Below are 57107 nucleotides of genomic sequence, written 5' to 3'. Positions count from 1 at the left end.
ACCGGCGGCAGCACCTGCGCGGCGGGGACATCGTCCACGGTGGGCGCCAGCGAGATCGAGTTGATGCCGTCGCGCACCGTGCCGATGTTCTCGAACAGTGCCGAGAGCTCCCACATGATCCATTGCGACATGCCCAGCATGCGCAGCGCCAGCGCGATCGCCACCGCGATCGCGCCGGTGCTGATCGCCCCGCCATGCCACAGCCACAGGCCGAGCCCGCCGACCGAGGCGACCAGCAACATGTTGAGCACGTAGTTGCAGACGTTGATGATCGTCACCAGGCGCATCTGCCGATGCACGGTGTCGAGGAAGCCGTCCATCGCCTCATAGGCATAGGACTGCTCGCGCGAGGAATGCGAGAACAGCTTGACTGTGGCGATGTTGGTGTAGCTGTCGACGATGCGGCCGGTCATCACCGCGCGGGCGTCGGCCTGCTTCTCGGAGATCTTGCTCAGCCGCGGCACGAAGACGCGCATCAGTGCCGCGTAGCAGAGCACCCAACCCAGGAACGGCAGCATCATCCGCCAGTCGGCCGAGGCCGCGACCACCAGCGCGCCGGTCAGGTAGACCAGCACGTAGTTGCCGACGTCCAGCAGCTTGATGACCGTCTCGCGCACCGCCAGCGAGGTCTGCATCAGCTTGGTCGCGATGCGGCCGGCGAACTCTTCCTGGAAGTAAGTCATCGACTGCCGCAGCAGGTAGCGATGCACGTTCCAGCGGATCCGCATCGGGAAGTTGCCCAGCAGCGTCTGGTGGATGATCAACGAGCTGAACAAGGTCATCACCGGCAGACCGATGAGCACCAGCACGGCCATCGCCGCAAGGCGACCGCCCTCGGCGTCGAGGAACGAGGCGGGCGTGTGCGCCGCCAGGCGATCGACCAGCGAGCCGACGTAGGCGTAGAGCACGACCTCGGCGATGGCGATGGCCGCGGTGAACAGCGCCATCAGCAGCAGCCAGCGGCCGCTGCCGCGCACGTAGTGCATGCAGAACGCGAACAGCGTCCGCGGCGGCTGTTCGGGCGGGGCGGACGGGAATGGGGCGATGCGGTTTTCGAACCAGCGGAGCATGGGCGATCCAGTGCGGCACGCGAGCGCGCGCGGGGCGTCGTCGGGGGAGAGGGGCATTGTCGGCGATGCGCCTGCGGCTGTCGCGGCGTGGGAGCCCGCTTGCGTTCAGCCGACGTGCGTGGCGGCCCGGGCGCGCCGCTACGGAATGTCGAGCACGACACGGCCCAGGTGATGGGCGGTGAGCGCGCGCTCGGCATCGGCGATCCGCGATAGCGGCAGGCGGGTCCCGACATGCAGGTGGAAAGGCCCGCGCTCGATCGCGCGGCAGGCGGCCTGCACCGAGGTCGCGCCGGCATGCGCGCCGAAGCCGGTCGCGGCGATGTCCGCGCGCACCGGCGGCGGCGTCACACCATGCGGCCATGCGATCCGGCCCCCGGGTTGCAGGGCATCGACCACGCGTTGGGCGAGCACGGCGTCGCTCGCGGTCAGCAGGGCTGCGGTCGGGCGTTCGGGGGCGAAGATGCGCAGCGCGGCGGTGAGGTCGTGGCGCCGGCCATCGATCGCCATGTCCGCGCCGAGCCGCTCGGCCAGCGCGATGCCATCGGCACCCGAGACGACCGCCAGCACACGCGCGCCACGCTGACGGGCGAACTGCAGCGCCATGTGCCCGATGCCGCCGCTGGCGCCGAGCAGCACCAAGGTATCGCCGGCGCCCAGCCCCAGTACCTGGGCGACGGCGTGCATCGCCAGGCCGCCATCGACCGGTAGGGCGGCGGCATGCGGCAGCGGCAGGCGCGCGGGAATGCGCCAGACACGATCGGCATCGACGAGTGCGAATTGCGCGTGGAACCCGTGGCGTGGGGCGCCCGGCAGCGCCAGGCCGCAGACCCGATCGCCCTCGCGCAGCCGTTGCACGCCCGCGCCGACCTCGACCACCGTCCCGGCGCCTTCCGCGCCGCCGATCCAAGGGCCGGGGGTTCGCGACGCGGTGCCGGGCAGGCGGCCGTCGCGCTCGAGAATGTCCCAGTGACCGAAGCCGGCCGACAGCACGCGGATCAGCACCTGGTCGGGGCCGGGCAGCGGAATCGGCGTTTCCACGTCGATCCACGCGCCCGGTGCGACCGGTGCGCAGGCGACCGCCTGCATCGTCTCCGGCTCGGCGTCGGCATGCGACCAGGCGCAGGACGCCTGGATCGAGGGCGAGGCGAGAGTTTCGAGTGTCATACGGGCTCCTGTCGGATTGCGGGGGCAATGCCGGGCAGGGTAAAACCTCAACAAATGTTGAGGTCAAGAGGATGCGAGATGGGCCAGGTTGGGGCTGGGAACCACGACACGTTGTCGGTCGGCGAACTGGCCGAACGCAGCGGTGTGGCGATCTCTGCGCTGCATTTCTACGAACGCCAAGGACTGCTGCACAGCACACGCAATGCCGGCAATCAGCGTCGGTATCGGCGCGATGCGTTGCGGCGGGTCGCGGTGATCCGGGTCGCGCAGCGGGCGGGCATCCCGCTGGCCGCCATCGGCCGGGCGCTGGCGACCCTGCCCGACGGGCGGACGCCGACCCAGGCTGACTGGACGCGCCTGTCGCGCCACTGGCGGTCCGACCTCGATGCCCGCATCGCCCAGCTCACGCGATTGCGCGATCAACTCGATGGCTGCATCGGCTGCGGATGTCTGTCGCTGCGGGTGTGTCCCTTGCGCAATCCGGGCGATGTGGCCGGCACGCAGGGTCCGGGCGCACCGTATCTGGAGCCGTGATCCGCGAGACGGGGCCTGGTGCCCTGCGTCGGCCTCGGAGGGTGAAGTACGGCCGCTGCGATCACGGCGGCGCGCCGTCCTCGGCGCCACGACGATGCCTGTGGGCCCGTGTGCGTGCCGCCGCGATGCACCGGGCCAGGCTTTGGCCGACCGAGCGGCAGAAGCGATCCAGATCGGTGACCGTCACGCCCTGGTACCAAGATAGACCAGCGACCGATGCGCTCGCGACCGCAGGCCCGGCCGCCATGGCGAACCTACGGGTCCAGGCCGCCTCCACATCGAGCGCGACCGCATAGGGCAACAGGTGTTCGTAGTGGTGGACATCTTGCAGCGGCGCGACCTCGGGAACGGCCCCCTTGGAGGCGTCGTCGCCGGCCAGATAGCGACGCAGGCCCTGGACGTGCGCCAGCAGGCGGCGCCCCTCGGCCGTGGGTGCCCGCGCGCGCACCGCGAAGGCGATCAGCACCAGGCCCATCGCCGCGACGATGGCGAGCGTCGTCGCCCAAAGGTCGGCATCGAGGGACAGCCACAGCGCGCCCGCTGCTGAGATCAGCGCGATCGCAAGCGCCGTGAGCATGCCGCCGCCGCGGGCGCTGAACAACGCCGGCTGGAAGCGGCGACGCAGCGCGCGCTCGTGCGCCCGCCAGGTTGCGCCGACGGCATCGGCCTGCTCCGGCGCGAGCACGATCGCGTCCTGCGGGCCTGGCAGCAGTGCGGTCAGCAGCGCGCGCTGTTCCAGGGTGGGCAGGCGGTGTGCGCCGCTGCGGGTGCGCAGCACGCGCCAGTGCATGCCCCCGCGCGCGCGTTCGCGCACCAGGTGCACATGGTCGTCGACTGCGGCCGCCAGCAGATCGGACGACAGACAGCGCGCGTCGTAACGCATGCGCAGCAGGTAGCGCAGCCCGCCCGGCGAGAAGCCCGGCGGCGGGGCATCGTGGCGTATCGTGTCGTCGTTGGCCTGATCGCAGCTGTGTCGGCGTCTTTGCAGGGCGTACAGGACGAGCAGGGCCGCCAGTCCGACGAGCGCGATCAGCGGGCCGCGGTGATCGTGCAGCCACCAGGCCAGGCGCTGCTGTCGGCTGGGCGGCGCGATCAGGCCCTTGGGGAAGGCCAGCGAGACTGTCCAGCCCGCTTCCGGCGGCAGCGGCCGTGCCAGCGTCCAGCGGGCGCTCCCGGCGGCCGACAGTGCCACGTGAAAGTCCCGGCCCGGCGCGTTCGCAGTGCCGGTGGCGCCATCGGCGCGCAGCGTCTCGACCGGCACCGCATCCGGCAGCGCGATCGAGATGCTGCCGCGTTCGATCTCCACGCCCCGTGCGGGGGCGAGCGCCGGCAGATACACCGTGTCGTGATCGTCGAAGAAGCCGAGCTGGCGCGCGGTCCGATAGCGCAAGGTATAGACCGGCGTGAACGGAGTCGGAAGGTGGCTGGCATCGCCGACGTGCACGCGCATGCGGTTGCCAGTGCGCTCGGCCGTCCAGGGCGTCGGTCGGCCGTCGCGCAGCACCTCGTACACGTCCAGCTCGACAACGACGCGGGTGCCCGTCGGGTCGCGGTAGCGGACCGGAATGTCGCGCACGATGCCATGGCGGAAGATCCGGCCTTCGGCGCGGATCGCGATGCGTTCGGTGACGTCGAGGCGGCCGTCGGCGAGAACCCGGACCTCGATGTCGTCGGCCAGGATGCGCTCCTGCGCCCAGGCCGTCGGCACCGCGAGCAGCCACGCCAGTAGCTGGCATCGCAGCGCCCAGCCCCGCCAGCGCCCGGGTGACCGGCTCGCGGGCATGGCCCGCCGTGGCGCAGGTCTTGCCGTCGGGGCGCCGGAGCAGACCGCGTCCCGATGCACAGGGGCGGGCGGCATCGTGTCGTCGGCGGCGCTCGGTCGGCGGGGGCTGCGGGGCATGGTGGGCAGGGCGGTCAAACCCCGAGCATACCCGCGCCAAGCGTCGCTCCGCCCGCTTGCCGGCCCCGGCCCGAGGCGTACACTCGAGCCCTTCGACCCGTCTGCCGCCTGGAGCGTCACGCCCATGAACAAGCTGCGCCTGTCCCTGTCGATCGCCATGCTCGCCGCGGCCGTGTCCGCCGCCCATGCCCAGCAGCCCGCCCCGGCGGCGCAGCCGGCAGCGGCGCAACAGCCCGCGCAGCAGCCGGCGCTCACCGCCGAGCAACAGGCGCAGATCGCGCGACAGGATGCCGAGATCAGCGCCGCCGCACTGCAGATCATGCAGATGATCGATGCCAACCGCGCCGGCGAGGTCTGGGACGGTGCCTCGGCGACGATGAAGGGTCTGGTGTCGCGCGAGGACTTCGTGCGCCAGGTCGCCGCCGACCGCAGTCGGTTGGGTGCACCGGCCTCGCGCGACCGTCCGGTGGTGAGCCGGTCGCGGTTCGGGGCCGGCGAGGCCGTGCCCGAAGGGATCTATCTCAACGTCGCCTCGCCGACCAAGTTCGCCAACCACGCCCAGCCGATCCGCGAACTGGTGTCGTTCCGCTTCGACGACGACCGCACCTGGCGCGTGTCGGGCTACAGCGTGCGCTAAGCGGCCCCGCAAGGGGGCGGCCGGGCGGTGGAGAAACGGCCACCGCCCACAATCCGGTCAAGGCCGTCTGCCCAGGTCGCGTGCTCTCGTCGGGCGCATCGATCTGCAGCGCAGCCTTGCGTGTGATCCGATATGTTCGGCATCGTTCGCCGCTCTGCCCCGAGATTTTTTGCCCGACCCGTGTCAAGGCCACTCGCTATGGAACGTGCGTTCTGGAATACCCCTTACCTCGCCAACCTGGATGCGGATGTACTCGCCATCGACGGGCGCGAGGTCGTGATCAATCCGACCATCTTCTTCGCCGAATCCGGCGGCCAGGAGTCGGACCACGGCACCATTGGTGGCATCGAGGTCGAACAGGCGCGCATTGTCGACGATCGGATCGTCTATCGCCTCGCCGCTGATCCGGATTTCACGGTCGGCGACCGAGTTGCCGTGGCGATCGATTGGCCACGCCGCTACGCACTGATGCGGCTGCACTTCGCCGCCGAGATCGTGCTCGAACTGTTCTACAAGATGTTCCCGGCCATGGAAAAGGTCGGCGCCCACATCGGCCAGAGCAAGGCACGGATCGACTTCGCCTTCGAGGGCAACATCAGCCAGCACTTTCCCGAAATCGAGCGGGACGTGGCGCAATTGGTCGCCGCCGACCTGCCGATCGAAAGCCGGTTCACCGATGTCGCGCGCCTGCGTCGTTGCTGGTCCATCGCGGGCTTCGCCGAAGTCCCGTGCGGCGGCACGCATCTGCGCAGCACGGCCGAAGTCGGGCGCATCCGCCTCAAGCGCAACAACATCGGCGCCCACAAGGAGCGCGTGGAGATCTACTTGGCGGATTGACGCATCCCGGCCAACCGGTCCAGGCGGCCGCACGTGGGCGCTTGTTCGCATCGCGTCGCTGCCGATACTGCGGCACTGTCCAAGAAATGCCGCGGCGCGTCAGGCGGCCCTTCTACTTCGGACTTGCCTGCGTGCCGAGGGCTTTGGGTACCGCGCGTTCAGGCTGAGACCACGCGAATCGCGTGATTGCCGACTTGTACCGTCTGGCCCGCGCGGATCTTGCAGGTCTTGCGCAGTTCGACCGCGCCGTCCACGCGGACCGCGCCGCTGGCGACCAGCGCCTTGCCCGCGCCGCCGCTCTCGCACAGCCCTTCGAGCTTGAGCAACTGGTTGAGTTCGACATGCTCGCCTTCGAGCTGGAATTCGACGGGTGCGGGCATCGGGATCCTCCGGAAGGGGCGGTCATTATCGTCATGCGCGGGTGGCCATGCGAGCAGCGATTGCTGTGCGCGAGCGCCCATCGTCCGCGGTCGTCGACATCGGCTTGCGCGGGCTGCGCTAGGGTGCCAGCAACGGAATGCTCGGGAGTCCTCGATGTTCGATTCTCTCGCCACTGTGGTCAGGATCGTCGCGGCATGATCCGCCCCGACCGGCCGGCCAACGAAGCCGAGCGCCAGGCCGCGCTCGATGCCTATCGCATCCTCGACACGCCGCGCGAGGCGGCCTACGACGATCTGGTGCGGATCGCCGCCGCGATCTGCAATGCCCCGATCGCCGCGATCACCTTGATCGACCGCGAGCGGCAGTGGATCAAGGCGGTAACCGGCATCGAGGCGGTCGAGACGCCGCGCGATGAGTCCTTCTGCGCACAGACGATCCTGACGCCCGACGAGACCCTAGTGGTCGAGGACGCGACGCGCGATCCGCGGTTCCGCCACCTGCCCATGGTCACCAGGGCGCCTGGAGTGCGTTTCTACGCCGGCGCGCCGTTGCGTTCGGCAGACGGACATGCGCTGGGGGCGCTGTGCATCGTCGACGCCCATCCGCGGGCGCTCGATGTGCCCCAGCGCGAGGCGCTCGAGGCGCTATCGCGGCAGGCCTCGCGTTTGATGGAGTTGCACCGGGTCAGCGGTGCGCTGCACCTGCAACTCGAGGAGCGGGCCTGGTACGAGCAGCAGTTGCTGCAGTACCAGCAGGCGCTGGAAATGCAGAATGCGGATCTTGCCGAGCAATCGACCACCGACCCGCTCACCGGGCTGGCCAATCGGCGCGGCTTTTCCTGCAAGCTCGAGCAAACCATCGTGCATGCGCATGTCCAGGGCGCGCCCTTGTCGATCGCGGTCGTGGACATCGACCATTTCAAGGCGATCAACGATACCTACGGGCATGCCGAGGGGGATCGGGTGCTGCAACTGCTGGGCGCGTTGTTGCGCGAAACCGAGGTTGCGCGCGGCCGCATCGCTCGGCTCGGCGGCGAGGAGTTCGTCCGTCTGTTGCCCGGGTGCACCCTGGTGCAGGCGGTCGAGGTCTGTGACGCGATGCGCGCCTCGGTCGCGGCGATGCAGTCGCCCTTCGCCCTGACGGTCAGCATCGGTGTCGCCGATCTGGCCGACGACGACGATGCGGCTGCGCTGCTGTCGCGCGCCGATGCGGCGCTGTATCAGGCCAAGCGCAGCGGCCGTAACCGGGTGTGTGCGCTGTCGGCGGACGGGGATGCACTCAGCGGGTGATCGACTTCGCCTCGCCGGTGCCGATGTTCTCGGCGTGCACGATGCGGCGCGGGCGCGCCAGCACTGGATACACCAGCACCGCCGCCAGGATGATCGCGACCCCGACATAGAAGCCCGGCGCAAGCTCGCGCTGCTCGCCCAGCAGCACGATGGCGAGCGCGATCGCGTAGACCGGCTCGAGATTGACCGCCAGTTGCGCGGCGAACGCACTCATGTGGCGCAGCGCGACCAGCGACAGCGCGAACGGCAACAGGGTGCAGGCGAAGGCGAGCAGCAGCAGCCAGGCGCCGTCGCGGGCACCGGGCAGGGTCAGCAGGCTGCCGGCGAACGCCGGGAACAGCAGCGGCATCAGCGGCGCGAGCACAGTCAGCGTCAACGTGCCGGCGCCCAGTTCGAGCGCGGTGACTGTAAGCGGGTCGGCGCGTTCGACCAGGCGCTTGTTCATCGCGCCAAAGCACGCCACGAACAGCGCCGACAGGGCGCCGACCGCGATGCCCACCCGCATGCCGTCCGGCACGCCACCGACGACGAGCGCCACGCCGGGCAACACCGCCAGACCCAGGGCGAGTTCGCGCCAGGAGAAGCGGCTGCGCGCGACCAGCGGTTCGATCAGCGCCACGAATACTGTCGCCAGCGCCATGCAGGTCGCCGCGACCGAGGCATTGGCCAGCTTGACCGCACCGTAGAAGGTCAGCCAATGCAGCGCGACCAGGGCGCCGACGCCCGAGTAGGCCAGCAGCAGGCGGCCAGGCAATGCGCGAAGCCCGCGCCAGACGCGGGGCAGCAACAGCAAGGTGCCCGCGACCAGCAGCATTCGCCACCACACCAGCGGCAGTGCGGGCAGGCTGATCAGCTTGCCAAGGATCGCGGTGAAGCCCCACAGCAACACACACAGGTGGATCTGCCACTGGGCTTTGGCGGCGGGCGTCATCGGGCGTCTCGGTAGGGGAGGCGCACAATCCGCGAGCGGATGGCGCCGCAGGCATGGTGGTGAGACTAGCTGCGCAGCCGTGCCGCGACACTGTCCCAGCTCACGAGTTGCCAGAACGCATCGAGATAGCGCTGGCGGTTATCGCGGTAATCCAGATACCAGGCATGCTCCCACAGCGAGGCGGCCAGCAGCGGCGTGTCGTCGCCGGTCAGCGGTGTCGCCGCATTGGCGGTGACCGCCAGGCCCAGCCGGCCATCGCGACGCTGCAGCAACCACGCCCAGCCGGCGCCGAAGTGACGCTGGGCCAGTGTGTCGAAGCGGCTGCGCAGCGTGGCGACATCGCCGAAGTCGCGCGCGATCGCCTCCGCCAGCTTGCCCTTGGGCGCGCCGCCGCCGGCCGCCGCGGGCTTGAGCGAATGCCAGTAGAATGCGTTGTTCCACGCCTGCGCGGCATGGTCGAACAGCTCGCCATGCGCCTTGCGCACGATCGCTTCCAGGGAGGCCTCGGCCAGATCGGTACCCGCCACCAACGCATTGACGCGCTCGATGTGCGCGAGCTGATGCCGGCCGTGATGCTGGTCCAGCGTCTCGCCGGACAGGTGCGGTTCGAGCGCGGTGCGATCGTAGGGCAGGGCGGCGAATTCGACAGGCATGGGGCGCGGACAGCTCCGTGGGGCGATGGCGTCGGGTGCGACGCGATAGAATGAGCGGATTCTAACCCCGACCGTCGCCGCCACCGCTGGCGACGCGCCCCTTTCGGAGTCGCCTCGTGTCGATCCTCGAACGCATCCAGGCCGAAATCGACGGCCATGCCGTCGTGCTGTTCATGAAAGGGACCCCGCAGTTCCCGATGTGCGGCCATTCCGCGCGCACGGCCGACGCTCTGGCCGCGGCCGGGGCGCACGATTTCCGCACCGTCAACGTGCTCGAGGAGCCGGAGATCCGCGCCAATCTGCCCCGGTTCTCGAACTGGCCGACCTTCCCACAGTTGTTCGTCCGCGGCGAGCTGATCGGCGGCTGCGACATCACGCTGGAGCTGCACGAATCGGGCGAGCTGGCCCGCATCCTGGCCGAGGTGCTGAAGTCGTGAACGCACCGGTGCTGGATATTCCGGTGCGCCCTGCCGCGCTCGCCGGGCGCACGATCCTGATCGTTGGCGCCCATGGCGGCCTGGGCGAGACCGCGGCGATGGCGTGTGCTCAGGCCGGTGCCTCGCTGGTGCTGCTTGGCCGCAAGGTGCCGCGCCTGAACCGGCTGCACGACCGGCTGCAGGCGCAGGGCCAGGCGCCGGCCCTGTATCCGCTCGATCTCGAAGGTGCGGGGCCCGACGACTACGCGCAGATGGCCGAGCGCATCGAGGCCGATACCGGGCGCCTGGACGGTGTGTTGCACGTGGCGGCCCAGTTCTCCGGACTGACGCCGCTCGAGCACACCGACCCGGCGGCGTTCGCGCGCGCGCTGCACGTCAACCTGACCGCGCGCTGGTGGCTGACCCAGGCCTGCCTGCCGTTGCTGCGAAGGGCGGCCGACAGCGCGGTGGTGTTCGCGATCGATCCGCCGGCCCGCACCGGCGGCGCCTACTGGGGCGGCTATGGCATCGCCCAGGCCGGCCTGGAGACGCTGGTGCGCATGCTCCATGCCGAGCTCGCCAACTCGTCGGTGCGCGTGAGCGGCCTGTCTCCGCCGCCGATGCGCACCGGCTTGCGTAGCCGCGCGCATGTCGAAGAGGACGACCGGCTGGCGCAGGATCCTGCGCGCGTCGCGCCGCATTGCGTCACGCTGCTGGCGGCGGCCGGCGCCGCCCATCGCGGCCAGGTCTGGTCGCCCGACGGAGCTGCCGCATGACCGTCGCTTCGGCCGCACTGCTGCTGTTCTTGATCCTCGATCCGCTGGGCAACATCCCGGTGTTCCTGAGCATGCTGCGGCGACTCACGCCGCAGCGCCAGCGCGTGGTGCTCGCGCGCGAACTGCTGATCGCACTGCTGGTGCTGATGTTGTTCCTGTGGGGCGGCAAGTACGCGCTGGAGATCATGCATCTGCGCCAGGAGTCGGTCGCGATCGCTGGCGGCATCGTGCTGTTCCTGATCGGCATCCGCATGATCTTTCCGCCGACCGGCGGACTGATGGGCGAGATCCCCGACGGCGAGCCCTTCATCGTGCCGATGGCGATTCCGCTGGTTGCCGGCCCCTCGGGCATGGCCGCGGTGATGCTGATGGGCAGCAACGAGCCCGACCGGCTGGGTGAGTGGAGCCTGGCGCTGCTGATCGCCTGGGGCGCGACCGCCGCGATCCTGTTCTCGGCCACCTATCTCTACAAGCTGCTCGGTGCCCGCGCGCTGACCGCCCTGGAGCGGCTGATGGGCATGCTGCTGGTGGCGATCTCGGTGCAGATGCTGCTCGACGGCATCGTCGGCTTCCTGCGCGATGCACCGGCCGTCTGAAGCGCCCGCGATGTGACCGGATCGCGACGGGCGGTCCGGCGCGTCTCGCTGTGCCCGGAGAAAAGCCAACGGATTCAGCCGGTTGCGGGATCGACCCAGTGTCATGGCACTGTCACTGAGCCCCGCTACCGTGTTAACCTGTTCTTAACCACTCGCGCGGTAGCGCGCGCCGTGGCAGGGGACCCCACTCGCTTACCGACCTGACCGTCGCCGCGCCGCAAGGCGCGCGCCGCTATCCACGCATCGAGGCTAACCACCCATGAAACACCCGAATCGCGCCCGACTTTCCAAATTGTCGCTGGGCCTGATCGTCGCACTCGCCGCCGCCCCTGCCTTCGCGCAGAGCACCTCCGCCGGCGTCGGCGGCCAGGTCACGGGCGCTGGCGGCCAGCCCGTCACGGGCGCCGAAGTGACCATCGTCCATACCGAGTCGGGCACGGTCAGCCGCGCCACCACCGATGCCAGCGGCCGCTACAACGCCCGCGGCCTGCGCGTCGGCGGTCCGTACACGATCACGATCACCAAGGCGGGCGAGGGCACCAAGACCGAAGAGAATGTCTACCTGTCGCTGAGCCAGATCAGCACGGTCAACGCCGCGCTGGACAACGACATGACGACGCTCGGCACCGTGGTCGCCACGGCGATCGGCGGCGGCTCGGAAGTCTTCAGCGCCACCAAGATGGGCACCGGCACCAACGTCAACCGCGACGTCATCGAGGCGCTGCCCTCGGTCGGCGGCAACATCCAGGACTACATCCGCCTCGACCCCCGCGTCGCCCAGGTCAACAAGGCGGACGGCCAAATCTCGGTGGGCGGTCAGAACCCGCGCTACAACGCGATCCGCGTCGACGGTGTGTCGGTCAGCGACACCTTCGGCCTGGAAGACAACAACCTGCCGACGCGCCGCCAGCCCGTCGCCATGGATGCGCTCGAAGCGATCAACGTCGACATCTCCAACTACGACGTGACCATCGCCGGCGCAACCGGCGCGGTGATCGATGCGGTCACCAAGTCGGGTACCAACGAGTTCAGTGGTTCGGTCTACGGCGCCTATCGCGACGGCGACTGGTTCGGCAAGGATCCCGAGGGCTTCGAGTTCGACGGCTTCGAGAAGGAGCAGACCTACGGCGTGACGTTCGGCGGCCCGATCCTGAAGGATCGCCTGTTCTTCTTCGCCAACTACGAGAAGCAGGAATGGAAGGCGCCGGGCTCGAGCCTGGCCGACAGCGCCGTGGGCACCGGTGCGATCTCGCAGGCACAGGTCGACGAGGCGGTCCGGATCGCCCGTGACGTGCACGGCTTCGACGCCGGCGGCCTGGGCGACACCGACGGCAGCACGACGATGGAAGAGCGTGCGGTCAAGATCGACTGGAACATCACCGACAACCATCGCGCCAGCTTCCGCTACAGCGAGGTCGACCAGAGCCAGCTGCGGACCCCGTCCACCAGCGGCACGATCGTCAACCTGAGCTCGACGCACTACCAGCAGGAAAAGTCGATCAAGAACTACGTCGCGCAGATGTTCAGCGACTGGAGCGAGACCTTCTCGACCGAGTTCAAGGTGTCCTACCGCGACTATGCGTCCGAGCGCGTGAGCCCGAACACGCTCGCCAACATCAAGATCTACTTCGAGGGTAACGAGACCGACCCGACCGGGCGCTTCATCCAGATGGGCCAGGACGTCAGCACCCCGCTGAACCTGCTCACGACCGAGACCTGGACCGGCTACGGCGCCGGCGTGCTCTCGTTCGCCGATCACGAACTGAAGTTCGGCGTCGACTACAGCACCAACGACGTCTACAACATGTTCGTCCAGAACGCTTACGGCACCTACGAGTTCTACGAGACCGGGCAGCTGGAGCAGGGCAACTTCGCCAGCGGTCGCTGGAGCAGCTATCAGCTGCACGCGCCCCAGCCGGGCGCGAGCATCGATTCGGTCGGCGCGGCGTTCAAGTACAAGGAACTGGGCCTGTTCGTGCAGGACACCTGGTTCGTCAACAACAACCTGACCCTGACCTTCGGCCTGCGCGCCGACAAGCCCAGCGTCGGTGGCCGTCCGGGCTTCAACCAGGCCGCGCTCGACGCCTTCGGCTACGACAACAGCTACGCGCTGGGCAAGGACGAGTGGCTGGTGCAGCCGCGCTTCGGCTTCAACTACACCTTCGACAGCGAGCGTCCGACGCAGCTGCGCGGCGGCATCGGCCTGTTCCGCGGCACCTCGCCGCAGGTGTGGTTCGGCAACGCCTACAGCAACACCGGCCTGAACTACGTCCGCTACGACCTCGAGCTCGGCGACGATGTCGACTGGCGCACGCTGCCGTTCGAGCCCAACGGCCTCGACCAGACGCGTCCGACCGGCGCGGGTGCTGGCGGCGAGATGAACGTCAACTTCGTCGGCCCCGACTTCGAGCAGCCCTCGGTGTGGAAGGCCAACCTCGCCATCGACCACGAACTGCCGTGGTACGGGCTGGTCGCGTCGGCCGAACTGCTGGCCACCCAGGTCAAGAGCGCGCTGTTCTACCGCAGCATCAACATCGGTGAGTCGGTCTTCAAGGGCCCCGATGGGCGCGACATGTACTACGACCCGGCGCGCATCGGCCGCAGCTGGACCTCGGGCTCGAACCGCTATCGTCGCAACACCGATTTCGGTCAGGTGTTCTTCTTGGACAACACCGACAAGGGCGAGAGCCAGCAGTTCACGCTGTCGCTGGAAAAGCCCTGGTCGCCTGACGGCCACTGGTCCTGGAACGTGGGCTACACGTTCACCAACTCGAACTCGGTCAGCGACATGACCAGCTCGACCGCGAGCTCGACCTGGAACTACAACTACATCTTCAACGCCAACGAAGACGTGGCCTCGACCTCGCGCTACGAGATCCGCGATCGTTTCTCGGCGTCGTTGAACTGGCGTCACAACTTCTTCGGTGATTACAAGACCTCGGTCGGCGTGTTCTACGAGGGCCGCACCGGTCGTCCCTTCAGCTACGTCTTCACCAACGACGCCAACGGCGACGGCCGCAGCGGCAACGACCTGTTCTACGTCCCCAACGCACCGGGCGACGTGCTGTTCGGCAGCCTGAGCTCGTCGGGCGTGTTCACGCCGGATCCGGCGATGGAAAACCGGTTCTTCGAGTGGCTGGAGCAGAACCAGGACCTGCAGCGCTACCGTGGCGGTCACGTCGACAAGAACGGCGGTCGCGCCAGCTGGGTCAACAGCTTCGACATCCGTGTGAGCCAGGAACTGCCCGGCTTCTTCAACGGCCACAAGTCGGAGATCTGGCTGGACATCATGAACGTCGGCAACCTGATCAATTCCGATTGGGGTCACATCTACGACTACGGCTTCTTCGCCAACCGTCGTGTGCTGAGCGCCGCCGGGATCTACGACGGCAAGTACGTCTACAGCAACTTCGATCCCAGCCGCGTCGAGCCGCCGACCATCGCCAACAACTCCAACAGCATCGGCAACACCGGTGTGTCGCAGTGGTCGCTGCAGTTGGGCTTCCGCTACAAGTTCTGATCCAACGCGCCGTCAGGCGTTCAGGGAAACGGCCGGGGAAACCCGGCCGTTTCCGTTTGTGCGGGCGGCTGCGCTACAGTGCCGCACCTGTGAAAACAAGCCGAAGAAGAAGCAGATGAGCGAGACGAGCGTGGCGGCGACGGGGCTGCCAGTGGTGAATGCCTACGTGTACCCGCGCGGCGGGCTGGATGTGCTGTCCCGGGACGAGGTCGCGCGCCTGAAGGACGCCTCCAGTGGCGGCATGCACGACCTGCTGCGGCGCTGCGCCCTGGCGGTGCTGACCAGCGGCAGCGCGTCCGACGACCCGCGCGCGGCGCAGGAGCTCTACCCCGATTTCGACATCCAGGTGCTGCAGCAGGACCGCGGCATCCGGATCGAACTGATCAATGCGCCCGGCATGGCCTTCGTCGACGGCCAGATCATCCTCGGTGTGGCCGAGCTGCTGTTCGCGGTGGTCCGCGACCTGGCCTACACCGCGATCGAGCTCGGGCCCGAGTACGCGGCCGATCTCGAGTCGTCGTCGGGCATTACCAATGCGGTGTTCGGGCTGTTGCGCAATGCGCGCCTGCTGCAGCCCGGCGACCCGAACATGGTGGTGTGCTGGGGCGGCCACTCGATCAGCCGCGCCGAGTACGACTACACCAAGCTGGTCGGCTACCAGCTCGGCCTGCGCGGCATGGACATCTGCACCGGCTGCGGCCCGGGGGCGATGAAGGGGCCGATGAAGGGCGCCAACGTCGCGCACGCCAAGCAGCGCCAGTACCCGGCGCGCTACATCGGCATCACCGAGCCGGGCATCATCGCCGCCGAGTCGCCCAATCCGATCGTCAACCAGCTGGTGATCATGCCCGACATCGAGAAGCGCCTCGAGTCGTTCGTGCGCCTGGGTCACGGCATCATCGTGTTCCCCGGCGGCGTGGGCACCGCCGAGGAGATCCTCTATCTGCTGGGCCTGCTGTTGCAGGAGGAGAACCGCGACATCCCGTTCCCGTTCATCCTGACCGGGCCGACGGCGTCGGCGCCGTACTTCGAGCAGATCGACCAGTTCATCCGCCTGACGCTGGGCGAAGAGGCCGCGTCGCGCTACGAGATCATCGTCGCCGACCCAGAGAAGGTGGCCAAGCGCATGTCGGCCGGCATCCGCAAGGTCAAGGAGTACCGGGTCGCGCACAAGGATTCGTTCTACTTCAACTGGTCGCTGACGATCCCGCTGGACCTGCAGCGCCCGTTCGTGCCGACCCACGAGGCGATGGCCGCGCTCGACCTGCACCACGGCCGGCGCCCGCACGAGCTGGCGGCGGACCTGCGCCGGGCGTTCTCAGGCATCGTGGCCGGCAACGTCAAGGAAGACGGCTTGCGTCGGGTCGAAGAGTACGGCCCGTTCCAGATCCACGGCGACAGCGACATCATGCAGTCGCTCGACGCGCTGCTGCGCGCGTTTGTCGAACAGCGGCGCATGAAGATCTCCGGCGAGTACCGCCCCTGCTACGAAGTCATCGCCTGAGTCTGGCGGCCACCGTCCGGCGCTTCAGGCGCCGGTCGGCAGCGTCACCGTCGCACTGAAGCCGTCGGCCTCGGCGCGGGTCACCAGCGCGGCCCCCGGTGCGAGCGCGGTGAGCCGCGCGCGCACCGCGTCCAGCCCGATGCCGTGGCCGCTCGACGCAGCAGGCGCTTGCGCCGCGAGCGGGTTGCCGATCCGGATCGTGACCTGACCGGGCTGCGCCGACACCTCGATCTCGACCGTGCCGCCTTCCAGGCGCGGCTCGACGCCATGCTTGATTGCGTTCTCGACCAGCGGCTGGATCGCCAGCGCCGGAACAGGCGTGGCCGCGACCCTGGCCATCGCCTCGGGCAGTGTCCAGCGCACCTCCAGTCGACTGCCGAAGCGTAGCGACTCGATCTCCAGGTAACGGCGCACAAGCGCCAGTTCCTCTGAAAGCGGGATCACGCCCGGCCCGCTGAAGGCGGCGCGGAACAGATCGGCCAGGTCGAGCAGCAGGCGCTCGGCTTCCTCCGGGCGGTCGTGGACCAGCGCCGCGCCGGTGTTGAGCGTGTTGAACAGGAAATGCGGATGCAGACGCGCGCGCAGCAGCTCGAGCTCGGCGGCATCGGCGCGGGCCGACGACTGCAGCGCCCGCCAGTAGTTCTGGTAGATCAGCAGCGCCAGCAGCCCCGCGATCGCTGCCAACGCCACGACCCGCACCAGAAACCGCAGTGGCGACTCGGCGGCCATCGGTCCGCCGGCAAGCTGCCAGCCGGCCCAGGCGACGCTCGAGGCGACGACCACCAATAGCGCGAGCATCGCCCACGACCAGGCCTGTGGCGGCAGTCGCAGCAACAGCGGGCGCGCGAGTCGCACCGCACCGAGCAGCACCAGCACGATCCACAGCACCGCCAGCGACGTGAGCCCGAACCGGATCGGCCAGTCGGCATCCAGCGGCCGGGCGAGGCTGAGCATCGCCGCCAGCGCCTGGCTCGACAGCACCACCGCGACCAGCACGGGCGCGGTGAACAGGGCAAGCAGCGGGTGGGGCCGGGGCGCGGGCATGGGGTCTGACGGGCGGGGCGGAACCGCCATCGTGCCGCAAACCAGGCCGGAGCGACCGTTCGGGGCGCCGCAGCGACCATTGGTCGGCCACCGCTGGCATCTGGATCAGGCGAGCTCTACTGTGCGGCCGATCGAATCGGGGGTGCTATGCGCAGTGGTGGACGCGGCCCGCAGGGGCGGATCGGATCGGGCGGTTTCTCGCTGGTCGAGCTGATGGTGACAGTCGCGGTGCTCGCGATCCTGTCGGCCGTCGCCGTGCCGTCGATGACCGGCCTGATCAATGCCAACCGGCTGTCGAGCGCATCGAGCGAGCTGGTGGCCGCCGTGCAGTTCGCGCGCTCGGAGGCCGTCCGCCGCAATGTTCAGGTCAAGCTGTGCGGCACCGCCGACGGGGTGACATGCAGCAAGGCGGCGGCATGGTCCGGCTGGCTCGTCATCGACGAAAGCGGCGCGAAGCCCGAGGTGTTGCGCGCACTGGTCGCGCCGGAAAGCCTTCAGATCAGTGGCCCGGCCAATGGCGTCGTGTTCCGGCCTTCGGGACTGCTGGCGGCGGCATCGTCGCTGACTGTCTGCATGCCGACCACGAATCCTGCGAGCAACCAGCGCGTGATCACCATCAACATCAGCGGAAGCGCGCGCAGCAGCAGCAAGGAAGGGAGGGGACAATGCGCCTGACCGGACGCCCAAGACGCACCCTGATGTCGCCGCGCGACCAGCGCGGTGTGAGCCTGATTGAGGTGCTGGTCGCCGTCGTCGTGCTGGGGATCGGCCTGCTCGGGACTGCGGCGCTGCAGGCGGTCGCGATGCGTGCGGGCCAGAGCTCGCTGGAAAGCAGCATGGCGGTGGTGCAGAGCAATTCCATCATCGAGGCGATGCGCGCGAACGTCTCGCAAGCCAGTAGCTACAACATGGCGATGACGTGCAAGGTCCCGCCCGAAACCGGCACATTGGCCGGGTACGACCTGCACCATTGGATGATCGCCCTCAAGACCACGGTCGGTGCCGGTGCGGGCAGTGCCGCCGGCGGCGCAGCGGCCGCGGCGCTGGATACAACCACCTGCGCCAGTATTGACGGTTGCCCAGGCGCCTGCTCGGTCATCGTGCAGTGGGACGACACGCGCGCCGGTGGCAATGCACAGCGTCAAGCCAAAACGGTGACGCGGCTATGACCCGGCCCGGTTTTCAGGCGCGCCACCGCGCCGCCGGCATGGCCCTGGTCGAGCTGATGATCGCCATGGTGCTGGGCCTGCTCGTCGTCGGCGCCGCATTCGCGATTTTCCTGTCCAACCAGCGCAGTTACACCGCCAACGAGGACCTGAACCGGATCCAGGAGAATGCGCGGATCGCGCTGGACCTGATCGCACGCGACATTCGTGCTGCGGGCGGCTCCGCCTGTTCGAGCGCGTCGGAAATCGCCAGCTCGGACAGCAATGCGCTGTTGTTCCGCGACAGCCCGATCTCGGGCGATGCCAGCACGTTGCGAGTTGCGTCGGGTGAGGATGCTGCGTACAAGATCGCGTCCGCCTCGGCCACCGGCCTGACGCTGGCCCCCAACCAGCTCACCAAGGCGTCCAACGTATTCAGAACGGGTGACGTGCTGCTGCTGTGCAATGCGCGCAAGACCTTCGTCGTCACCGCGACCGCCGTCGGCGACCAAGACATCAGCTTTGCTGCGCTGCCGTCCGGATACGACTTCGCGGCCGACCCCTATGCGTCCCTGGCAACAGTGGCGCTGGCACGGTTTCGCGACGTCACTTGGTCTGTCGCCAACAACGCCAACGGCAAGCCGTCGTTGTTCGTCAAGCGCGGCGCTGCCGCGGCCGAGGAAGTGATCGAAGGCGTGCAATCGGTCGCGTTCTCGTATCTGGACAGCAACACCGGCCCATACAAGACAAACCCGGATTTCGCGAATGTAGTCGCAGTCCGGGTCGAACTCGTGCTCGAAGGCGCAGCCGTCGATGGCCGCCCGCTGCTGCGGCGCGCATCGAGTGTGATCAGCGTGCGTGGGAGAACCCTATGACAGTTTCAGGACGATGGATGCCGCCAGGTGTCCGCCTTGCGTCCGGCCGCGCTTCCGAGCGCGGCATTTCTCTGATCGTGGTGATGGTGCTGTTGGTCATCACCGCGCTGCTGGGCATCGCGATCCTGCGCAGTGCCACGCTGCAGGAGCGCATGAGCGCGAATACCCGCGACCGTGGACTCGCGTTCGAGGCCGCTGAAGCGGCCCTGCGCTATGCGCAGGAAAATGTGCTCGGCGTCGTGCCCGATGTAAAGGCGCCGGATCAGACCTGGGACAATATCACGCCGACCGCGACGCACTGCAAGAACCTGGGCGTGTGTCCGACGGGTTCGGCGGCATCCTGGAAAAAGGTACCGAGCGGTGCTTTTAACCCCGGTCTGGCAGTCGCGCCGGAGTACTGGGTCGAATATCTCGGTAAGGGGCCTGCCGTTCCGGGAGCCTGCGAAAACATGGGGCCCGCGCACGAACTGAACTGTCAGAACCCCATCTACAGGATCACGGCGCGTAGCGGCGCGGAAGGGCGTGCGGACGTCACATTGCAGGCGAATATCATCAGTCGGATCCCGGCTGCGGGGAATTGAACATGAAAGCCGTCATCAAGTCCCGACAGGGTCGCCGCGATACCCACCTCGGCTCGCACCGTAAATGGTGGGTAATGCCTATTGCGTGCGCGATGGCCTTGCTTGTGTCGACTGCGAACGCCAGCTTTCCCATCCCAGACGACCCGTTGACGACCGCCAGTCGCATTGCCCCGAACATCCTGTTCATCCTGGATGATTCGGGCTCGATGGCGTTCGACTATATGCCGGACGACGCTCCTACCGGCTGGCGACGTCAGTCCTACTCGCACAACTCCATCTATTACAACCCAGCCAATATCTATCGTCCCTGGACCAAGGCCGATGGCGAGCTCATGGCGAACGCCGAGTACACCTCGGTCTCCACGCATGCCGACCTGCTGACGGGTTCGACTAATCTGTCCAGCAGCAATCAAGAGTTTTACGTTCCGATCGCCGCCGGCGCAGTGTCGAATAACCAGAGCGACTACTATCGCTATACGATCCTGACCAATGGGACAGTCGAGCGGGCCGAGTACGGCAGCGTGCAGGAGAGCAGGAGCCAGAATGTCAGTGGTTATCCGCTGACCGGTCGGTCCGCCAGCACGGGAAACTGGCTGCGCTATAGCTTTTCGGTTCCATCGGATGCAGTTCGGCTAACGATATCAATATCTGGAGGCAAGGGGGATGCGGATCTGTATGTAAGACGGGTGAGTGCACCTTCGCTTTATTCCTATCAGTGCCGGCCTTACTCAAGCGGGAACAGTGAAACCTGCGAATTTACAACGAATCTGACGGGAACGTATCATGTAGGAATTTATGCTGACAGCGGTTACTCGGATGTTACCCTCAGTATCACCTACGCAGTGAGCAATCGTTGCGGTTCCGGGACAGGATCAAACGATTGGGTCAATTGCCAACTCGTAACGCCGACCGGTCGGACTGACGAGCAGGAGCGGCAGAACTTCGCCAACTGGTACCACTATCATCGGACCAGGATGAAGGCGGCCAAGGCCGGAGCCAGTGCCGCATTCGCAGGGCTGGATGGTGGCGCCGTCCGCGTGGGTTATCAGACCATCCAAAATCGCAGCAATTTCCTCATTCCGGTGAATGATGGGAATGACGGACGTTTTGTGGATACGCCGGGGGGGCGCGGTGTTGCAGCGACCACTAGCCGATCGACATGGTACTCGCGACTGTTTGCGGCCACCTCGGATGGCGGTACGCCATTGCGCCGTGCGTTGGATCAGGCGGGCAAGTACTTCGAGCGGACGGATGCGAGTGGTCCATATGGTCCGTTGTCCGGAGAAGACCAGCTCGCTTATGCGTGCCGCCAGAATTTCTCCATCCTGACAACGGACGGTTTCTGGAATGACTTGAATTCGAGTGTCATGAGCTCCAATGCGTTGCCTGGATATAAATTCACAGCACCTGAGAACTCCGATAATTCGGATGGAACGACGATCACCGGCCCGCGAGGGCAGAGTTATACCTATAAGGCAGGTCGGCCGTATTCTGATGGCCAGGGAAATACCTTGGCAGATGTTGCGATGTACTACTGGAAGCGCGATCTGCGCCCTGACATGAGCAATGTTGTGCCGTCCTCGCCGGCCAATCCTGCGTTCTGGCAGCACATGGTGACCTTTGGTGTTTCGATCGGTGCCAAGGGTGTGCTCGATCCGCGTTCTGACCTGCCTAAGCTGGTATCCGGCGCCGTTTCCTGGCCGAGTATCGTGCCCTCAGATACCAGTGGCGGTGCTTCTGTTCCCGGTCGTATCGACGATCTTTGGCATGCGGCAGTCAACAGTCGAGGCCAGTTCTACCAAGTCAACAATACAAGTGAGTTCGTCAAGGGGCTGGGGGCTGCGCTGGCTACCATCACGCAGCGGACGAGTTCTTATTCCAATGTCGCCACCAATTCCGTTTCACTGGACGCAGGGACAAAGGTCTTCAATGCCAGCTATGTTTCTGGGATCTGGACAGGTTCGGTCAGCGCCCGTTCGGTCACGACGTCAGGCATTCCGACAGATGAGCTGTGGACAGCGTCGGTACCCGAATTCAAAACTAGGAGCCAGAAGGTATTCACGTTCGATGGGAGGGCTGGGGCCAGTTTTCCAACCACGGCCCAGGTTGCTGCGCTGGCGAGACCGAATGATGTGACCTATCCCGTCACCGGTGAGGCTAATGCCGATTACATCAAGGGTGATACCCGCCTCGAAGAGCGCGGCGGTGCAGGTAGCCTGAGGAATAGAACCTCATTGCTCGGGGACATTGTTGGCTCATCCCCCGCCTATCTCAAGAATGCGCGAGGGGAGTTCGTATTTGTCGGTGCCAACGATGGCATGCTTCACGCTTTCGATGCCAGCAACGGCGTTGAAGTCTTTGCCTATGTGCCAGGCCTCGTGGATCTATCCAAGTTGGCCAGTATTAGTCGTCCTGATTACGCGCATCGGTTCTTCGTTGACGGGCCGGTGGTTGTAAGTGCGGAAAGCCTTACACCAAAGAAGAACATCTTGGTGGGCACGCTAGGCAAAGGTGGCAAGGGTGTGTTCTCGCTTGACGTCACGCGCGCGGATGAGTTCGCTACCACGCATGTAAAGTGGGAGCTCGCAGAGACGCCTGGAAAGAACATGGGTCTTGTGATGGGGAGGCCTGTTCTTGGTCGCGTGCAAGGGGGGGGCGCCGCAGTCATCATTTCCAATGGCGTCAACAGCGAGAACAATCGGGCGGTGCTCGTCGTCCTGAATCTGGAGACGGGTAAAGTTATCAAGGAGATCGACACAGGCGCCGGTTCGAAGGATCAGCCCAACGGCCTTTCTACGCCGACAGCGGTGTTTGGTCCGGATGGCCGGACGATCGCCTATGTCTATGCGGGCGACATGCTTGGAAACGTATGGAAGTTTGATCTGAGTGATGAGAGCGCCACGTCCTGGGCTTCTACGAAACTCTTTACTGCATTAGATGCTAAAGGCAAGCCGCAACCCATTACGGGGGGGCTTGCATTGGCGACGAGTCCGAGAACTTTTGATCGCTGGATCTTCTTCGGGACCGGTCGTTTCCTCACTGCCTCGGATGCTGATCCGAGCAATGCGACTCCTCAAAGCATGTACGGGTTCGTAGAGCCTGCCAAAGCGCCTTGGACCCGCGATGATCTGGTGGCGCGTAAGATCACGGTTACCGGAGAGCAGAATGGTACGCAGGTCAGGGGGTTTCAGGCGAGGCCGAATAATCGCGAATCCATAAAGGGGTGGTACATTGATCTTCCCGGAGCCGGCGAGCGCATTGTCCAGGATTCGCAGGTGACTTCCGGCTACCTGGTGACGGCCAGCATGATGCCGACTGGAAGTGTCTGCGAAGCTGGCGGCGCCGGTTACATCAACGCTCTGGATGCATTCACGGGGACGAGTGCCGGAAGCTCGTACTTCGATCTGGATGGGGATGGAAGCACTAGCGATGAGATTGTGGGCGGCGTGCCTATCGGCTCCATCAGTCCCGGAATCGGTATGCCCACGTTGCCTAACCTGGTTCGTGGGCGACTCGTGGTCGGCGGCTCGGGCGGAGGGGATGTATCTTCAACTCCAACGATAAGGCCACGTTGGGAGCGCGTCTCCTGGCGCGAGATCAGGAGGGATTGATCATGTGCAACCAGTTGCTTGGTTCTCGAATGCAGCATTCACCATGGTCGCGGAGCCAAGGCTTCTCCCTAATTGAGCTGATGATCGTCGTCGCAATCATCGGCATTCTCGCCGCGATCGCGTTTCCGAGTTATCGCGAACACATCGTCAAGACACGCCGCGCCGGAGGCGCCGCGTGCCTGATGCAAGCCGCGCAGGAGATGGAGCGCTTCTATACCAGCAAGCTGGCGTACAACGCGGCTGGAGCACCAACTGCGTTTGCATGCGACAGCGAGACGGCCAACTTCTATACGATCAAGCTCGCTGAGGTGACCGCTCGCAGTTACAAGCTGAGTGCAGAGCCGCAGGGGACTCAGAAGTCCCAGGACACCCGCTGCGGCATTCTGAGCATCACCCACACCGGGGAGCGAGCGCCTACGACGGCTGGTTGCTGGTGAGTGCAGGGCGCTGCGGGCAGATGTCGCCGTCGGTCCTCGTCGACACGTAGGGTCCGTCCAGCACTGGTTGCCAGCGAGGCGGCCAAAGAAAAAGGCCTGTGCACTGCACAGGCCTTTTTCGAATTTGGCGCCCGAAGTTGGACTCGAACCAACGACCCCCTGATTAACAGTCAAGTGCTCTAACCGGCTGAGCTATTCGGGCGGGGACGCGTAGTTTAAGGGTTCGTCGCGGGAGGTCAAGCGCCTGAGACGGCGCGTGCCTCCGCGGTGACGAGCGCGGCCGGGCGGGGCGTCAACCCGCGCCGCACGACGCGGCCTCCCGGGCCCGTTCGGTCCGGACGCGCCCGGCATTGTTGACGACGAGCTGGCGCTGCACACGTCCGGCGCTGCAGACGGCGATGGTCAAGTTGGTTCCGACGCTGCGGCCGTCCGGCCGGTAGCGCACGAAGGGGCGGTTGGCCTCGAAGGCGAGTTCGCCCTTCGCCAGCCCAGGCGGGCTGGCGACGCGCAGCAGGTCGTGGTCGGCGTCGGCGGTGAGATCGCGGTCCGGGTCCCGCAGCACCACCCAGCCCAGCGTCCAGGCGCCGTCGTCGCGGCATCGGTTGTCCTCGGTGCGCGGGCAGACGACGACGCTCTTGCCGCCGGTGATGGCGGCATTGCGGGCGAGGGCCAGGTCGGCTCTGAGGTGCTCGGCCGCCGATATCGCGTGGTAGGCCGCCACTGCCTGCGCGAAGGCGGGCACCCCGACCAGAACGAGTACCAGCAGCACGCCGAGCGTGCACATCAGTTCGAATAATGTGACGCCGCGTTCGCTGTGCATGGCCGATCCTCCTGAACGGGAACGGTCAGCATCGCCGGTCCGGCTGGCACCTTCGCTCGGTGCATGCCGCCTCCACGTGTCGGAAACCACCGGCTGCTATCGTCAGGGGTTCCCCGCGCCGGCGGTTGTTGCCAGCGCCGGTCGCCCCCATTTCCAGTCTTCCTCGCATCGCAGACGCCATGAACGACGCCATCCAACCTGCCGGATTCCAGCTCGTCTCGCCCTACCAGCCGGCCGGCGACCAGCCACGGGCGATCGAGCAGCTGGTCGAGGGCTTCGAGGCCGGTCTGGCGCATCAGACACTGCTTGGCGTGACCGGCTCGGGCAAGACCTACACGATCGCCAACGTGATCCAGCGGGTGCAGAAGCCGACGTTGGTGATGGCGCCGAACAAGACCCTGGCCGCCCAGCTCTACGGGGAGTTCAAGTCGTTCTTCCCGCACAACGCGGTCGAGTACTTCGTCAGCTACTACGACTACTACCAGCCCGAAGCCTACGTGCCGTCGTCGGACACCTACATCGAGAAGGACAGCTCGGTGAACGAGCACATCGAGCAGATGCGGCTGTCGGCGACCAAGGCGCTGCTCGAGCGGCGCGACGCGATCATCGTGTGCACGGTCTCGGCGATCTACGGCCTGGGCGATCCGAACGAGTACTTCCGGATGGTGCTGCACATGGTCCGGGGCGAGCGCATCGATCAGCGCGAGCTGATCCGTCGGCTGACCGAGATGCAGTACAGCCGCAACGACCATGAACTGCGCCGCGGTACCTACCGCGTGCGCGGCGAGACGATCGACGTGCACCCGGCCGAGTCGGACGCCGAGGCGCTGCGCATCGAGCTGTTCGACGGCGAGATCGAGCGCATCACCCAGTTCGACCCGCTGACCGGCGAGACCCGGCGCACGCTGCAGCGTTACACGATCTACCCCAAATCGCACTACGTGACCACGCGGCGCACGACGCTCGATGCGATCGAGGCGATCAAGGCCGAGTTGCCGCCGCGGCTGGAGCAGTTCTACGCGGAGAACAAACTGGTGGAGGCGCAGCGACTGCAGCAGCGCACCCAGTTCGATCTGGAGATGATGGCCGAGGTCGGCTACTGCAATGGTGTGGAGAACTACTCGCGCCACCTCACCGGGCGCATGCCGGGCGAGGCGCCGCCGTGCCTGTTCGACTACCTGCCGCCCGATGCGCTGCTGGTCATCGACGAGTCGCATGTCACCGTTCCGCAGATCGGGGCGATGTACAAGGGCGACCGCTCGCGCAAGGAGACGCTGGTCAACTTCGGTTTCCGGTTGCCGTCGGCGCTGGACAACCGGCCGCTGAAGTTCGAAGAGTGGGAAGGGCGCTCGCCGCGGGCGATCTTCGTTTCGGCCACGCCCGGCAGCTACGAGATGGAGAAGTCACAGGGCCAGGTGGTGGAGCTGGTCGTGCGTCCGACCGGTCTGATCGACCCGGTGGTGGAGATCCGGCCGGTCGCGACCCAGGTGGACGACGTACTCGGTGAGATCCGCGAGCGCGTGGCGATGGGCGATCGGGTGCTGATCACGACGCTGACCAAGCGCATGGCCGAGAACCTGACCGAGTACCTGAGCGAGCACGACGTCAAGGTGCGCTATCTGCACTCGGACATCGACACTGTCGAGCGGGTGGAGATCATCCGCGACCTGCGGTTGGGCAAGTTCGACGTGCTGGTGGGCATCAACCTGCTGCGCGAGGGCCTGGACATGCCCGAGGTGTCGCTGGTCGCGATCCTCGATGCGGACAAGGAAGGCTTCCTGCGTTCGGGGGGATCGCTGATCCAGACGATCGGCCGAGCCGCCCGCAACCTGCGCGGCAAGGCCATCCTGTATGCCGACCGCATCACCAATTCGATGCAGACCGCGCTCGACGAGACCGACCGCCGGCGCCAGAAGCAGGTCGAGTACAACGCCGAGCACGGCATCACGCCCAAGTCTGTCGCACGCGCGATCGTTGACATCATGGAAGGCGCGCGCGCCGAGCCCGAGCTTGAGAAGAAAGGCCGCGGCAAGGGCCGCAAGGTCGCCGAGCCGGCCGAGGACTACGCGGTGCTGTCGCCCGACAAGCTCGCCGCCAAGCTCAAGACGCTCGAGCAGCAGATGTACCAGCACGCACGCGATCTCGAGTTCGAAGAGGCCGGGCGCCTGCGCGACCAGATCCAGAAGATCAAGGCGGCGGCGCTGGGGTAAGCGCCGTCATCGGCCGGCACGCTCCCGAGGCCCGTAGGGGAGGCGTGTCGGCCGTGCGCATGTCTTGCGAGGCATGGCGCGCCGCGCCCGATGACTGCGCTGGTGGAGGGTGGGGCCGCAAGTTGCTGAATTGGTTGAATGTTCATCTGCTTCCATGTACGTTATCCCGTACATATCGAGATGGCCGCCATGGATACCCTGACCTACACCGCCGCCCGCGCCACGTTGGCCGACACGATGGAGCGCGTGGTCAACGATCACGAGCCGGTCATCATCACGCGCGGGCGTTCGCAGTCGGTGGTCATGGTCTCGCTGGAGGACTACAAGGCCATGGAGGAAACCGCCTATCTGCTGCGCAGCCCCAAGAGCGCGCAGCGCTTGCTGCGTTCGATCGCGCAGCTTGAATCCGGTGGCGGACAGGTGCGGGACCTGATCGAGTGATCCTGCAATTCTCGGAGGATGCCTGGGAGGATTACCTCTACTGGCAGCAGGCCGACAAGAAGCTGCTCAAGCGCATCAACGAGCTGATCAAGGCCATCCAGCGCGATCCCTTCCAGGGCATCGGCAAGCCCGAGCCGCTTCGGCACGCGCTCGCAGGCTACTGGTCGAGGCGCATCAATGACGAGCACCGGATCGTCTACAAGGTCGACGGCGACGTGCTGATGATCGCGCAGGCCCGCTATCACTATTGAGTGGCCGAGTCTCGCCAGGTTCGCCGGGGATTGGGCCCTGATCGTTATCAGGGTATCCGGGAGGGCTCGACGAGCCTCCCCGTATGCGTGGCGGCAATGCGTGGGTCTGTCTGTCCAAGAGATGGGTCGTGAGTCGTTATGCTCGACTCAGTGGGCGACTTCAACAGCACGATGGCCTATTGCGACAGTGTCGCCGGGGGGGGGGGGCGGGCGGGACCTCGTTTTCCTGGCGAGCACCTGAACTGCCATTGTCCCCATACTGCGCCATTCAGTACCATTTTCCAGTACCATCGATCCCATGAAGGCAAAGCATGCCAAGACTCTTGCCGCCATCTACCATCGGCCGGTGCTCGGCACGATCCGTTGGGCGGATGTTGAAGCCCTGCTGGTGGCTTTGGGTGCGGAGCGTGAGGAGCGAGAGGGTTCCCGCGTGGCCTTCATCTGGCGGGAGCAGGTGTTCGTCTTCCACCGCCCCCATCCTCGTCCTGTGACGGATAAAGGAGCTGTTGCCAGCATCAGGCGAATACTGGAGTCCAACGGAGTCAAGCCATGAGCAACGTCAACAAGGTGAAGATCGATGGCCATTGGGCCGTGATTTCTTACGATCCTGACATCGACATGTTCCGTGGTGAGTTCGTCGGGTTGAATGGAAACGCCGACTTCTATGCCAACACGGTTGCCAAGCTGAAGGCGGAGGGCGCTCGCTCGCTGCGTGAGTTCCTCTCCATCTGCGAGGAGCGCGGCATCGAGCCGGAGAAAGACTTCTCGGGTACCTTCAATCTTCGTGTCGGAAAGAAGAGGCACGAAGAGCTCGCCGTGGCGGCTGCTGCGCGTGGCGTGAGCATGAACAAGTTGATCGATCAGGCCATTGAGCATGAGCTGGCTTGTAGCTGACCATCACATCCACGATTGACACGAAACCCCGCCATGTGCGGGGTTTTTTGTGGGCAAGGTGGCCGGGGCTGTGGTGAAGCTGACCAGTTATAAAGGAATTACAAGGAGGAACGTGACCAGTCGCGATCACCTGACCGCGATGGTCGAGCTCGGAGAGGTAGACCTGGTCGAAGAGGTGAACCGGAAGCGGCGATCCGTTGAAGGCCGGGACACAATCCGGCTGATCGCGTGATCGCATGCGGCCATGTCCCGCCGAGGGCACTCCCGGTGGGGCTCTGGGTTCGACAGGTCGCGTCAACGTCCCGTAGGCCCGCCGGGCAATCCATATCCAACCTGTGCACCTACGAAAAACCCGGCACGATGGCCGGGTTTGTCTGATGCCACGAAGACGCCTGAAGGCTGGGTCTTGCGTGGTGGGCGGTACAGGGTTCGAACCTGTGACCCCTACCATGTCAAGGTAGTGCTCTACCGCTGAGCTAACCGCCCGGTGTTGCTGCCCGCCGCTTCGGCGAGGTCGCGCATTCTAGCCCAGTCATCGGAGGCGCACAAGCGTCTCCAGGTTCAGATGCCTTGCCTGACGTGGGCCGCCGGCTGCGCGCAGGACGCCACGCGGCCGGTCTGGGTCAGAAGCGGTAGTTGACGCCCATCAGGTAGGTGCGGCCGTAGTCGTAGAACTGGTTCGGGCGCTCCTGCAGGCCATCGAAGGTCGAGCGGAAGGGCTCGTTCTCCAGGTTATTGACCTGCAGCAGAAGCGACAGCCCCTCCAGGCGTCCGCTCTTGAAGGCGTAGCCCAGTTGCAGGTCGGTCACGGTCTCGCCGGTGAACATCACCTTGGTGCGGTCGCCGCCGGCGCCCTGGACCTCGCCGAGGAAGTCGGAGCGGCTGCGCTGCGACACGCGGGCCGAGAAGCCGTAGCGCTCGTAGTACAGCGCGACGTTGGAGACGTACTTCGACAGGCCGGGCAGGGGCTCGGAGCTGTCGGGGCCGTTGGGCGCGATGTCGCTCTCGGTGTCGGAGTAGTTGCCCATGAAGCCGAAGCCTTCCAGCGGCGCCCACAGCAGGCCCAGCGGGAGTGACACGGCGAACTCCCAGCCCTTGATCGTGCCGCCCTCGCCGTTGACCGGCTGGCTGTACTCGCCGATCCACGACGGCGGCAGGTTGCCCGGCAGTTCGGGAGGCAGCGGCAGCTGGCTGAAGTCGAACGCGGTCGTCTGACGGTAGATGTAGGTCTTGAGGTCCTTGTAGAAGTACGCCGCACTGACGTAGCCGCGCCCGATCGATTCGTTGCCGAAGTACTTCTCGTACGAGAGGTCGTAGGCATTGGCCAGCCACGGATCGAGCTCGGGGTTGCCGCCGCTGCCGGTCCAGCGGTCGCGGCTGCGGTCGATGCTGTAGCTCCCGCCTGCGGTGAGTTCGTCCATGCGCGGGCGCGCCATCTGGCGCGAGGCGCCTACGCGCAGGAACTGCTCGGCGGGCAGGCCGAAGGACAGGTTCATGCTCGGCAGGTAGTGCACGTGGTCGGCGCCGCGCTCGCTGGGCGCTTCCAGCGCCGCGCCTTCGAACGTCGCCACGCCGGTCGAGCGCTGGCTGGCGTTGACCACCTGCACGCCGACGTTGCCCTTGAGCGGCACCGGGCCGAGATCGGTGTCGATGTCGGCCTGCACGTAGAGCGTGCCGATCTCTTCGTGGATCTCCCAGTTCTTGTCGTTGATCGCCGCATCGTCCTTGCGCCACGGGCGATAGACGCCGGCGGCGAGCATCGCGCGCTCGTCGAGGTCGAGGATCGTCGGAATGCCGGCGAAGCCGAAGGCGCTGCTGCGCACGTACTGTCCCGGGATCGCAACGCTGAGATCGCCAGTGCAGGCGTCGGTGACGCACAGGGTGTACTCGGTCGAGGCGCGGCTCTTGCGGCGGTCGGTGATGTTGCCGCCGAAGCGCAGGGCGGACACGAAGCCGGCATCGAAACGGCGCTCGAGGTCGACCCGGAACGCACTGATCTGGTCGCGGACCTCGAAGTTCTTCAGGTAGCCGGCCTGGTCGCGCTCGCCGCCCCAGCGGTCGGGATCGCGCAGGACGAAGCCGCCCGGTGCGCCGAGGTCGTAGTCCAGGTCGATGTCGTACCAGCCCTCGGGATTGAACACGTAGCGGCCCGAGCTGGTGACGCCGGCTGGCGGCGTGGCGTAGACCTCGAACAGTTGCTCGGCGCGGCGCGCGCGCGAGTGACTGACGTCGGTGGTCAGCGTCCAGTTCGCGTTGACCTCCAGCTCGGTGTTCCAGCCAAACGACAGCAGGCGGTCGTCCATGGTGTTGCTGTCGTTGCGCAGCACGATCGGCGCGATCTGCGACCAGGTCGAATCGATCGTGGTGCCATTGGGGCTCAGCGTGGCGTCGTCGAGGGTTGCCCGGCCATAGGCCAGGCCGGTCTGCAGACCGTACTTGTTCTCTTGCCGATCGAACTGCGAGTAGAACAGGTCGATGGTGGAGTGCAGGCGCTCGTTGGGCTGGAACTCGAGCACCGCCATGTAGCCGTCGCGGCGATTGCTGCCTTCGATGGCATAGGCGGCGGTGCCGCCGAGCACGGCGTTGCCCGCGTAGCCTGGGTACTCCTTGTTGAAGTTCCACGACTCGAACTGGTGGCCGAGGTTCGGGCTGTCGAGGCGGGCGTAGCCGAGCGCGATGCCGACGGTGTTGCCGGCGAACTGATCGATGTACGAGATGCTGGCGCGGCTGCCGTATTCCTTGTCGTCGCCCAGCTTGTTCATGTCGCCGCGCACGTTCACCGCAATCGCGCGCTCGCCGAACGACAGCGGGCGGACGGTCTTCATGTTGACTGTGCCCGACAGGCCCTGGCCGACCAGCTGCGCATTGGTGGTCTTGTGCACCACGACCTGGCTGATCAGTTCGGACGGGTACTGGTCGAACTCCACGCCGCGGTTGTTGCCGAAGCTCACCTGCTCGCGGCCGTTGAGCAGCGCGGTGGAGAAATCGCCGGCGAAACCGCGGATGTTGAGCTCCTGCGGGCGGCCGCCGAAACGCTGTGCCGAGATGCCGGGCAGGCGCGCCAGCGAGTCGGCGATGCTAGTGTCGGGCAGCTTGCCGATGTCCTCGGCCGAGATCGCCTCGACGATGGTGTCCTCGGCTTGCTTGGTATCCATCGACAGTTCGATGCCGCGGCGGATGCCGGTGACACGCACGCTGTCGAGCTGCACGGCGTCGCCACCGGAAGTCGGCGTCTGCGTCGAGGCGGTGTCGGTCTCGTTCGTGGACGTGGACGTGGTGGTCTGCGCGTGTGCGCCGGTTGCGAGCATCAGCAGCGCAGACGACAGCGCAACGCTGAGCAGATTGCGATCGAGCTTCGACATCTCCCCTCCCAAGGGTGTCCAGCAGGCAGTGTTCGGGGCGAGCCGTCGGCATCGGAACGCGATGGATCGGACAGGCCCCGCGATTGGCGGCCATGGTAGTCCCGGGGTTTGGACCCGGCAGCGCACTGCATACGTATTCATGGCGCAATGCGGTGGCGCTCGTCGACGATGGGGCGTCGATGGCGCTGGGAGGCGGCGATGGAAAACGTTTACATGCAGCAGCGCATGCGGGCGTGCGTGCGAGGTCTCGCGCTCGCGTGCCTGTCCTTGGTCGCTGGCGCGGCAAGTGCGGGCGACCTGCACGTGCCGTCGCCCGATTGGCGCGATCAGATCGTCTACTTCGTGATGATCGACCGCTTCGACGATGGCGATCCGTCCAATAACGACCAGGGCACCGGCGAGTACGATCCCAACGATCCGGCGCGCTACAGCGGCGGCGACCTTGCGGGGGTGACGCGCCGGCTCGACTACGTGCAGGGACTGGGTGCGACGGCGGTGTGGATCACTCCACCGGTGGCGCACCAGTGGTGGAATGAGGCGACGCGCTACGGTGGCTATCACGGTTACTGGGCGGACGATTTCTCCGCCATCGACCCGCACTTCGGCACGCGCGACGACTACCGCGCCCTGTCGCGCGGTCTGCACGGCCGCGGCATGTACTTGATCCAGGACATCGTGGTGAACCACACCGCGAACTATTTCGGCTATCCCGACGGCTGGCGCGCGGACGATCCGGCGGCCGGATTCGTGCGCTTCATTGATGCGCGCGGGCGCCAGGCGCCGGTGCAGCCCCCGTTCGACCGCAACGATGCGCGCGATCCGGCCCAGCGCCGCGATGGGATCTACCACTGGACGCCCGACATCGTCGATTTCACCGACCGCACGCAGGAGCTGACCTATCAGCTCGCCGGCCTCGACGATCTCAATACCGAACATCCCGAAGTCCGCCGCGCGCTGCGGCGCAGCTACGGCGATTGGATCCGCGACATCGGCGTCGATGCGTTCCGTGTCGACACTGCGCTGCACGTGCCGGCGGAGTTTTTCGACGATTTCCTGCACGCCGAGGAGCGCGATGCGCCGGGCATCGCCGCGGTCGCGCGCGCCACCGGCCGCGAGGACTTCCATGTGTTCGGCGAGGGCTTTGCGATCGACAAGCCGTTCGAGGACCGCCAGGCGCGCCGGCTCGAGGCCTATATGCGCACCGAGTCCGGCGGCGAGCGCTTGCCCGGCATGATCAACTTCCCGCTCTACGGCAGTCTCGGCGACGTGTTCGCGCGCGGCGAGCCGACCGCGGTGCTCGGCCATCGCATCGCCAGCATGGTCGCGCTGCATCCGCGCCTGCACTGGATGCCGAGCTTCGTCGACAACCACGACGTCGACCGGTTCCTGGCCGGTGCCGATACGCGCGCCCTGCGTCAGGCGCTGCTGGCGATGATGACCCTGCCGGGCATTCCCACGCTGTACTACGGCACCGAGCAGGGCTTTTCGGGGCGCCGCACGGCGATGTTCGCCGGCGGCGTTGGCGCGCAGGGCGATGCGTTCGACACCGCCGCACCGCTGTATCGCGAGATCGCTGCGATGTCGGCGCTGCGGCTCGACGACCGGGTGTTCTCGCGTGGGGTGCCCGAGGTGTTGCGCGACAGCGGCGGTGGGCCGGGCGCGCTGGTGTGGGCCACCCGCCACGAGGCGGCGCTTGCGCTGGTTGCGTTCAACACCGCCGATGCGCCGGTGCTGGTCGATGCGCTGGAGACGGGGCTGCCGGCCGGCACGCGGCTGGAGGGTGTGTTCGGACTCGATGGCGATCCGGCGCCGCTGACCGTCGCCGCCGATGGTCGGCTGACGCTGGTGCTGCCGCCGCGTGCGGGGCTGGTCTGGCGGCTGCGCGGCGGCGAGGCACCGCCGGAGGCACCGCAGTCCGCGGAACCGACGCTCGATGCGCTGCCGCCAGCCCCATGGCGCGACGACGTGGTGCTGCACGGACGTGCGGCACCCGGCGACGTGTTGCAAGTCGTGGTCGATGGCGATCTGCAGCGCGCCCCGCGCGTCGTGGCCGGTGCCGATGGTCGCTGGACGGCGACGCTGCGCACCGACAGTTGGATCGATCCGGCGCGCAGGCATCGCCTGGTGCTGTGGCGTGAGGCTGATCGGACCGCATCGACAGCGCAGCCGTTCCAGGTCGAACGCGACTGGCGAGCGGTGGCACGCATGGACGATCCGGTCGGCGACGATCACGGCCTGGACGGGCGCGTGGTCTATCCCACCGGCGGTCAGTGGCGGACGCAGCGGCAGGGCGACCTGCGTGGGTTGGAGGTCGAGACCAGCGGCGGCGCGCTGCGCGTCACCTTGCGCATGGCCAGCGTCACCCAGGGCTGGAATCCGCCCAACGGCTTCGACCATGTCGCGCCGGTGGTGTTCATCGAATTGCCGGGACACGACGGCGGCAGCGAGGTGATGCCCCAGCAGAACGCGCGCCTGCCCGACGGGATGCGTTGGCATTACCGCATCCGTGCGCACGGCTGGTCGAACGCGCTGTTCTCGGCGGAAGGCGCCGACGCCGACACCGAGGGCACGCCGCAGGCGCAGCCGGCGCGCATCGAGGTCGATCCGGACGCGGCGACGATTCGCTTCACGCTGCCGGCCTCGTCGCTGGGTGACCCGACGACGCTCGTCGGCGCGCGCGTGCATGCGGTGACCTGGGATTACGACGATGGGTTCCGCCCCTTGCAGCCGAAGGCGAGCGGCTCGGCGTTCGGCGGTGGGGATGGGGGTCACGACGCCCGCGTCCTCGATGCGGTGGGACCACTGCGGCTGCCGTGAAGGTGGGCGACCATGGACAAGCCGCCCCCTCATCTGGAAAATGAGAATCGTTCCCGATAAGTAAGCGTCGCGAGCCAGCGAGCTCGACGGCGCCTACGGTCGGGCTCAGCACCGGCCCGTGCCTGCGACGGCCCTGTCGCCAGGCTCCGATGCGGGCACCCTCCCACCCCGTCCAGCCGAGTCCATGCCCATGACCCCGTCCCCCCGCACTTCGACCTTGCTGGCTGCCGCGACCGCGCTCGCGCTTGGCTTGTCGTCGCTCGCGCATGCCCAGCAGGCGCCGACCGTCGCAACGCCTGCGGCCACCGCGACCGCGCTGCCCGAGGGCGTGCTGCGCCGCGATCTCGCGCGCGGAGTCTACGAGGCGCGTTACAGCCAGGCCGCGAACGCCTTGTTCGTGGCGTCCTCGGAGGCCGCGCCCGACACCAAGGGCGGGGTGATCTACCGGCTCGACCCGCTCACGCTGGAGACCCGCGGTCAGACCCACACCGACCTGCGCAACTTCGCCATCGCGACCGACGCCAAGGGCGAGACCCTGTACGTGACCAACAGCGTCGAGCGTGGGCTCACCGCGATCGACGCGGTCAGCGGCGAGGTCAAGGGCCGGCTGCGCTTCGAGGACAAGGCCTCCGACGGCACGTACTACGGCCCGCGGCAGGTGATCCTCGACGAAGCCAGCGGCACGCTGTATGTCGGCGGCGTCGGCGCCCCCGGGCTGATCTGGGTGGTCGACGCGGCCACGCTGACGCTGCGCGCGACGATCGGCGATGCCGGCAAGTGGGTGACCGGCCTGCTGCTCGATCCGGCAGCCGGCCGGCTGTACGCGGCCAACGGCGACGGCGAGGTGCTGGTGATCGACACCACGACCCATGCGATCCAGCACCGCTGGACGCCCGGCGACGGCAAGGAGTACCTGCTGCTCAACCTTGCCCACGATCCGGCCACCCACCGCCTGTTCGTGACCGACCACTCGAAGGGCGCGACGGTGCTGGTGTTCGACACGCGCACCGGCAAGGTCGAGCGCAGTCTGCCGGTCGGCGATTCGATGGGCATCAAGCTCCATCCCGAGCGCAAGGCGCTCTACGTGACCCATCGCGACCAGGGCACGGTCACCGAACTCGACGCCGACAGCTACGCCGTGCGCCGCACCTGGACACTGCCGCCCAATCCCAACAGCCTGGAGATCGCGCCCGACGGCAAGGCGCTGTACGTGACGGTCAAGGCGCCCTTCAACAAGGACTACACTGCCAGCGCACTGGAAAGCGTGGTCCGCATTCCGCTCGAGTGATGCCGCGTCGGCGGCGCCCGGATCGCACGCCGCCGCCGCACAGGACATCCGAACGGACGCCACGGCGTCCGTTCGGCACACGGCATCACAGTGCGAGCGAGATCGACAGCGTGACCGTGCGCGGCGCCGCCAGCACCAGGTAGTTGGCACCGGCGGTGCCGCCGGTCGAGGCCCAGTAGGCGCGATCGAAGACGTTGTCCACGCGCGCGCGCAGCGTCCAGTTGCGGCCGCCGGCCCCGAATGCGTAGCGCGTGCCCAGATCGAACCGCGTCCAGGACGGCAGTTCCAGCGCATTGTCCGCGCGCGCCGCCTGGCGGCCGGTGTACACCGCCCGCGCATCGAGCGTGAGCCCGTCCACGCCAGGGACGTCCCAATCGATGCCGGCATTGGCCTGCACGTCGGGCACGCCGATCACGTCGTTGCCTTCGTTGATGCCGTCCTGGGTGCGGCGCAGCGTGGCGTCGAGCAAGGTCAGGCCGCCGAGCACGCGCAGGCCGTCGGCCGGCTGGCCGTAGACACTCAGTTCCAGGCCCTGGTTGCGCTGCTCGCCGTCGGCGCTGACCCGGTAGTCCTGCTCGATCGCGTTCGGCTTGGCGATGCGGAACACCGCGGCGCTCGCCCCCCATCCGCCAGCGTCGTACTTGGCGCCGACCTCGTACTGCTTGGAGCGGAACGGGTCGAGGATCTCGCCGGCGTTGACGATCGGGGTGCCGTCGGCGCTGGTCTGCGCGACGGTCTGGCCGGGCAGCAGCGCCTCGGCGTAATTGGCATACAGCGAGACCTGCCGGCCGAGCTTGAACACGACCGCCGCCACCGGCGTGACCGCGTTGTCGTCATAGCGGTCGAGCGCGGCGCCGGTGGTGTAGTCGTAGCTGGACTGGCGCAAGGTCTGCCGACGCGCGCCCAGGGTCAGCAGCACGCGCTCATCGGCCAGCCGCAGGGTGTCGGCGATCGCGACGCTCGCGGTCTGGGTGCGGCTGGTGGTCAGCGGATCGGCCATATCGCCGATTGCCGGGCTCGTCGGCGGCAACGGGGTGGCGACCGGCGCGTACAGCGTGCCCGCCGCGCGGCGGGTGCCGGTCGCAAAGGCGTTCTGCGAGTCGAGATCGAAGAACGCGCCGGTCACGCTGACGCGGTGGCCTACTGCGCCGGTGCGGAACTCGGTGCGCAGCCCGATCTCGCCGGTGCGCAGCAGGTCCTCGCGCACGTTGTCGAAACGCGACGCGGTCAGATTGCCGGCGGTGTCGACCCGCGGGTTGGCCAGCACGTTGTGCTCGCGGCTGTCGCGGATGCCGGCCGCCGCCCACGCCGTCGCGGTGTCGCTGAGGTCGTACTCGCCGCGAACCACGCCGAACAGGTCCTCCTCGTCAGTGAAGGTCCACGGCTGGGCGAAGTTCACGTCGGCCGCGGGCGCCTTCGGGATCAAGCCGGTGGGCGTGACGCTGGGTCGCGGCGCATCGATGCGGTGGTCCTGCCAGCCCAGGTCGGCCGAGAAGCGCGCGCGTTCGCCGCGATAGTCGACGCCGAGCGCCAGCACGCCGAGCTCGCGGGCTTCGTCGAGCACGGTATCGCCGTCGCGGCGCACGGCGTTGGCGCGCACCCCCCAGGCGCGGTCCGCACCGAAGCGGCGTGAGACGTCGGCCGCGGCGTAGCCTTGGCCGTCGCTCTCGTAGCCCAGCGTCAGCCGGGTCAGGGCGTCGTCACCGGCGCGCTTGGGCACCAGATTGAATGCGCCACCGATGCCGCTGCCGCCGGGCGCCGCGCCATTGATGAAGCTGTTGGCGCCGCGGAACACCTCTACGCGCTCCAGGAATTCCGCCGCGACATACTGCCGCGGCAGCAGCCCGTACAGGCCGTTGTAGCTCATGTCGTCGGAGTACACCGGCAGGCCGCGCACGACGTACAGCTCCTGGAAGTTGCCGAAGCCGCGCGCGACCCGTACCGCGGGGTCGTTCTGCACGACATCGGCGACGCTGCGCGCCTGCTGGTCGCGCATCAGGTCGGCGGTGAAGTTGAGGCTGTTGAACGGCGTGTCCATCAGGTCGAGGTTGCCGAACAGGCCGACGCGCCCGCCGGTGGCGACCTGGCCGCCGGCATAGGCAGGTGGCAGTTCGACCTGCGAACCGTCGGCGGTCACCAGCACCGTATCGAGCGTGCGGGTCTGCGCATCGGGCGCGAGGTCCTGGGCAAGCGCGGGGGTCGCCGCGATGCAGGCGAGCAGGGCGAGCGCGAGTGGGGCACGGCATGCGCGCAACGACGCGGTCGGCGCGGGAAACGGAAAAGCGGGCATGGCGAAGCAGTCCTGTCGGCAAGGGGAGGCGGCGCGGCTGGCTGAGGGCCGAGGCCCCTGGCTGACGGAGCGGCGCGGACGGGTGTGGACGCGTCGGCGACGTGTGTGAATTGTCGCATGCGACCTCGCCGGCATCGACGCCATCGTCGACGCTGGCCGGCTAGCCTGGCGGGCATGGACGCGCCTCGCCCCGGCCTTGCCGCTCCGCTCACCGCCGCGCTCCGCAGGTGGGTGTTGGGCGTGTTCCCGCGTGGGCAGAGTGGGATCGACTACGACACGCCAGCGGGCGATCCGGGCCTGTTCGGCCCGGAGGCGGTGACCTGGCGGATCCACGGCGATTTCCCCGGCATGCTCGCCGGTGGTCTGTGCGCCTTGCTGCTGCAGGCGCTGCATCCGCGTGCGCTGGCCGGCGTGTGGGACCACTCCGATTTCCGCACCGACCTGATCGGGCGGCTGCGCCGCACCACGGCCTTCGTTGCAGGCACCACCTATGCCGGCACCGCACAGGCGCAGCAGCTGATCGCGCGGGTCGCCGCCATCCACGGCCAGGTGCGCGGCACCACCGCCGACGGCATTCCCTACGCAGCCGACGATCCCGCGCTGTTGACCTGGGTGCATGCGACCGAGGCCTATGCGTTCCTGCAGGGCTTTCGGACCTATGCCGGGCTGCCCACGCCCGATTGGGTCGACGACCGTTACTACGACGAGTCGCGCCGGGTCGCCGAAGCGCTGGGCGCCCGCGAGGTGCCGACGAGCGGTGCGGCGATGACCGACTACTTCGCCCAGGTGCGCCCGGAACTGCGCTTCGATGCGCGCTCGCGCGAAGTGCTGGCGGTGCTGCGCACGACCCGCCTGCCGGTGCCGGGCGGGGCGCTGTTGCGCGGGCTGTTCATCGGCGCCGGTGCCGCGCTGCTGCCGCCCTGGGCCGAGGCGCTGCTGCAGATCACACCGCTGCAGAGGATCCGCAACCGCGCCTGCGCACGTGTGCTGCGCGGCCTGGCGCCGCTGTTCCGCATGGCGCTGCCCGACGGTATCGCGCCGCGCGCGTGTCGGCGCGTCGGGGGATCGCCCGACCTCCTCCGGCGCTGGCCGGATAGGACCTGAGGTCGCGAGCGTGCGGCGCCCCGCTCAGTCGACCCGGGTGCCGAAGATCTTGTCGCCCGCGTCGCCCAGACCCGGCAGGATGTAGCCGCGTTCGTCCAGGCGCTGGTCGATCGAGGCGGTGTAGACCTCGACATCGGGATGGGCGGCCTCGAGCGCGCGCAGCCCCTCGGGCGCGGCGACCAGGAACAGGCCCTTGATCCGGCTGGCGCCCGCGGCCTTGAGCATCGCGACCGTGGCGATCAGCGTGCCGCCGGTGGCGAGCATCGGGTCGAGGATCAGCGCGGTGCGGTCGGCCATGTCGCCGACGAGGTTCTCGTAGTAGGGCACTGCCTGCAGCGAGGTCTCGTCGCGCTTGATGCCGACGACACTGACCTTGGCCGCCGGGATGAGCTCGAGCACGCCGGGCAGCATGCCGATGCCGGCACGCAGGATCGGCACCAGGGTGATCTTGCGGCCCTTGATGCGTCGTACCTGCACCGGGCCGGCCCAGCCATCGACCGACGCGTCCTCGGTCTCGAGGTCCGAGGTGGCCTCGTAGGTCAGCAGCGTGGCGACCTCGGCGGACAGTTCGCGGAAGGTCTTGGTGCTGTTGTCGGCGCGGCGCATCAGTCCGAGCTTGTGCTGGACCAGTGGGTGGCGGACTTCGACGATCTTCATGGGCATCGGGAACGGAACGGGCGATGCCGACAGGATAGGGCACGCGGGTCTCTGGGTCCGCCCGGCACCGGACGTAAGGTCCGGTGCCGGTGTCGTGCAGCCGCGCCGGGCGGTCAGAACTGGTAGCGCACGCCCGCCAGCCACGACCGGCCGAAGCCTTCCATCTCCAGCACCCGGTTGCGCTGGCCCTGGAAGCGGACCTGGCGCGTGTTTTGCAGGTTGTTGATCTCGCCGAACACGCGCCAGCCCGCGCCGAGCACCAGGCTCGCCGAGAAGTCCAGGCTCGCGCGATCGTCCCAGTAGATGTTCAGTTCGGGATTGCTGATGTCGAATGCCTGGATGAAGCGCGAGCGATCGTTGTAGGCCAGACGCGCATCCAGGCCCGCGCGCTCGTAGGTCAGCGCGATGTTGTAGTTGTCGCGCGACGTGCCCGGCAGCTCGGTCTCGCCCAGGCCGAACGGCAACTGCGCCTCGGACTTGGCGTAGGTGTAGTTGGCGTAGAGGCCCAGGCCCGCGAGCACGCCGGGCAACCGGTCGAAGGTCTGCTGCCAGGTCAGTTCCGCGCCGTAGATCCGGCCGCGGTCGCCGTTTTCGGCGCGGGTGATGCGCAGTGTTTGACCACCGTCGGCGGCTTCGTCGTGCGAGGCGAGGAACAGCGGGTCCTCGATGCGCTTGTAGAACAGCGCGCCCGACACCAGGCCCAGCGGGCGCAGGTAGTGCTCGAACGACAGATCGAGGTTATGCGCGTAGGCCTCGCGCACCTGCGGGTTGCCCTCGTCGATCGCGATGACATTGCGGTCGTCGGCCTCGCCGAGGATGCGGTAGGGCGCGGTGTGCATGAAATCGGGGCGGTTGAGCGCGGTCGAGTACGAGGCCCGCACGATGCTGTCGGGCGTGAGCTCATAGCGCAGGTGCACGCTGGGCAGAACGTTGCCGTAGCGGCGGCCGGCCGAGACCGGGGTCGCGATCCCCGTGTCCTCGTCGAATGCGGTCGCCATGCCCGCGGTCTCGGTGCGCTCGTAGCGCACACCGGCCACCATCGTCAGCGCGTTCCAGGTCGCGTCCAGGCGCGCGTAGCCCGCGTACACGTCTTCCTCTGCGCGGTAGTCGCCGGTCAGCGAATCGGGAATCAGGCGTTCGTGGGCGTCGCTGTCCTTCAACGGCCCCGCGTAGCGGTCGAAGATGTCGCGGCAGAAGCGCCGGCCGGTCAGGAAGTAGCCGAAGTTGTTGGACAGGCTGTCGCAGAGCATGTCCGAATAGGCGATGCCCAACGCGTCGAAGTCGTCGCGCTCGCCATTGCGGTAGCGCTCGTCGTCGAACTGCTTGTCGCGCAGCCGCGCGCGCACGCCGACGCGCAGGTCGCCGGTCTGGCCGATGAGCGATTGGGGGCGAGCCAGATCCAGTCGCAGGCCGGTTTCCGCCTCTTCGCTGTACTCGAAGCGGTCGTTGAGGCGGCGGAACGCATACCAGTCCTCGGGCAGGTTCACGCCGGTGGCCGGCGCATCGTCGCGGCCGCGGATCGTCCAGACGGGGAAGTCGGGGTTGGCGTAGTCGTAGTCGAGCTGCGGGCGCACGGTGGCGCGGAAGATGTACTGCTGGCGCGGGTCGGTGACCTTGGTCGCCTCGCTGCGAGAGGCCTGCCAGTCGAGCTTCCAGGTCTCGCCCAGATAATGCTCGCCGCCCAGGGTGTAGGTCCGGATGGTCTTGTCGTAGGTGCGTTCGCGCAGTTCCTTGTCGAAGGTTGCGCGCGCGGTCCCGGTGGTTTCGTCCGAGTCCGCGGTGTGGCGGTCGAGTGTGATGGTCAGATTGTCGCGGAACTCGTGATCGACGAAGTTGGCGTCGGAGGCGACCAGGTAGACGAGGTTGTCGGGATCGATGCGAAAGTCGAAGCGGCCGGTCAGGCCCTTGCGGGTGCGTGTGCCCTCGTAGTCCTTGATCTGGATCTCGGTAGGCGCGAAGCCCGCGTCGACGCGCTCGTACAGGCTTTCGACATTGTCGGTGAATCGCCCCTGCTTGCTGAGCGAGCCGGAGATCAGCACGCCGATGTTGCGATCGGCGCCGAAGCGGTTACCGATTGTCGCGTTGTAACGCTCGTTGTCGCCGTCGCCCAACTGGTAGGCGCCGCCGGCGACCGAGGCGCGCAGCGTCAGGCCGTCGCGGTCGAGCGCACTCTGGGTGCGGATGTTGATGTTACCGGCGATCGCATCGCCGTCCATGTCGGGTGTCAGCGCCTTGGTGACCTCAAGCGCGGAGATCACATCCGACGGAATGGTGTCCAGTTCCACGCCGCGGCTGCCGGCATCGGGATTGGCCAGTTGCACGCCGTCGATCGAGACAGTGGTGTATTCCTTGGGCGCGCCGCGCACGGTGACGTAGCGGCCCTCGCCCTGGTCGCGCTCGATCGACACGCCGGAGATGCGCTGGGTGGACTCGGCGATATTGTTGTCGGGGAACTGGCCCAGCAGATCGGCCGACACGACATTGACGTAGTGGGTCGACGTGCGTTGCTGGTTGAGCGCTCGCGCCTGGGCGTCGCGGCTGGCGCGGACTTCGACGACGCCGAAGTCGGTCGCGCCGGCGGTGCTGGTCAGCGCGACATCGAGGCGCGTGCCGCGGCTGTCGCCGATCATGACCTCGGTCTCGTAGGCGCCGTAGCCCAGATAATCCACACGCAGCGTGTGGCGACCCGCGGGCAGGCCGACGACACGGAACAGACCTTCGCCGTCGGTGCTGGCCTGTCGGCCGCCGACGGTGACGAGCGCGCCCTCAAGGGCGATACCACGCGATGCCTCGCGGACCTGGCCGACGATCGTGCCGGCCATCGCGGCGACGCCGTCAGCGGCGGTCTGTGCGTGGGCGGCGGACGGGGTGGCTGCGAACAGCGCGGCGGCGATCGCCACGGCGATCGCGGTCTGGGTCGATGTCATCGGAACTCCGGAAAGTGGCAGGGGCGCGTCGGCCTGCGCGCCCCCTTGGCTTGGCGCAGACCGGTGTTCACGAGCGCCTCGCGAACGTTCGAAAAGTCTGGGTCGACTGTGTTGCGGATTCATGATGGCGACGCTGCAGGTGCGCCATCGCGGTGACATGCCGATGTCATCGTCCGTCCACACAATGCGCGGTCGCTGCAGTCCGGCATGACCATCGCGTGACCGTTGCGCGCTTCCCCGATGACACGACTTCCTGGTGACCCATGACACGGCCTTCTCCCGTCCCTTCCCGAACGTGGGCGATCGCATCGCTTGCGCTGTGCATCGCGGCCTGTTCGGCGTCCGCGCCCGATGCCGCCGACCCATCTACCGTGGCCGCCCAGGGCGCGCCGGAGACCGCCGGGCGTGATCTGCCGATCGTCGGGGAAGCCTTCGTCAGTGCGCTGACGCCCGAGGACAACATCGACTCGCCGGCGGCGTGGACCGCGCCCGATGGCCAGGTGCTGGTGATCGCGACGGCCAAGTCCAGCGACCGTCTGGTCGTCTATGACGGGGTGACCGGCGAGATGCTGCGCACATTCGGTGCTTCGGGCAGCGGGGCGGGCCAGTTCCGGCGCCCCAATGGCATCGCGGTGATCGACGACCTGGTGGTCGTCGTCGAGCGCGACAATCATCGTGTGCAGGTGCTGCGACTGCCGGACTTCGCGCCGGTGCTCGCGTTCGCCGCGCAGGACTTGGTCAAACCTTACGGTCTGTGGATCGACCGGGCCGGCGATGGCTACACGCTCTACGTCACCGACTCCTATCACGACGGCGAGGATGCGCAGGGCCACGATGTGCTGCCGGCGCTCGACAAGCTCGACCGGCGTGTGCACCGCTATGCGCTGCGTCCCAATGGCGGAACGTTTGCGGTCGAAGCGTTGGGTGCGTTCGGCGACACCACAGCCGACGGTGCGTTGCGCGTGGTCGAATCGATCTGGGGCGACCCGGCGAACGACCGGCTGCTGATCGCCGAGGAAGACGAGACCTACGCCAACGAGCTGAAGGTCTACGACCTGGCGGGCCGTTACACCGGGCGCACGCTCGGCCGCGACGTGTTCCAGGCGCAGGCCGAGGGCATCATGCTCAAGACGTGCGCCGATGGCAGCGGTTGGTGGATCACGACCGAGCAGGGCAAGGGTCGGACCGCGTTCCACCTGTTCGACCGCCGCTCGCTGGCGCACGTCGGCGCCGTGACCGGCAAGACGGTCGCCAACACCGATGGCATCTGGCTGCACGATGCGCCGTCGGCGGCATTTCCCGACGGCGTGCTCTATGCGGTGCACGACGACCAGGGACTGGTCGCGTTCGACTGGCGTGCGATTGCGCAGGCGCTGTCGCTGCCCGCGTGCGGGAGGCTGTGAGCATGCGGACCAGCTTCGACATGACCGGTTCCCTGCGTGCGGCGCTGCTCGCGCTGGTGTTGCTCGCACCCGCCGCGCACGCACAGGCGCCGCGGCAGGCCGAGCCCAACACCCGTGTACCGGAGGGCGACCGTGGGCACGCCGCGAGCGCGTATCCGGACCGCATCGCGGCCTCGCCCGCGCAGGATGCAGCGACCGGGTTCGCGGTGGCCTGGCGCACCGATGCGCACGTGCGTGCGCCGCAATTGCAGATCGCGCCGGCTGAGGACACGCCGGACGTCGGCGGTGGGCGGGCACGCACGATCGTCGCGACCACACAGAGGCTGGAGACGCGCAACGGCGCTGCGCACCAGCACCGCGCCGACGTCGACGGCCTGGCGCCCGATACGCTGTATGCCTGGCGCGTGCAGGGCCACGGCACCTGGAGCCCCTGGTTCCATTTCCGCACCGCGACCGCGGATGCGGCGCCGATGACACTGCTGTACTTCGGCGACACCCAGAACCAGAACACGTCGCTGGTGACGCGAGTGATCCGTGAAGCGCGCCGTTGGGCACCGGACGCGAAGCTGGCGCTGTTCGCTGGCGACCTGGTGTCGGGCGGTGGTGCCGGGCAGGGCGCCGATGACGACGAATGGGCCGAATGGTTCGAGGCGGCGAGCGGCCTGCCCGAAGACATCGCGACCGCGCCCGCCGCTGGCAATCACGAGTTCCATGAAGAGCACGAAGACACGCCGCAGGAACGCCGGGTGCTGTCGCCGCACTGGCCGGTGACGTTCGCCTTGCCGCGCAACGGCGCGCCCGGGGTGGAGGCGACGACGTACTGGTTCGACTACCAGGGCGTGCGCTTCGCCGTGCTCGATGGCACTTCGATCCTGGATCTTGGGACCGGCCCGGCGCAAGCGCAGTGGCTGGACCGCGTGCTGGCCGACAACCCGCACCGCTGGAGCGTGGTGCAGATTCATCAGCCGTTGTACGCGCTGCGTGCCGATCGTGACTACACATCGCTGCGCGCGCACCTGGCACCGGTGCTGCGCAAGCACCACGTGGACCTGGTGCTGCAGGGGCACGACCACGCTTACGGCCGCCGCGCGCTGGATGCGGAGGGCGAGACACCGCAACTGCTGGTCAGCGTGGCCGGCGCCAAGCAATACCGCATCGGCCCGCAAGCGCTGGCGACGATGGCGCCGATCGCCGAGGACACCCAACTGTTCCAGGTGTTGCACGTCGACGGCGCGGTGTTGCGCTATGAGGCGCGCACGGCGACCGGCCGGCTGTACGACGCGTTCGAACTGCATGACCACGGCGGCCGCAAACGGCTGGTCGAGCGCGAGGACGGCAGGATCGAGACGCGGCGCTGCACGCGCGAGGGCTCGCTCAAAGGTCGTGCCGACCGGTGCTGGGAGTGAGCACGATGCGCCGCACGCGCTTCGGCACGGCGGTGGCCATGCTCGGGCTGGCGACAGGGCTGCCCCTGGCGGGCACCGCGGCCTGGGCAACCGAGTCCATGCGTCACCCGTTCCACCTGCGCCAGCCCGACCCGACAGCGCACGAGGCACTGCTGGTGGTGGAGATTCCCGCAGGCGGCAGCGTCAAGTACGAGATCGGTGCCGAGGACGGCCTGGTGCATGTCGACCGCTTCCTGTCGATGCCGGTGGCGTATCCGGCGAATTACGGCGCGATGCCGGGGACACGCGCCGGCGACGGCGATCCGCTCGATGCACTGGTGCTCACGCGCGCGCCGGTCCATCCTGGCGCGTTGCTCCGGTTCCGGCCGCTGGGCGTGCTGCGCATGCGCGATGGCGGACAAGCCGATGAGAAGATCGTCGGCGTGCCGGTCGACGCTGTCGACCCGACCTATGCGGGAATGCGCGATCTCGCTGACCTGCCGTCCGCCGAACGCGCGCGCATCGAGGCGTTCTTCCGCGTCTACAAGGACCTGCCTGAAGGCGGCAACGGCGTGGACCTGCACGGTTGGGGCGATGCCACCGAAGCCCACCGACTGATCGGCGATGCGATCGAGCGCGCGGCGAAGTCGCCGCGTCTCGTCTCAGCGAGACGCGTGCGGCAAACCGAACGCGTGCATGGGTTGCGATGTCGGCTCAGCGAGCGTGAGGCGACCGCTGCGCATACTGCGCCGCACAGTTGACGCTTTTCGCTACCTACCCGCACAGCTGACACTTCGCTCTCCCCCCGCACAGCGGACGCTTTGCGCCCTCCCCGTACAGCGGACGCTTTGCTCCCTCACCCGCATAGCGGGGGAGGGCTGGGGTGGGGGCAACGCGCCCCGCGGATCAGGCCTCGACAGGCTCGCGGCTGTCGGCAGTACGCGCACCGGCCGATGCGCCCGCCTTCTGCGGACCTTCGCGCAGCGCGCGACCGACCATGTCCACCAGCAGCTCGAGCTCGTCCTCGCCGATCGCGAAGTGCGGCGTGAAGCGCAGCGAGTTCGCGCCGCCGTGGATCACGCCGATACCGCGCTCGCGCAGCCATTCCTCGGTCGAACCGGCGCCGTAGCACTTGAACCGCGGGTCCAGTTCGCACGAGAACAGCAGGCCGGTGCCCTGGACCTTGGTGATCGCGCCGCCGGCGTCGGCGCGCAGCGCCTCGAGCCGTTCGATCGCACGGCGACCGGCCTTGCGGATGTTGTCGCGGATCTGCGGCGTCAGCTGCTCGAGCACGGCGCAGGCCACGTCGAGCGCGCGGGGGTTGGCGGTCATCGTGTTGCCGTAGACGCCGCTGCGGTACAGCTGCGCGGCGCCTTCGGAGACCGCGAGCACCGACAGCGGGTACTGGCCGGCGTTGAGCGCCTTGGAGTACGTCTCCATGTCCGGCGCATCGACCCCCTCGAAGCCGGGATAGTCCACGATCGACAGCACGCCGTGCGCACGCAGGCCGGCCTGGATCGAGTCGACCAGCAGCAGGCTGCCGTGCTCGCGCGTGAGCGCGTGCGCAGCGGCGTAGAACGCAGGCGGCAGCGCACGGCCGGGGTCGCCTTCGCCCATGACCGGTTCCAGGAACACTGCTTCGACGAACCAGCCATTCGCGTCGGCATCGGCGAACGCCTGGCGCAGCGCCTCGACATCGTACGGCGGCACGGCGATCAGCGAGTCTTCGTCGCGGAAGCTGGCCAGGTGCTTCATGTAGGTCGCACGGGTCGAATCGGAGTACAGCGCCGGCCGCTCGGTGCGACCGTGGAAGCTGCCCTTGACCACGATGCGCTTGACCGTGCGCCCGGCATGGCGGCCGTCCGGATCGGTCTGCACGCGGGTGTTGATGTCGGCAATGCGGGCGGCCAGGCCGACCGATTCGGAGCCGGAGTTCAGGCACAGGAAATGGCTGTACGGACAGCCGTCGCCGCGGGTGTGGCCGATCTCGCGACGCAGTGCGCGGTCGAGCCGCAACTGCGACAGATGCGGGGTCATGATGTTGGCCATCGGCACCGGCCGTGCCATCGCCTCGAGCACCGGCGCCGGCGTGTGGCCGAAGCCGAGCATGCCGTAGCCGCCCGAGTCGTGCAGCACAGCGCCCTTGAGCGTGACGATCCACGGGCCGCGTGCGGCCAGTGCGACGTAGGGGTTCACCGCGTCGCCGGGGTAGAAGTTCACGTAGCCGGCCTGCACGGCCTGCGCCTGGGCGTCTTCGTCGAGGTCGAGCAGCTCGGCGAATTCGTCACGGATCCGCGCGTACTCGTCCGCGGCGGCCTGCAGCGCCTCGACGAGTGCAGGATGGCGCGCGGCGTAGGTCTCGACGACCTCGTCGGACAGGCCGGTCGTGCGGCGGGCGCCGCCATGGGCACGGAGCGGGGCGAGGATACGGGTCACGGACATACGGTGGACTCCCAGGTCGGCAGGCGGGCCGGTGGCGGGCGTGGACTCGCGGCGATGGGCGAGACCGGCTCCCCAGCCGGTACGTCCTTTCTATTATCTGGACGATTCCGTCGACCGGTAGCGACGGATCGCCGAATCGTTGCTAGGATTTCGGCAGATCGCCGAATCCTTGCGTGAAAATGTCCAGTGAGCCCGCCGACGTCCGACTGCTGATGCTGTTGCGCGAGAACGCACGGCTGTCCACCGCCGAGATCGCGCGCCGGCTCGGGCTGTCGCGCACCACGGTGCAGAGCCGCATCGAGCGACTCGAGCGCGATGGCGTCATCAGTGGCTACACGGTGCGCGTCCGCGACGATTTCGAGCAGGGACACATCCGTGCGCAGATCATGATCAGCGTCCGGCCCCGGCAGATGACGCCGGTGGTGACCGCGCTGCGTGCGATCGATGCGGTGCGCACGCTGCATTCGGTCAGCGGCCCCTACGATCTGATTGCGCTCGGCGTGGTGCCGACCGTCGCCGACATGGACGTGCTGACCGACCGGATTGGCTGCTTGGAGGGCGTCGAGCGCACGACCTCGTCGATCATTCTGTCGACCAAGTTCGAAAGGTAAAAGTCGTCCGCCCTTGGGCGGAAGGCGCCCTCGTCTCGCGTGCGTTCACGGGGCAGGGACCATCGGCGGCGCCGATGGTGGGGTGGGGGGCTGTGACCGGGCGATGCGCATGCGATCGGAAGGTGACCGGGACGGCCCGTGCCCCCACCCGGCGCCTGTTGGCGCCGACCTCCCCCGCAGGCGGGGGAGGTGAGTTGGTCTCGGCCTGTTCAGCACGCTGGCGGTCCGACCTCCTCGGTGCGCGCGCGGGGATTCGGCAAGCGGATGTCGTTAAGGTGTGCGTTAGACCCCGAGTGCGCGGGGAGCTGAGCCCGCGCGGCACAGCGTTTGGCCCCTTCCCCCGCCTGCGGGGGAAGGTTGGGATGGGGGCGTCTCGTGCCAGCCTGTGCTCCCAGTCGACCTATCGGGCGGTGAGCCGATGGCAGGGCGCTGACCTGGCCTCGCCGCGACCTACAATGGCCGCCCCTTCCGATGGCCGGCGCCTCTTGAAGAAGTCCGATTTCCATTTCGACCTGCCGGACGCGCTGATCGCGCAGGCGCCGCTGGCCGAACGTTCGGCCAGTCGGCTGCTGGTCGTGCCGCCTGCTGACGGCGCATTCGACGACCGTCATGTGCGTGACCTGCCCGAGTTGCTGCAGCCGGGCGATCTGCTGGTGTTCAACGACACCCGGGTGATCCCGGCGCGGCTGTTCGGGCACAAGGACAGCGGCGGACGCGTGGAGATCCTGATCGAGCGGTTGTTGCCCGGCAACGAGGCGCGCGCGCAGATCGGGGCCAGCAAGGCGCCCAAGGCGGGCGGGCGGATCGCACTCGACGGTGGTGGCAGCGCCGAGGTGCTGTCGCGCGACGAGGGCTTCTACCACCTGCGCTTCGAGGTCGGCGACGCGCTCGAGTCCTGGCTGCTGAAGGTCGGGCGCATGCCGCTGCCGCCCTATATCCGGCGCGAGCCGGGGCAGGACGACGCCGAGCGCTACCAGACCGTGTTCGCGCGCGAGGTCGGGGCGGTCGCGGCGCCGACCGCCGGTCTGCATTTCGACGACGCGCTGCTCGAACGGCTGTGCGCGCGTGGCGTGGACGTTGGCCACGTGACCCTGCACGTGGGCGCCGGCACGTTCCAGCCGATGCGCGTGGACGACATCCGCGAGCATCGCATGCACAGCGAATGGCTCAATGTCGGCGCCGAGCTGGTCGCGCAGATCCGGCGCACCCGTGAGGCCGGTGGCCGCGTGATCGCGGTCGGCACGACGGTCGTGCGTGCGCTCGAAAGCGCGAGCGTGGACGGCGAACTGCATCCGTTCGCGGGCGAGACGCGGATCTTCATCTTCCCCGGCTACCGCATCCGCAGCGTCGATGCGATGGTGACCAACTTCCACTTGCCTGAGTCGACGCTGCTGATGCTGGTCTCGGCTTTCGCCGGTCGCGATCGCATCCTCGCCGCCTATGCGCATGCGGTCGCGCAGCGCTACCGGTTCTTCTCCTACGGCGATGCGATGCTGCTGTGGAGCGCGGAGGCACCTGCGCAGGCAGCGGCTGGCTGAGCGGACGGGCCGGGCGCGGACGATCGCATACCGGCAGGACACGTGTGACGGCTCAGGGGCTGTCGAGGATCGCCTCCAGATCGCCGGTGCGCCGGTCGGTCAGCCAGGCGCGCCAGGCATCGCCTTCGACATCCGGCCACCGTGTGAGGGCGAACGCGACAAAGGCGTCGCGGTAGCGCAGCCACGCACGCTGGGTATCGCGTACGCCGTCGGCATCGATCGTGCCCAGCAAGGCGGTGTCATGCGGCGATGCGCCTGCCTGCAGGCGCGCGCGGACGTCGCGATAGACCGCATTGAGCGTGGCGTCGAGCGGCGCCAGCGACGCGCTGCTCTGCTCGGGCCGGGCGCCGCGCTCGAACTGCTGGACATCCTCGAGGAGCTGGGTTTCCTGGCGTTCGCGCGCGCCGACCAGGAATACGTTGCGCGCGGTGCCGCTGAGGTCGATCTCGTAGGTACTGATCTTCTCGAAGTAGGTATCGGCCGCGTCGCGGAGCCGGCGCCAGGCGGCGCGCTGGTCGGGCGTCCAGTCGGCCTGCAGCGTCTGCCAGGCCTTCGCACGCCCGTGCGCGGCGAAGTGCGCGTCGCGGCCCGCGCACAGGCCGCTCATGTGGCCGCTGGTGATGTCGTCGCAGAGGTCGATACGCGCGGCCTGCGGGTCCGCCTCGATGCGCGCCAGGTGGTCGAGGCGAAACCGCACTTCGGCCGGCGCGCCGCCGTACTCGCAGGCGAAACGGCGCGCCAGCGGCAGGTCGCGTGCGACGCCCTCGCCGTTGGCATAGAGCATCATCAGCACACCGCTGCCACCGAACGGGACCGTGGGGTCGCGGTCGCGCTCCTGATACGCGCAGTGCCGTGCGGCGATCGGGTCGCCGCCGGTGCCGTCGGCCCCGTAGTACAGCGCCATCGTGTCGCAGGCCTGCGCGGCTGCGCCCGCGTCGGCCGCCGGCACCGGCACGGCCTGCCACGGCGCGCACAGGGTGTCGGGGTCGGTGCGGCCGGCGGCCTGCAGGGCCAGCGGCGCGGCCAGCAGAAGCGGCAGGAGCAGATTGCAGCGCGTCATGGCGTCAGGGTCGAGAGCGGACGGACCGGTCATACTAGCGGGATGTCCAGAATGTCCTTCCAGCTGCTCGGCAGCGACGGCGCGGCCCGGCGTGGCCGCATCGCCTTTCCCCGCGGCACCATCGAAACGCCCGCGTTCATGCCGGTGGGCACTTACGGAACGGTCAAGGGCGTGCTGCCGCATCAGATCCGTGCGCTGGGCGCGCAGATCATCCTGGGCAACACCTTTCATCTGTATCTGCGCCCGGGCCTGGAGGTCATCGAGGCGCACGGCGGCCTGCATGGCTTCGCGCGCTGGGACGGGCCGATCCTGACCGACTCGGGCGGGTTCCAGGTGTTCTCGCTGGCGCACAAGCGCAAGATCACCGAAGAGGGGGTCACGTTCTCGGCGCCGACCGACGGTTCGCGGGTGTTTTTGGGGCCCGAGGAGAGCATGCGCATCCAGCAGACGCTCGACTCGGACATCGTGATGATCTTCGACGAGTGCCCGCCGGTGCAGGTCGACGGCAAGCCGGTCGACCCGCGCGTGGTCGAGCGCTCGATGGAACTGTCGCTGCGCTGGGCGGCGCGCTCCAAGCGCGCACACGAGGGCAACGACGCCGCGCTGTTCGGCATCGTCCAGGGCGGCGTGCACCACGACCTGCGCACCCGATCGGCCGAAGGCCTCCAGGCCATCGGCTTCGACGGCTATGCGATCGGCGGGCTGGCGGTCGGCGAGACCGAGGCCGAGCGCAACGCGATGCTCGATCACACCTGCCCGCAGCTGCCGGGCGACCGCCCGCGCTACCTGATGGGGGTGGGGCGCCCGGAGGATCTGGTGGAGGCGGTCGCCCGCGGCGTCGACATGTTCGACTGCGTGATGCCGACCCGCAACGCTCGTAACGGGCATTTCTTCACCTCCACCGGCACGATCCGCATCCGCAACGCGAAGTTCGAGAAGGACCTGCGCCCGATCGAGGAAGGCTGCGGCTGCGAAGCCTGCGCCGGCGGCTACACCCGCGCGTATCTGCGCCACCTGGACCGCTGTGGGGAGATGCTGGGGCCGATGCTGGGCACGCTGCACAACCTCTGGTACTACCAGCGCCTGATGGCGGCCATGCGTGCGGCGATCGAGGCGGGAACCTTCGCCGCGTTCCGGGAGTCCTTCTATCGCGCCCGGACCGGGAATCCGGACGCCTGAGTCGGGCCTGGCGGCCCGGATCGCCCGATTTTCACACCCCATCCACGCCCCGGCCTGCGCCCCCGGCCGGCCGTGGCATAATCGCCTGCTGCCTTTTCGACCCTGATGGATGCCCAGATGAATCTGCTGGACCTGCTGATCGCCCCCGCCCACGCCGCCGCCGGTGCGCCCGCCGCGCCGAGCATGCTGTCGACGCTGGCTTTCCCGATCATCCTGATCGCGATCATGTACTTCCTGATGATCCGCCCGCAGATGAAGCGGACCAAGGAACACCGCGCGATGCTCGACAAGCTGTCGGTCGGCGACGAGGTGATCACCAATGGCGGCATCGCCGGCGTCGTGCGCGCGATCGGCGAGAGCTTCATCACCGTCGAGATCGCCGAGCGCGTCGAGATCCGGGTCCAGAAGGGCGCGGTCGGCAACGTGCTGCCCAAGGGCACCCTGAAGTCGGCCTGATTTCCTGATTCTGCCGGGGCCCGCCCCGGCAACTCTCCCGGCGCCGCCTGCGCGGCGCCCGAGGCAAGCCAATGCTCGAATTCCCGCGCTGGAAATACGTCCTGATCCTGCTGGTGCTGGTGCTGGCCGCGCTGTACGCGCTGCCCAACGCCTACCAGAAGAATCCGTCGATACAGATCACCCCGAGCACCAGCGAGGCGCGCATCGACGATGCGCTGCGTCAGCAGGTGGACGGCCTGCTCAAGGACGCCGGCGTGACGCCGGTCGGCACCGAGGTCGACGACAGCCACCTGCTGGTGCGCCTGCACGATGCCGATGCACAGACCGCGGCCGCCGACACGCTGCGTCCGGCGCTGGGCGAGAATTACTCGGTCGCACTGAACCTGGCGTCGACCGTGCCCGACTGGCTGTCGCGCTTCGGCGCCCGGCCGATGTCGCTGGGTCTGGACCTGCAGGGCGGCGTGCATTTCGTGATGCAGGTCGACCAGGCCGCCGCGCTGCAGAAGCGCGTCGACGGCTACGCTGACGGCATCCGCACCGTGCTGCGCGACAACCGCATCGGCTATTCGAGTGTCGAGCGCCGGGCCGACAACAGCATCGGCGTGGTGCTCAACGAGGGTGCCAACGTCGATCAGGCGCGCCAGCACATCGCCACCAGCCTGGCGAGTGCATCGGGGCAGGGTGTGGCCGGCAGCGGTCCGCAGATCGCCGTCGACGGCAACCGCATCACCGTGCGCCTGTCGCAGAGCGAGATCGCCCGTATCGCGACCGACGCGGTCGAGCAGAACCGCACCGTGATCTCCAACCGCATCAACTCGATCGGCGTCGCCGAGCCGGTGCTGCAGCGCCAGGGCGAAGATCGCCTGGTCATCCAGCTGCCCGGCCTGCAGGACACCGCCGAGGCCAAGCGCCTGATCGGCGCGACCGCGACGCTGGAGTTCCGCGCGGTGACCGGCGACGAGAATCAGGCCGCCGCTGCGGTGGCCTCGGGCAGCATCCCGGCCGACTCGCGCGTGTACTACGACGAGAACAACCGTCCGCTGTTGCTCTCCCGGCGCATCCTCGTCTCGGGCGACCAGCTGATCAACGCCAATCCGCAGACCGACCAGCAGACCGGCATGCCGTCGGTCGGGATCACGCTCAACAGCGCGGGCGGCAAGCGCATGCTCGACCACACGCTGGAGAACGTCGGCCAGCGCCTGGGCATCGTCTACGTTGAGCGCATTCCGACGGTGCGCGTGGTCAATGGCGAGGAAGTGCGTTCGGCCAGGACCGTCGAGCGCGTGATCAGCTCCTCGACGATCCGCGGCGTGTTCGGACGCGAGTTCCAGACCACCGGTCTGAGCCGCGACGAGGCCAACGACCTCGCTCGCCAACTCAAGGCCGGCGCACTGGCCGCACCGATGGACTTTGTCGAAGAGCGCGTGGTGGGCCCGAGCCTGGGCGCGGAGAACGTCGAGCGCGGCGTCACCGCCGTGTTGTACGCGTTCCTGTTTACGCTGCTGTTCTTCATGCTCTATTACCGCATGTTCGGCGTGGTCACCTGTCTGGCGCTGATGCTGAACCTGCTGATCGTGGTCGCGGTGATGTCGCTGTTCGGCGCCACGATGTCGCTGCCCGGCTTCGCCGGTCTGGCGTTGTCGATCGGTCTGTCGGTGGACGCCAACGTGCTGATCAACGAGCGCATCCGAGAGGAGCTCAGGGCCGGGATGCCGCCCAAGGCGGCGATCGTGACCGGCTACGAGAAGGCGTCGGACACGATCTTCGACTCCAACCTGACCGGCATCATCGCGGGCATCGCGCTGTATGCCTTCGGCACCGGCCCGCTGCAGGGCTTTGCGGTCACGCTGGTGATCGGCATCGTCGCCTCGATGTTCACCGCGATCGTCGTCTCGCGCGCGCTGGTCACGCTGATCTATGCGCCGCGCAAGAAACTCAAGTCCCTGGCGATCTGACGGGAGAGACCGAACATGAAAATTTTCCCGTTGACCCTCATTCCCAGCGATACCCGCATCGATTTCATGCGGCTGCGGCATGTCTGGGTCTCGTTGTTCGCCCTGCTGTTCGTGGCCTCGATCGCGGTGATCGGCCTGAAGGGCTTCAACTTCGCGCTCGACTTCACCGGTGGTACCGCGGTGAACGTGCGCTTCGAACAGCCGGTGAGTGTCGATGACGTGCGCGAGCGGCTCGAGACCGCCGGCATCGCCAACGCTCAGGTGCAGACCTTCGGCAGCGGCAACGATCTGTTGATCCGGGTGCGCGGCGACGAGCAGGCGAACGTGGACGGCAACACGCAGCTGGCGCAGCAGGTGCTGGCGGCGGCCTCGAGCGATGGCAACCCTGGCCGGATCCTGAGCACCGAAGCGATCGGGTCGCAGGTCTCGGGCGACCTGCGCAAGAACGCGATCTACGCGGCGATCTTCGTGCTGGTGGGCTTCCTGCTCTACATCAGCGTGCGCTTCGAGTGGAAGTTCGCGGTGGTGGCCAGCGTGACCACGCTGTTCGACGTGCTGGTGGTCGCTGCGCTGTTTTCACTGACCGGCCGCGAGTTCGATCTGACCGTGCTCGCAGGTCTGCTGTCGGTCATGGGCTTTTCGATCAACGACACGATCGTGGTGTTCGACCGCGTGCGCGAGAACTTCCGCGGCGTTAGGGCCGAGCCGCTGGAGATCTTCAACCGCTCGATCAACCAGACGCTCTCGCGCACGATCATCACCTCGCTGGTGTTCTTCCTGTCGGTGCTGGCGCTGTTCCTCTATGGCGGCGGTTCGCTCGAAGGCCTGGCGCTGACGCAGATGATGGGCGCGGTCGTCGGCACCTTGTCGTCGATCTTCATCGCCTGTCCGCTGCTGACCTACGGCGTACTGCGCGTCACCAAGCAGGACCTGTTGCCCAAGGCCAAGGACGAGGCGGCCCTGGCACGCCGTCCGTAAGGCGGCGGCCGGGTCAAAACCGGGGTCAGAGTGCAATTCGCCTGGCGAAATTGCACTCTGACCCCGGTTTTTGACCCCGGTTCTTGTCCGGGCCGGGACGAAGAAAAAGCCACGCAATGCGTGGCTTTTTCTGTTTCCGGGGGCTGGGATCCGCGTCTGCGGATCCTGCGACTGGCCCGATGGGTCAGTCGAATTCCTTTGCGTATCCCGACGACACCAGCACCTGCTGCAGGGGCTCGATCAGGCGGACGTTGGCGGCAAGGATCGGGCGGCCGCCGGCAAAGGCGACATTGAGCGGCCCGGTGGCGCGGCCCTTGAAGTCGCTGACGCGACCACCGGCCTCACGGACCAGCAGCACGCCGGCCGCGATGTCCCAGGGGTGCACGCCGGCCTCGAAGTAGGCGTCGCAGCGACCGGCGGCGACGTAGGCCAGGTCCAGTGCGGCCGAGCCGGCACGGCGGACGTCTTCGGCGGACTCGAGCAGGGCGTCGACCGCGCGCAGCTGCGCACCGGCACGCTTGCGCTCGCGCGGGGCGAAGCCGGTGGCGATCATCGCGCCCGACAGCTCCTTGCGGTCGGCGACGCGGATGCGGCGTTCGTTGAGCTGGGCGCCGGCGCCGCGCGTGGCGGTGAACAGTTCGTTGCGCAGCGGATCGAAGATCACGCCGTGCAGCGGCTCGCCGCCCTCGACCAGCGCGATCGACACGCACCAGTGGGGGAAGCCGCGCAGGTAGTTGCTGGTGCCGTCGAGCGGGTCGATGACCCAGGTGTAGCGGCTCGCGCCGCCGCGGCCGGGCTTGGCGCCGCCTTCCTCGCCGAGGATGGCGTAATCGGGATGTGCCCGGCGCAATTCCTTGACGATCGCCTCTTCGGCCAGGCCGTCGACTTCGCTGGCGTAGTCCAGTCGGGCCTTCTCGACGACGTTGAGCGCGTCGAGCTTGTGCATGTTGCGCAGCAGGACGTTGCCGCCGGCACGCGCCGCCTTGACCATGATGTTGACAGCAGGTTGAAGCATCGCGGACGACTCCGGGCGCGGGCGGGTTCGAGGGGAAAAAGAGCGGTGCCGGCGCTTGGCCGGTCGAGCAGTTTACCATTCGCGGCATGCAAGCGCCCCTCAATCCTGACTCTTCGCCCGACA

47 protein-coding genes, 2 tRNA genes and 1 pseudogene (2 of these 50 only partly in view) are annotated in these 57107 nt (G+C 67.7%); 33 read left to right on the top strand and 17 right to left on the bottom strand.

Translation table 11 applies throughout. From position 1 onward, the window contains the following. Positions 1 to 1070: the 5' portion of an ABC transporter ATP-binding protein gene (locus tag WAF18_RS10265; protein WP_337244999.1), read on the bottom strand. 769 nt of this gene lie to the left of the window's left edge; 1070 of the gene's 1839 nt are visible here — the first part of the coding sequence; the start codon lies at positions 1068 to 1070; its stop codon lies off the left edge, out of view. A 138-nt stretch (positions 1071 to 1208) separates the two neighbouring features. Continuing rightward, complete coding sequence (locus WAF18_RS10260) at positions 1209 to 2234, bottom strand: zinc-binding alcohol dehydrogenase family protein (RefSeq protein WP_337244998.1); 1026 nt, start codon at positions 2232 to 2234, stop codon at positions 1209 to 1211. A gap of 78 nt (positions 2235 to 2312) precedes the next feature. On the opposite strand from WAF18_RS10260, the gene soxR reads away from it, so the two are divergent. After that, positions 2313 to 2768 (top strand): redox-sensitive transcriptional activator SoxR, encoded by a 456-nt coding sequence (gene soxR / locus WAF18_RS10255; RefSeq protein ID WP_337244997.1) that lies wholly within the window; start codon positions 2313 to 2315, stop codon positions 2766 to 2768. Between the two features lie 61 nt (positions 2769 to 2829). Here the strand turns inward: soxR and WAF18_RS10250 are convergent, their stop codons facing one another. Beyond that, complete coding sequence (locus WAF18_RS10250; protein WP_337244996.1) at positions 2830 to 4551, bottom strand: DUF2207 domain-containing protein; 1722 nt, start codon at positions 4549 to 4551, stop codon at positions 2830 to 2832. Positions 4552 to 4792: 241 nt separating this feature from the next. Here WAF18_RS10250 and WAF18_RS10245 point away from each other — a divergent pair, with 241 nt between their 5' ends. Then, complete coding sequence (locus WAF18_RS10245; protein ID WP_337244995.1) at positions 4793 to 5305, top strand: DUF4019 domain-containing protein; 513 nt, start codon at positions 4793 to 4795, stop codon at positions 5303 to 5305. Between the two features lie 132 nt (positions 5306 to 5437). Further along, a complete protein-coding gene (locus tag WAF18_RS10240) occupies positions 5438 to 6142 on the top strand; it encodes an alanyl-tRNA editing protein (RefSeq protein ID WP_337244994.1) in 705 nt (234 codons plus the stop codon). A 158-nt stretch (positions 6143 to 6300) separates the two neighbouring features. Here the strand turns inward: WAF18_RS10240 and WAF18_RS10235 are convergent, their stop codons facing one another. Continuing rightward, complete coding sequence (locus tag WAF18_RS10235) at positions 6301 to 6522, bottom strand: RNA-binding S4 domain-containing protein (RefSeq protein ID WP_337244993.1); 222 nt, start codon at positions 6520 to 6522, stop codon at positions 6301 to 6303. A 195-nt stretch (positions 6523 to 6717) separates the two neighbouring features. Between WAF18_RS10235 and WAF18_RS10230 the strand changes: the two genes are divergently transcribed. Beyond that, positions 6718 to 7812 (top strand): sensor domain-containing diguanylate cyclase, encoded by a 1095-nt coding sequence (locus WAF18_RS10230; protein ID WP_337244992.1) that lies wholly within the window; start codon positions 6718 to 6720, stop codon positions 7810 to 7812. On the opposite strand, the gene WAF18_RS10225 is transcribed toward WAF18_RS10230, so the two are convergent. Both WAF18_RS10225 and WAF18_RS10220 read right to left on the bottom strand, forming a co-directional pair. Further along, entirely contained in the window at positions 7802 to 8743 is a 942-nt protein-coding gene (locus WAF18_RS10225; RefSeq protein WP_337244991.1) for a DMT family transporter, read from the bottom strand. The genes WAF18_RS10230 and WAF18_RS10225 overlap by 11 nt on opposite strands. Before the next feature lie 65 nt (positions 8744 to 8808). Continuing rightward, positions 8809 to 9396, bottom strand: a complete 588-nt coding sequence (locus WAF18_RS10220; protein ID WP_337244990.1) for a Fe-Mn family superoxide dismutase — start codon at positions 9394 to 9396, stop codon at positions 8809 to 8811. A 116-nt stretch (positions 9397 to 9512) separates the two neighbouring features. Here WAF18_RS10220 and grxD point away from each other — a divergent pair, with 116 nt between their 5' ends. From grxD to ppnN, 5 genes are all read left to right on the top strand, one after another. Continuing rightward, positions 9513 to 9833 carry a Grx4 family monothiol glutaredoxin gene (gene grxD, locus WAF18_RS10215; protein ID WP_337244989.1) on the top strand — a complete coding sequence of 107 codons (321 nt, stop codon included), beginning with the start codon at positions 9513 to 9515 and terminating at the stop codon, positions 9831 to 9833. Beyond that, positions 9830 to 10588 carry an SDR family NAD(P)-dependent oxidoreductase gene (locus WAF18_RS10210; protein ID WP_337244988.1) on the top strand — a complete coding sequence of 253 codons (759 nt, stop codon included), beginning with the start codon at positions 9830 to 9832 and terminating at the stop codon, positions 10586 to 10588. The genes grxD and WAF18_RS10210 overlap by 4 nt, the downstream gene beginning before the upstream one ends. Continuing rightward, on the top strand, positions 10585 to 11184 hold the full coding sequence (locus WAF18_RS10205) for a YhgN family NAAT transporter (protein ID WP_183426170.1): 600 nt from the start codon (positions 10585 to 10587) through the stop codon (positions 11182 to 11184). Before WAF18_RS10210 ends, WAF18_RS10205 begins: the two co-directional genes overlap by 4 nt. 259 nt (positions 11185 to 11443) lie before the next feature. Beyond that, positions 11444 to 14704, top strand: a complete 3261-nt coding sequence (locus WAF18_RS10200) for a carboxypeptidase regulatory-like domain-containing protein (protein ID WP_337244987.1) — start codon at positions 11444 to 11446, stop codon at positions 14702 to 14704. A gap of 115 nt (positions 14705 to 14819) precedes the next feature. After that, positions 14820 to 16208 (top strand): nucleotide 5'-monophosphate nucleosidase PpnN, encoded by a 1389-nt coding sequence (ppnN, locus tag WAF18_RS10195; protein ID WP_183426168.1) that lies wholly within the window; start codon positions 14820 to 14822, stop codon positions 16206 to 16208. Between the two features lie 24 nt (positions 16209 to 16232). Here the strand turns inward: ppnN and WAF18_RS10190 are convergent, their stop codons facing one another. Further along, positions 16233 to 17252 carry a histidine kinase gene (locus tag WAF18_RS10190; protein ID WP_337244986.1) on the bottom strand — a complete coding sequence of 340 codons (1020 nt, stop codon included), beginning with the start codon at positions 17250 to 17252 and terminating at the stop codon, positions 16233 to 16235. Positions 17253 to 17399: 147 nt separating this feature from the next. Here WAF18_RS10190 and WAF18_RS10185 point away from each other — a divergent pair, with 147 nt between their 5' ends. From WAF18_RS10185 to WAF18_RS10160, 6 genes are read left to right on the top strand one after another with little or no spacing between them, the layout of a single operon-like run. Continuing rightward, positions 17400 to 17927 (top strand): GspH/FimT family pseudopilin, encoded by a 528-nt coding sequence (locus WAF18_RS10185; protein WP_337244985.1) that lies wholly within the window; start codon positions 17400 to 17402, stop codon positions 17925 to 17927. A 23-nt stretch (positions 17928 to 17950) separates the two neighbouring features. Beyond that, on the top strand, positions 17951 to 18421 hold the full coding sequence (gene pilV / locus WAF18_RS10180) for a type IV pilus modification protein PilV (protein ID WP_337244984.1): 471 nt from the start codon (positions 17951 to 17953) through the stop codon (positions 18419 to 18421). Next, positions 18418 to 19272, top strand: a complete 855-nt coding sequence (locus WAF18_RS10175; RefSeq protein WP_337245022.1) for a prepilin-type N-terminal cleavage/methylation domain-containing protein — start codon at positions 18418 to 18420, stop codon at positions 19270 to 19272. The genes pilV and WAF18_RS10175 overlap by 4 nt, the downstream gene beginning before the upstream one ends. A 17-nt stretch (positions 19273 to 19289) precedes the next feature. Further along, positions 19290 to 19853: a PilX N-terminal domain-containing pilus assembly protein gene (locus tag WAF18_RS10170; protein ID WP_337244983.1), complete on the top strand. Its 564-nt coding sequence runs from the start codon at positions 19290 to 19292 to the stop codon at positions 19851 to 19853. Between the two features lie 2 nt (positions 19854 to 19855). Beyond that, positions 19856 to 23464, top strand: coding sequence for a PilC/PilY family type IV pilus protein (locus WAF18_RS10165; protein ID WP_337244982.1), 3609 nt, complete (start codon positions 19856 to 19858; stop codon positions 23462 to 23464). Positions 23465 to 23466: 2 nt separating this feature from the next. After that, a complete protein-coding gene (locus WAF18_RS10160) occupies positions 23467 to 23901 on the top strand; it encodes a type IV pilin protein (RefSeq protein ID WP_337244981.1) in 435 nt (144 codons plus the stop codon). Positions 23902 to 24026: 125 nt separating this feature from the next. Here WAF18_RS10160 and WAF18_RS10155 read toward each other — a convergent pair. Together WAF18_RS10155 and WAF18_RS10150 are read right to left on the bottom strand one after the other, a co-directional pair. Then, positions 24027 to 24103 (bottom strand) — tRNA-Asn (locus WAF18_RS10155). A 90-nt stretch (positions 24104 to 24193) separates the two neighbouring features. Continuing rightward, a complete protein-coding gene (locus WAF18_RS10150) occupies positions 24194 to 24721 on the bottom strand; it encodes a GspH/FimT family pseudopilin (RefSeq protein ID WP_337244980.1) in 528 nt (175 codons plus the stop codon). Positions 24722 to 24900: 179 nt separating this feature from the next. Here WAF18_RS10150 and uvrB point away from each other — a divergent pair, with 179 nt between their 5' ends. From uvrB to WAF18_RS10125, 5 genes are all read left to right on the top strand, one after another. After that, positions 24901 to 26931 (top strand): excinuclease ABC subunit UvrB, encoded by a 2031-nt coding sequence (gene uvrB, locus WAF18_RS10145; protein WP_337244979.1) that lies wholly within the window; start codon positions 24901 to 24903, stop codon positions 26929 to 26931. A gap of 189 nt (positions 26932 to 27120) precedes the next feature. After that, positions 27121 to 27372, top strand: coding sequence for a type II toxin-antitoxin system prevent-host-death family antitoxin (locus tag WAF18_RS10140; protein WP_183426158.1), 252 nt, complete (start codon positions 27121 to 27123; stop codon positions 27370 to 27372). Then, positions 27369 to 27623, top strand: a complete 255-nt coding sequence (locus tag WAF18_RS10135) for a Txe/YoeB family addiction module toxin (protein WP_337244978.1) — start codon at positions 27369 to 27371, stop codon at positions 27621 to 27623. Before WAF18_RS10140 ends, WAF18_RS10135 begins: the two co-directional genes overlap by 4 nt. A 298-nt stretch (positions 27624 to 27921) precedes the next feature. Next, positions 27922 to 28176 carry a type II toxin-antitoxin system HicA family toxin gene (locus WAF18_RS10130; RefSeq protein ID WP_337244977.1) on the top strand — a complete coding sequence of 85 codons (255 nt, stop codon included), beginning with the start codon at positions 27922 to 27924 and terminating at the stop codon, positions 28174 to 28176. Next, positions 28173 to 28517 (top strand): type II toxin-antitoxin system HicB family antitoxin, encoded by a 345-nt coding sequence (locus WAF18_RS10125; protein WP_337244976.1) that lies wholly within the window; start codon positions 28173 to 28175, stop codon positions 28515 to 28517. The genes WAF18_RS10130 and WAF18_RS10125 overlap by 4 nt, the downstream gene beginning before the upstream one ends. Positions 28518 to 28928: 411 nt before the next feature. Here WAF18_RS10125 and WAF18_RS10120 read toward each other — a convergent pair. Together WAF18_RS10120 and WAF18_RS10115 are read right to left on the bottom strand one after the other, a co-directional pair. Further along, a tRNA-Val gene (locus tag WAF18_RS10120) sits at positions 28929 to 29003 on the bottom strand. 137 nt (positions 29004 to 29140) lie between these two features. After that, positions 29141 to 31879, bottom strand: coding sequence for a TonB-dependent receptor (locus WAF18_RS10115; RefSeq protein WP_337244975.1), 2739 nt, complete (start codon positions 31877 to 31879; stop codon positions 29141 to 29143). Positions 31880 to 32077: 198 nt separating this feature from the next. Here WAF18_RS10115 and WAF18_RS10110 point away from each other — a divergent pair, with 198 nt between their 5' ends. Together WAF18_RS10110 and WAF18_RS10105 are read left to right on the top strand one after the other, a co-directional pair. After that, positions 32078 to 34696 carry an alpha-amylase family glycosyl hydrolase gene (locus WAF18_RS10110; RefSeq protein WP_337244974.1) on the top strand — a complete coding sequence of 873 codons (2619 nt, stop codon included), beginning with the start codon at positions 32078 to 32080 and terminating at the stop codon, positions 34694 to 34696. Between the two features lie 190 nt (positions 34697 to 34886). Then, on the top strand, positions 34887 to 35984 hold the full coding sequence (locus WAF18_RS10105; protein WP_337244973.1) for a YncE family protein: 1098 nt from the start codon (positions 34887 to 34889) through the stop codon (positions 35982 to 35984). Positions 35985 to 36069: 85 nt separating this feature from the next. Here WAF18_RS10105 and WAF18_RS10100 read toward each other — a convergent pair whose 3' ends face one another. Further along, complete coding sequence (locus WAF18_RS10100) at positions 36070 to 38274, bottom strand: TonB-dependent siderophore receptor (protein WP_337244972.1); 2205 nt, start codon at positions 38272 to 38274, stop codon at positions 36070 to 36072. Between the two features lie 174 nt (positions 38275 to 38448). On the opposite strand from WAF18_RS10100, the gene WAF18_RS10095 reads away from it, so the two are divergent. After that, the gene (locus WAF18_RS10095; protein ID WP_183426152.1) at positions 38449 to 39378 is read left to right on the top strand and encodes an oxygenase MpaB family protein; all 930 of its coding nucleotides are present in this window, start codon (positions 38449 to 38451) and stop codon (positions 39376 to 39378) included. Between the two features lie 24 nt (positions 39379 to 39402). Here the strand turns inward: WAF18_RS10095 and upp are convergent, their stop codons facing one another. Further along, positions 39403 to 40035, bottom strand: a complete 633-nt coding sequence (gene upp / locus WAF18_RS10090) for a uracil phosphoribosyltransferase (protein ID WP_183426277.1) — start codon at positions 40033 to 40035, stop codon at positions 39403 to 39405. Positions 40036 to 40148: 113 nt separating this feature from the next. Further along, a complete protein-coding gene (locus WAF18_RS10085; protein ID WP_337244971.1) occupies positions 40149 to 42962 on the bottom strand; it encodes a TonB-dependent receptor in 2814 nt (937 codons plus the stop codon). Between the two features lie 263 nt (positions 42963 to 43225). On the opposite strand from WAF18_RS10085, the gene WAF18_RS10080 reads away from it, so the two are divergent. From WAF18_RS10080 to WAF18_RS10070, 3 genes and pseudogenes are all read left to right on the top strand, one after another. After that, a complete protein-coding gene (locus tag WAF18_RS10080; protein WP_337244970.1) occupies positions 43226 to 44365 on the top strand; it encodes a phytase in 1140 nt (379 codons plus the stop codon). 20 nt (positions 44366 to 44385) lie between these two features. After that, positions 44386 to 45771, top strand: a complete 1386-nt coding sequence (locus WAF18_RS10075; protein ID WP_337244969.1) for a metallophosphoesterase family protein — start codon at positions 44386 to 44388, stop codon at positions 45769 to 45771. A gap of 98 nt (positions 45772 to 45869) precedes the next feature. Further along, positions 45870 to 46397: pseudogene (locus WAF18_RS10070) on the top strand (inorganic diphosphatase); the annotation flags it as partial. A 259-nt stretch (positions 46398 to 46656) separates the two neighbouring features. Here the strand turns inward: WAF18_RS10070 and WAF18_RS10065 are convergent. Then, positions 46657 to 48192, bottom strand: coding sequence for an aminotransferase class III-fold pyridoxal phosphate-dependent enzyme (locus WAF18_RS10065; protein ID WP_337244968.1), 1536 nt, complete (start codon positions 48190 to 48192; stop codon positions 46657 to 46659). 179 nt (positions 48193 to 48371) lie between these two features. Between WAF18_RS10065 and WAF18_RS10060 the strand changes: the two genes are divergently transcribed. Both WAF18_RS10060 and queA read left to right on the top strand, forming a co-directional pair. Further along, the gene (locus WAF18_RS10060) at positions 48372 to 48803 is read left to right on the top strand and encodes an Lrp/AsnC family transcriptional regulator (protein WP_183426275.1); all 432 of its coding nucleotides are present in this window, start codon (positions 48372 to 48374) and stop codon (positions 48801 to 48803) included. 485 nt (positions 48804 to 49288) lie between these two features. Next, positions 49289 to 50341 carry a tRNA preQ1(34) S-adenosylmethionine ribosyltransferase-isomerase QueA gene (gene queA, locus WAF18_RS10055; RefSeq protein ID WP_337244967.1) on the top strand — a complete coding sequence of 351 codons (1053 nt, stop codon included), beginning with the start codon at positions 49289 to 49291 and terminating at the stop codon, positions 50339 to 50341. A 52-nt stretch (positions 50342 to 50393) separates the two neighbouring features. On the opposite strand, the gene WAF18_RS10050 is transcribed toward queA, so the two are convergent. Further along, positions 50394 to 51401 carry a lysozyme inhibitor LprI family protein gene (locus WAF18_RS10050; protein WP_337244966.1) on the bottom strand — a complete coding sequence of 336 codons (1008 nt, stop codon included), beginning with the start codon at positions 51399 to 51401 and terminating at the stop codon, positions 50394 to 50396. A gap of 42 nt (positions 51402 to 51443) precedes the next feature. Between WAF18_RS10050 and tgt the strand changes: the two genes are divergently transcribed. From tgt to secF, 4 genes are all read left to right on the top strand, one after another. Further along, positions 51444 to 52580, top strand: coding sequence for a tRNA guanosine(34) transglycosylase Tgt (gene tgt, locus WAF18_RS10045; RefSeq protein WP_337244965.1), 1137 nt, complete (start codon positions 51444 to 51446; stop codon positions 52578 to 52580). 117 nt (positions 52581 to 52697) lie between these two features. After that, a complete protein-coding gene (yajC, locus tag WAF18_RS10040; protein WP_183426274.1) occupies positions 52698 to 53036 on the top strand; it encodes a preprotein translocase subunit YajC in 339 nt (112 codons plus the stop codon). A gap of 71 nt (positions 53037 to 53107) precedes the next feature. Next, on the top strand, positions 53108 to 54991 hold the full coding sequence (gene secD, locus WAF18_RS10035; protein WP_337244964.1) for a protein translocase subunit SecD: 1884 nt from the start codon (positions 53108 to 53110) through the stop codon (positions 54989 to 54991). Positions 54992 to 55006: 15 nt separating this feature from the next. Further along, positions 55007 to 55969, top strand: a complete 963-nt coding sequence (secF, locus tag WAF18_RS10030; protein WP_337244963.1) for a protein translocase subunit SecF — start codon at positions 55007 to 55009, stop codon at positions 55967 to 55969. A 184-nt stretch (positions 55970 to 56153) separates the two neighbouring features. Here the strand turns inward: secF and WAF18_RS10025 are convergent, their stop codons facing one another. Next, positions 56154 to 56984: an inositol monophosphatase family protein gene (locus tag WAF18_RS10025; protein ID WP_337244962.1), complete on the bottom strand. Its 831-nt coding sequence runs from the start codon at positions 56982 to 56984 to the stop codon at positions 56154 to 56156. A gap of 86 nt (positions 56985 to 57070) precedes the next feature. Here WAF18_RS10025 and WAF18_RS10020 point away from each other — a divergent pair, with 86 nt between their 5' ends. Then, on the top strand, positions 57071 to 57107 hold the start of the coding sequence (locus WAF18_RS10020) for an RNA methyltransferase (protein WP_337244961.1). 755 nt of this gene lie beyond the right edge of the window; 37 of the gene's 792 nt are visible here — the first part of the coding sequence; the start codon lies at positions 57071 to 57073; its stop codon lies beyond the right edge, outside the window.

The organism is Luteimonas sp. gir (assembly GCF_037198055.1).
Lineage (GTDB): Bacteria > Pseudomonadota > Gammaproteobacteria > Xanthomonadales > Xanthomonadaceae > Luteimonas > Luteimonas citri_A.
This window is presented reverse-complemented; position numbering and strand designations above follow the sequence as displayed.

Bases quoted from the DNA above. Each gene is read 5' to 3' on its own strand.
- WAF18_RS10260 (WP_337244998.1), bottom strand. From the start codon at position 2,234: ATGACACTCGAAACTCTCGCCTCGCCCTCGATCCAGGCGTCCTGCGCC.
- soxR (WP_337244997.1), top strand. From the start codon at position 2,313: ATGGGCCAGGTTGGGGCTGGGAACCACGACACGTTGTCGGTCGGCGAA.
- WAF18_RS10250 (WP_337244996.1), bottom strand. From the start codon at position 4,551: ATGCCCGCGAGCCGGTCACCCGGGCGCTGGCGGGGCTGGGCGCTGCGA.
- WAF18_RS10245 (WP_337244995.1), top strand. From the start codon at position 4,793: ATGAACAAGCTGCGCCTGTCCCTGTCGATCGCCATGCTCGCCGCGGCC.
- WAF18_RS10240 (WP_337244994.1), top strand. From the start codon at position 5,438: ATGTTCGGCATCGTTCGCCGCTCTGCCCCGAGATTTTTTGCCCGACCC.
- WAF18_RS10235 (WP_337244993.1), bottom strand. From the start codon at position 6,522: ATGCCCGCACCCGTCGAATTCCAGCTCGAAGGCGAGCATGTCGAACTC.
- WAF18_RS10230 (WP_337244992.1), top strand. From the start codon at position 6,718: ATGATCCGCCCCGACCGGCCGGCCAACGAAGCCGAGCGCCAGGCCGCG.
- WAF18_RS10225 (WP_337244991.1), bottom strand. From the start codon at position 8,743: ATGACGCCCGCCGCCAAAGCCCAGTGGCAGATCCACCTGTGTGTGTTG.
- WAF18_RS10220 (WP_337244990.1), bottom strand. From the start codon at position 9,396: ATGCCTGTCGAATTCGCCGCCCTGCCCTACGATCGCACCGCGCTCGAA.
- WAF18_RS10205 (WP_183426170.1), top strand. From the start codon at position 10,585: ATGACCGTCGCTTCGGCCGCACTGCTGCTGTTCTTGATCCTCGATCCG.
- WAF18_RS10200 (WP_337244987.1), top strand. From the start codon at position 11,444: ATGAAACACCCGAATCGCGCCCGACTTTCCAAATTGTCGCTGGGCCTG.
- ppnN (WP_183426168.1), top strand. From the start codon at position 14,820: ATGAGCGAGACGAGCGTGGCGGCGACGGGGCTGCCAGTGGTGAATGCC.
- WAF18_RS10190 (WP_337244986.1), bottom strand. From the start codon at position 17,252: ATGCCCGCGCCCCGGCCCCACCCGCTGCTTGCCCTGTTCACCGCGCCC.
- WAF18_RS10185 (WP_337244985.1), top strand. From the start codon at position 17,400: ATGCGCAGTGGTGGACGCGGCCCGCAGGGGCGGATCGGATCGGGCGGT.
- pilV (WP_337244984.1), top strand. From the start codon at position 17,951: ATGTCGCCGCGCGACCAGCGCGGTGTGAGCCTGATTGAGGTGCTGGTC.
- WAF18_RS10175 (WP_337245022.1), top strand. From the start codon at position 18,418: ATGACCCGGCCCGGTTTTCAGGCGCGCCACCGCGCCGCCGGCATGGCC.
- WAF18_RS10170 (WP_337244983.1), top strand. From the start codon at position 19,290: ATGCCGCCAGGTGTCCGCCTTGCGTCCGGCCGCGCTTCCGAGCGCGGC.
- WAF18_RS10165 (WP_337244982.1), top strand. From the start codon at position 19,856: ATGAAAGCCGTCATCAAGTCCCGACAGGGTCGCCGCGATACCCACCTC.
- WAF18_RS10160 (WP_337244981.1), top strand. From the start codon at position 23,467: ATGTGCAACCAGTTGCTTGGTTCTCGAATGCAGCATTCACCATGGTCG.
- WAF18_RS10150 (WP_337244980.1), bottom strand. From the start codon at position 24,721: ATGCACAGCGAACGCGGCGTCACATTATTCGAACTGATGTGCACGCTC.
- uvrB (WP_337244979.1), top strand. From the start codon at position 24,901: ATGAACGACGCCATCCAACCTGCCGGATTCCAGCTCGTCTCGCCCTAC.
- WAF18_RS10140 (WP_183426158.1), top strand. From the start codon at position 27,121: ATGGATACCCTGACCTACACCGCCGCCCGCGCCACGTTGGCCGACACG.
- WAF18_RS10130 (WP_337244977.1), top strand. From the start codon at position 27,922: ATGAAGGCAAAGCATGCCAAGACTCTTGCCGCCATCTACCATCGGCCG.
- WAF18_RS10125 (WP_337244976.1), top strand. From the start codon at position 28,173: ATGAGCAACGTCAACAAGGTGAAGATCGATGGCCATTGGGCCGTGATT.
- WAF18_RS10115 (WP_337244975.1), bottom strand. From the start codon at position 31,879: ATGTCGAAGCTCGATCGCAATCTGCTCAGCGTTGCGCTGTCGTCTGCG.
- WAF18_RS10110 (WP_337244974.1), top strand. From the start codon at position 32,078: ATGGAAAACGTTTACATGCAGCAGCGCATGCGGGCGTGCGTGCGAGGT.
- WAF18_RS10105 (WP_337244973.1), top strand. From the start codon at position 34,887: ATGACCCCGTCCCCCCGCACTTCGACCTTGCTGGCTGCCGCGACCGCG.
- WAF18_RS10100 (WP_337244972.1), bottom strand. From the start codon at position 38,274: ATGCCCGCTTTTCCGTTTCCCGCGCCGACCGCGTCGTTGCGCGCATGC.
- WAF18_RS10095 (WP_183426152.1), top strand. From the start codon at position 38,449: ATGGACGCGCCTCGCCCCGGCCTTGCCGCTCCGCTCACCGCCGCGCTC.
- upp (WP_183426277.1), bottom strand. From the start codon at position 40,035: ATGAAGATCGTCGAAGTCCGCCACCCACTGGTCCAGCACAAGCTCGGA.
- WAF18_RS10085 (WP_337244971.1), bottom strand. From the start codon at position 42,962: ATGACATCGACCCAGACCGCGATCGCCGTGGCGATCGCCGCCGCGCTG.
- WAF18_RS10080 (WP_337244970.1), top strand. From the start codon at position 43,226: ATGACACGGCCTTCTCCCGTCCCTTCCCGAACGTGGGCGATCGCATCG.
- WAF18_RS10075 (WP_337244969.1), top strand. From the start codon at position 44,386: ATGACCGGTTCCCTGCGTGCGGCGCTGCTCGCGCTGGTGTTGCTCGCA.
- WAF18_RS10065 (WP_337244968.1), bottom strand. From the start codon at position 48,192: ATGTCCGTGACCCGTATCCTCGCCCCGCTCCGTGCCCATGGCGGCGCC.
- WAF18_RS10060 (WP_183426275.1), top strand. From the start codon at position 48,372: ATGTCCAGTGAGCCCGCCGACGTCCGACTGCTGATGCTGTTGCGCGAG.
- WAF18_RS10050 (WP_337244966.1), bottom strand. From the start codon at position 51,401: ATGACGCGCTGCAATCTGCTCCTGCCGCTTCTGCTGGCCGCGCCGCTG.
- tgt (WP_337244965.1), top strand. From the start codon at position 51,444: ATGTCCAGAATGTCCTTCCAGCTGCTCGGCAGCGACGGCGCGGCCCGG.
- yajC (WP_183426274.1), top strand. From the start codon at position 52,698: ATGAATCTGCTGGACCTGCTGATCGCCCCCGCCCACGCCGCCGCCGGT.
- secD (WP_337244964.1), top strand. From the start codon at position 53,108: ATGCTCGAATTCCCGCGCTGGAAATACGTCCTGATCCTGCTGGTGCTG.
- secF (WP_337244963.1), top strand. From the start codon at position 55,007: ATGAAAATTTTCCCGTTGACCCTCATTCCCAGCGATACCCGCATCGAT.
- WAF18_RS10025 (WP_337244962.1), bottom strand. From the start codon at position 56,984: ATGCTTCAACCTGCTGTCAACATCATGGTCAAGGCGGCGCGTGCCGGC.